Below are 56,478 nucleotides of genomic sequence, written 5' to 3' on the forward strand. Positions count from 1 at the left end.
AATGTCCATCCAGCGGCCGACAAAGCTTTCTTTTGCATCCAGTTGCGGCGCCTGACCCTTGCACATGTCGATACAGCCCTGAACGCCACCGCATTGCGAATGGCCAAGAACCATCAGATGCGCAACCTTGAGAGAAGTGACGGCATACTCGATTGCTGCGCTGGTACCGTGATGATCGCCGTCCGGCGCATAGGGAGGCACCAGATTGGCGATATTGCGGTGGATAAAGAAATCGCCCTGATCCGCACCAAACATCGAAGTCACATGGACCCGGCTGTCGCAGCAGGAGATCACCATCGCCCGGGGCCGCTGCCCTTCATCTGCCAGCCGCTTGAACCAGACCTGGTTTTCCGAATACGTGGTCGCTTTCCAGCCGTGATACCGCGTGACCAGATAGCTCGGCAAAGGTTTGGCAAATTCCATTACGGTGTCCCCGTTCTTGTCGCTGATCGATCCTCTAAACCGAATTCTAGGAAAATTCGAGCAATTATCCGATTTCTCTGCAAGGTTTTGCAAAGGAATTTGCCACCAGTATCAAACCTGCGCCGTGGGGGCGTCAGAATTAGGGTGAATGTGGTGGAAAAAATAATCACGCTTGAACACAAGGAATCCGTCCGTCTGGATTCGGATCAATTAAGTGGCCTTTACCGTCAACTGGGCGACAAGAACGCGCTGGATGTGCTGTGCCGCACCATCGAAGAACTGGCAGTGCGCCTGTCGAACTGCGAACGCTTTTGGCGTCAGCGCGAGTGGGCCGACCTGCGCAAATGCGCAAGGTCGCTGGTCGCGATTTCCGAACAGGTCGGGATGACGGTTCTGGCCAGGGTTGCAGGTGACGTAGCGCAGGCCGTCGATGCCGGTGACGCGGTAGCAGCGGGCGCGACGCTGGGACGTCTGATCCGCGTTGGTGAGCGGTCGTTGACAGCCGTCTGGGACCAACAGGACCTTTCCGTCTGACAGGGGTTGCGGGCAGATTATGCGCGGCTAGTCTGTGCACAGAAACAATCTGCCGAGGCGCCCATGACTCTGTCCTTCGCCCCATCCTCTGACCCTTCCGTACCGCTTCATGTGATCGCGCAGCCGGATTTGGACGGCTGGCTTCTGGATCAGCCTGAGCGCGTGCAGTCCTGGGTCGCAGCAAACGGGTTTTCCGGCGCACTGGGGCAGGCCCTGCTTGTGCCGGCAACGAACGGCTCAATTGAATTCGCGCTGGCTGGTTACGGAACCGAAGAAAAACGTGCGCGCAAACGGTTCCCCCTTGCCGCAGCGGCCATGGCGCTGCCGGAAGGCACCTACGGCATTGCTTCGGGCATTCCTGCGGATCTTTTGGAGATGGAGTGTCTTGGCTGGCTGATGACTGGCTATGTCTTCGATCGATACGCGTCCCAGACCGGAGGGTCAGCGGCATTGATTGCACCTGATGGCATCAACGCCGCCCGTATCGAGGCCATGGCAAATGCCGAAGCTCTGACGCGCGATCTGGTCAACACGCCCACTTCGGACATGGGACCGGATCAGTTGCAGCAAGCGGTCGAGGTTCTGGCGAATGAGTTCGGCGCGTCTTGCAAGGTGATCACTGGCCATGCGCTGCTGGATCAGAATTTTCCCATGATTCACACGGTGGGACGGGCCGCGGCGCAGGCCCCCCGGCTGATCGAGCTGACCTGGGGCACCAGTGGCCCCAGACTGACACTAGTGGGCAAAGGTGTTTGTTTCGATACCGGCGGGCTGAATTTGAAACCGGGCGCTTCCATGGGCCTGATGAAAAAAGACATGGGCGGCGCGGCCAATGTGCTGGGACTGGCCCGGATGATCATGGCGCTGGACCTTCCCCTGCAATTGCGGGTTCTGATCCCGGCCGTTGAAAACGCAGTATCAGGCAATGCCTTCCGCCCCGGTGATATCCTGACCTCACGCAAGGGCCTGACCGTTGAAATCAACAACACCGACGCGGAAGGGCGTCTGGTTCTGGCTGATGTGCTGACTTTGGCGGATGAGGGGAATCCCGATCTGGTGATCTCGATGGCGACGCTGACCGGTGCGGCGCGCGTGGCCGTGGGCCCTGATCTGGCACCGTTTTACACCGACGACGAAAGCTGCGCGATGGCCTTGGCACAAGCGGCCAAAACGTCTGCCGATCCGGTCTGGAGAATGCCGTTTCACACACCCTACGAGGCGATGATCGAACCCGGCATTGCCGATCTGGACAATGCCCCTTCGGGCGGGTTTGCCGGGTCTATCACCGCCGCGCTGTTTTTGCGCCGGTTCGTAGGGTCCAGCCGCTATATCCATTTTGACATTTACGCATGGCAACCCAGCAATGAACCCGGCCGCACAAAAGGCGGTCTGGGTCAGGGATCACGCGCTGTGCTGGCGGCATTACCGGAGGTATTGGGATTATGACCAAGCGCCGCGTATCCAAACCGGTCGTCGACCTGTTGCGTGCTCCTGACGGGCCGCGTGATCGTCAATTGCTGCTGGGAGACACAGTTCACGTCAAAGAAAACCACGGCGGGTGGAGCAGGATCGTCGCAGAAAAAGACGGATATGCTGGTTGGCTGGAAACAGACCACCTGTCCGAGGATATACCTGCAACGCATTGGATCAATGCGCCCGCAACACATGCATACTTGACCCCTGATATCAAAAGCCGCGATCTCGTGTCTCTGAGTTTCGGAAGTAAAATCCACGCGACTGCCGAAACGGATCGGTTTGTGCAGACCGAATTGGGTTTTGTCCCAAAGGTTCACATGGCCCCTATTGCAGAAAAACCGCACGATCCGGTTGCCGTGGCCGAGTTGTTCCTGGGTACGCCCTATCTGTGGGGCGGCAACAGCCGGTTCGGCATCGATTGTTCAGGGCTTGTTCAGGCCGCGTTGCTGGCCTGCGGTATTCCCTGCCCCGGCGATAGCGGCGATCAGGAACAAGCCTTGGGCGCTGCCCTGTCAGCTGGAACACCTGCGCAGCGCGGGGATTTGCTGTTCTGGAAAGGTCACGTGGCCTGGGTTTCGGGCGACAACATGATTTTGCATGCGAACGCCAGCCATATGGCGGTTGTGTACGAGCCGATGGACCGGGCGATCCAGCGCATTCAGGATCAGGGCGACGGGCCTGTTACAGCGCGAAAAAGGCTCTAATCCGGGTTTACGGCCCGGATGAGCTTGCGTTCCAGCACCCGCAGGACGGCTCGCAGATCGTGGCCGCGTTTCAGGATGCGGCCATCCATACCGATGACAGAGTACATCCCCTGCCGGGATTTCAGGCGCGGGTGCTTTTCGACGCGGTAGATCGGGTGCTCAGCAGTGCGCCGGAAGATCGAGAACACCGCCATGTCGCGCAGGTTTGAGATACCATAGTCCCGCCACTCTCCGGCGGCGACCATCCGTCCATAAACGGACAGGATTTGCGACATCTCGTGCCGGTCAAAGGCCACGGGCATCTGCGCTGCGCTTGCCGAAAACCGGTTGGGAGGCTGCATGTTCATACCGCCAGCCTTGCCGGAAATTATGTTTGAATCAAGCCTGATGCGCGGTTGTCCGGCATTTACAACACAAGTGTTACCGCCGACCAACCTGACGGCAGATCAGGATTACCGGCAGCAGGCCGACCGCCAGAATGACCAGTGAGGGCACGGCGGCACCCTCAAGCCTCTCATCCGAGGCAAGCCTGTATGCCTGTACGGCCAGTGTGTCGAAGTTGAACGGGCGCATGATCAGGGTGGCAGGCAATTCCTTCATTACGTCCACAAAGACGATCAACAGCGCAGTCAGCAGCGACGGTGTCAGAATGGGCAGGTGAACGCGCCGCAATGTTCCCAGCGGTGTTTGCCCCAACGACCGGGCCGCGGCATCCATATTGGCATGAACCGTGCTTTGCCCCCCCTCATATGCGCTGAGCGCGGCAGCAAGGAATCGCACCATGTAAGCGGCGACCAGCAGCCAGATTGAACCTGTAACCAACAACCCAGTTGACACATCGAATGTCTGCCGCATCCAGGCATCCAGCGCGTTGTCAAAGCTGGCGAAAGGTACAATCAAGCCGACTGCGATGACGCCACCGGGCACGGCATATCCCAGCCGCGCCATGTAGGCCGTCGCAGACGACGCGCGCCCGGGTCTCAGACGCTGAAAGAACCCGACACAGATCGCCGCAAAGACAGTGACGACCGCGGCCGTGCCGGCAAGGGTCAGCGAGTTTTGGATGAAACTGATATAGCGCCGCGACAGCAGGTTCTGTTCCGATTCCAAACCCATCTCGACCAGTATGATAACGGGCAGCAGGAACCCGAAGATAACAGGTATGGTACATAACAAGAATGCCGCGACGGCGCGAAGACCGGTCAGATCTTCCGCCGGTTGGGCAGCATGTTTCTTTCCGGCCTGATAGTATTTTGCCTTACCGCGTTGGGTGCGCTCGGCCACAGCCATGATCAGTGCAAAGACAAGCAGGCACCACGCCAGCTGCGCCGCCGCCGCTCGGTCGGCCATGGAAAACCAGCTGGTGTAGATCCCGGTCGCAAAGGTCTGCACACCAAAATACGACACGGTTCCGAAATCGGCGATGGTTTCCATGATGGCCAGAAGCACACCACCGGCGATTGCCGGGCGCGCCATCGGCAGCGACACGCGCCGAAACGCCAGCCATGGGTTGTTGCCCAGCGCCCGCGCCGCCAGAAACGCCGTAGCACTTTGTTGCAGGAACGCAGCCCGTGCCAGAAGGTAGACATAGGGGTACAGCACCAGAATCAGCATTACTGCAGCGCCCCCGGTCGAGCGGATTTCAGGGAACCAGTAGTCGCGCGGCCCCCAACCCGTTACATCCCGCAAGGTGCTTTGAACGATACCCGGGTGATCCAGAATAAAGGTGTACGCATAGGCGAGCACATACGCCGGAAAGGCCAACGGCAAGACCAGCGCGATCTCAAGGATCCTGACACCGGGAAAGCGGGTCATCGTCACCAACCAGGCAGCGCCCGTGCCGATACTGAACGTACCCGCCGCAACCAGCACCACAAGGATCAGGGTCGTCACGGTATAGCCGGGCAACACCGTGTCCATCAGGTGCGAGATCGTATCTGTTCCGCCGGTCACCGCTGCCAAGACCACGGCCACCATGGGCAGCAGGCACGCGGCAGCCACAAGATAGGCGACAGCGGCCAACAGCCGTGTGCCGCGTACACCGCGATTGCGTGATCCGTTTTCTGAATAGTCGATCTGGGCCATCATCCCGGCTTTTGATTGGCAAAGGCTTAGGGTCTGCCTTTAATCGACCAAAATGCTCGGAAACACCAGTGCGTCGGTCAACAAATCTGCGACACAAACTGCCGCAGACCTGATTTTCACTGCTATTCGTAGACGCGTTGATCCTCAATCACCAGCCCGTCTTTGGGCAGCGAGCCGGGGGCGACGACTTCGATTGCGCCTTTCAGTTTCAGCACTTCGGCCACCGATCTGGCATATGCCGTATCATCCCCGCCTGTGCTTTCGATCTGGACAGTCATCGAATCCATCTCGCCCTGACGGGTGGCGATGACGCGGGCCTTGACGATTTCTTCATGCTTGTCGACCAACGCGGCAACCTGTTCCGGTCGCACGAACATACCTTTGATCTTGGTTGTCTGATCTGCACGCCCCATCCAACCCTTGATCCGGGTGTTCGTGCGACCGCAAGGAGAAATTCCCGGCATCACGGCGGACAGGTCGCCCGTCGCAAAGCGGATCAGCGGGTAATCGGGGTTGAGTGAGGTTACCACGACCTCACCCACCTCACCCGGCGCCACCGGAGTTCCGGTTCCCGGTGTAACAATCTCGACAATCACGTGCTCGTCGATGATCATCCCGTCGATCGCGGCGCTTTCATAAGCAATATTGCCCAGATCCGCTGTCGCGTAACATTGCAGGCACGAGATACCCCGATCGGCATATTCCTGTCGCAAAGACGGGAACAAAGCGCCTCCGCCAACGGCGGCTTTCGAGAAATGCAGTGAAACGCCCATCTCGTCCGCTTTGTCCAGAATGACTTTCAGGTAATCCGGCGTGCCTGCATAGGCCGTACAGCCAAGGTCGCGGGCGGCAGTCACCTGCAACTCGGTTTGTCCGGTTCCTGCGGGCAGAACAGCCGCGCCAACAGCGCGTGCGCCGTTTTCAAAAATCATACCGGCCGGGGTCAGGTGATACCCAAAACAGTTCTGGACGATGTCCCCTGCGCCAACACCCGCAGCATTCAGGAAACGGCCCATGCGCCACCAGTCGTGATCAGTGCTGCCCGGCTCATAGATCGGTCCGGGTGACTGGAACACATGATGGAAATGCCGCGCCGGTTTTACCGTAAATCCGCCAAACGGGGGGCGTTTGGCTTGTGCTCGGGTCAGATCCGATTTCCGCAGAACGGGCAATGTTGGCAAATCATCTGCTGACATTACATTATTAGTGTCTGATTCTGACAAATGCGACGCAAATCCAGGGGCTGACATCGCGCGTTTAATCTGCTCCACTAGTGCCCTGGCCTGATCCGAGGCGCGTTCGTCTGTCGAGCGTGTTTCGAGTGCGTCGAAATAGGTCATCGCCATATCCTCCATCCGCTCACAGCCACCTTTTGCGACGACGATAGGACCGCACATCGCGAAAGCTTTTGCGGCCCTCATCGGACATACCCAGGTAGAACTCTTTCACATCCGGGTTTTCGCGCAGGTCGGCTGCCGGGCCATCCATCACGACACGCCCGGATTCAAGAATGTAACCATAATGTGCAAAGCGCAGGGCGACGTTGGTGTTCTGCTCTGCCAGCAGAAAGGACACGCCCTCTTTTTCGTTGAGGTCCTTCACGATACTGAAAATCTCTTCGACCAGCTGCGGAGCAAGCCCCATTGAGGGTTCGTCCAGCAAAATCGTCTCGGGCCGCGACATCAACGCCCGCCCCATGGCAACCATCTGCTGTTCCCCACCCGATGTATAGCCTGCCTGCGACCGGCGGCGTTCCTTGAGCCGGGGAAAATATGCGTAAACCATCTCAAGATCCCGCTGGACCGCAGCAGCCCCGTCTTTTCGAGTATATGCGCCGGTCAGCAAGTTTTCCTCGACGGTCAAGTGCTCGAAACAGTGGCGGCCCTCCATCACCTGAATGACACCCTTTTCAACCAGATCGGCCGGATCGCTTTCATGCACGTTCTGGCCGCGATACTTGATCGAACCTTTGGTGACTTCTCCGCGTTCGGAATGCAGCAGGTTCGAAACGGCCTTGAGCGTGGTTGTCTTGCCCGCGCCATTGCCGCCCAGCAGTGCTGTGATGCCGCCCTTTGGAACGTTCAGGCTGACGCCTTTCAACACGAGGATCACGTGGTTGTAGATCACCTCGATATTATTGACCTCAAGCAGGGTTTCCGCCTGCACGTCAGTGGTTTGTGCCGCATCCAGCATCAGCGCGTTTCCTCATGCCTGCCCGTTCCGGGGCTGTTCGTGAGGAGCGGCAGGCGACCCGCCGCTCCGGTTGTCTGAACGCCCCGGATCACATCCGTGGCGCAACATGCCTTACTCGCAACGTGGCGAGATGCTGTTTTCGGTTGCGTAGGCACCGGAATCTTCATCGATCAACGCGCCGATAACTTCGGCATCTGTCGGTTTGAAGTCCTGTACCGGGTTCCAGGCGCCAGTCGCCGCATCCCACTGAACAACACCGACAAGGCCTGGGCCGCCGTGGTTCTCGCAGGAGACCGAGAATTCAGGGCCGAACCCGGACATGCCAAGAGCTTCCATCTTGGCGTTGGTCATTTCCAATGCTTCCATGCCATCGCGCATCATCGATGCGTCGATATCAGCGGTTCCGTGCATCGCCTGCGCCGTTTTCACAGCCTCGGCTGCCAGCATGGCGGCATAAAGACCACGGTTGTACTGAACTGTACCCAGCTGATCGCCGGCACCTGCAGCCTTGCCCGAGTCAACGACGTACTTTTTCAGGTCGTCATAGACAGGATAGTCCATGCCAAGGCCAGTAAAGGTCAGCGCCTTGTAACCGGTCGCTTTTTCCCCAGCAGGCTGAACGTCGAATTCCGCGCCCGACCACCAGACACCGATGAAGTTTTCCATCGGGAAACGGATGTTGGCCGCTTCCTGAACCGCAACCTGGTTCATGACGCCCCAGCCCCACATGATGACATAGTCAGGCTTTTCGCGGCGAATTTGCAGCCATTGCGACTTCTGCTCCTGGCCCGGGTGATCAACCGGCAGCAAGGACAGCTCATACCCATGCTTTTCAGCCAGAGTTTCCAGCGTCCGGATCGGTTCCTTGCCATAGGCCGAGTTGTGATAGACCAGCGCAATCTTCTTGCCGCTCAGGTCACCGCCATTTTCATCCAACAGATAGTTGATCGCACCGGACGCACCGTTCCAGTAGTTGGCCGGATAGTTGAACACATGGCTGAACACTTTGCCATTCGCAGCCGAGGTCCGGCCATACCCCATTGTGTGCAACGGAATGCCGTCGGCGGTTACTTTGGGGATCAGCTGATAGGTGATTCCGGTCGACAGCGGCTGATACACCAGTGCGCCTTCACCTTTGGTGGACTCATAACATTCCACGCCTTTTTCGGTGTTATACCCGGTTTCGCATTCGATCACGTTTGCTGGTACACCGCCAATGCCACCGTCCCGCTCGTTCAGAAGCGTGAAATAGTCGGCGTAACCGTCCGCGAATGGAATACCACCAGCCGCATAGGGCCCGGTTCGATAGCTGAGCGACGGGAACACAAGATCCGCCATCGCAGGTCCTGCCGCCATCAGGGCGCTCAGCGCCACAGTTGCCAGTTTCTTGTTCATCGGGTGTCTCCTCCCTTGATTGATCCGATATTGAGTTCGGGCTTGATCACCCGTCTTTATGATTGGGCCAGCCCTCAGTGCGGGAACGGCCAGAGTCTGAGTTTCTCTTTCGCCACGCGCCACAACTGTGCAAGACCGTGGGGTTCCAGGATAAGGAACATGATGATCAGCGCGCCCACGATCACCAGCTGAAGATGGGCAACGATATCGGTCGGCCAACCCAGAAGATCGACGCCAACCAGTTTGAGCAGAACCGGCAGCAGCACCAGGAAGGCCGCCCCGGCAAAAGACCCGAAAATCGAGCCTAATCCGCCGATAATCACCATAAACAGCACCAGAAACGACTTCTGGATGCCGAATGCTTCGCCCACCTCGACCGCTCCAAGATAGACGGCAAAGAACAACGCCCCGGCGATGCCCACAAAGAACGAGCTGACAGCGAAAGCGCTGATCTTGGCTTTCAGCGGGTTCACCCCGATGATTTCGGCGGCGATATCCATGTCGCGGATCGCCATCCATGTCCGCCCGGTCGTGCCACGGGTCAGGTTGCGCGCAATGATGGCGCTGAAGGTCAGGAAGATCAGGCAGAACAGGTATGTCGCCCAGGCCGGGGCGTTCGGGCCCGAGATGATAATGCCGAACACGTCACGTTCCGGTGCGTTGATCTGGCCCGAGGCCGAGTAGTTGTAGAACCACGGCACCCGGTTGAAGAGCCAGACCAGAAAGAACTGTGCCGCAAGCGTGGCCACCGCCAGATAGAACCCCTTGATCCGCAGGGAAGGCAGGCCAAACAAAACGCCTACAATCGCGGTAATGCCACCAGCCAGCAGGACATGAATGAACATGCTGACGTCTGGAAATGCGGTCATCAACTTGTAGCAGGCATAAGCACCCACCGCCATGAAACCGCCTGTACCAAGGCTGACCTGCCCGCAATAGCCCACAAGTATGTTCAATCCGATCGCCGCGATGGCATAGATCAGAAAGGGCAGCAGCAGGGCGTTTGCCCAATAGTCGTTGATGATGAACGGAATGATCCCAAACGCCACCGCCAGAACGACATAGTACCGGTACCGGTCGAACTTGATCGGGAAAGTCTGGCTGTCATCCACGTAGGAGGTTTTGAAATCTCCGGCCTCACGATAGAACATCTGTTACTTTCCCCATTCTTCCTGCGCCCGGTTACGGGTCGCGGCGTCCAGCTGGCTGGACCCTTTGGCATATCCGCTCGCCTCAGAGGCGCGCACGAGTTTCAGGTAGGCCAGAACGCCCATGATCAGCCCGGCAAAGGCCAGGATCGCGGCAATCGTCAACTGGCTGTCTGTCAGGTCATTCGAGGTCAGCGCGATGTAGCCAAAGGCCCAGAACCCCGCCCATGCGATTACGTTGATGATGGCGATCACCTTGGTCATGCCGGGGCACCTCTGGTTCTAACGTTCAGCCAATGAACCACTCCGGCCAAGGCTGCGTAGAAGAACAATGAATCCATCGCCCGCAAATATCCTGCGTAAACAAGCATCCTCATCTGCCATTCCGTATCGCCTGTCATTGCAATACTTGAACCCGCCAGGTTGATCTCAAAGCACTCAACCAGCGAACGGGTCAGCCCATAAATCAGCAAGGCAATCGGCAGGGCTTTGAAAAGGGGGTTCAGGTTATCCATCTATACTCTCTCGATAATTTTTTCACCGAAGAGACCCTGTGGTCGGAACACCAGGAAGATCAACGCCAGCACATAGGCGAACCAGTTCTCGGTCGCGCCGCCGACCAGCGGGCCAATCGAGAATTCGAACAGCTTCTCGCCCACACCGATGATCAGACCGCCGACGATGGCACCGGGGATCGAGGTGAACCCGCCCAGCATCAACACCGGCAGCGCCTTGAGCGCGATCAGCGACAGCGAGAACTGCACGCCCGATTTGGTGCCCCACATGATCCCCGCGACCAGCGCCACGAACCCGGCCACCGACCAAACCATGACCCAGATAAAGTTGAGCGAGATCCCGACCGAAAGTGCCGCCTGATGGTCATCCGCCACAGCGCGCATGGCCCGCCCCTGCTTTGTGTACTGGCTGAAGGCCACCAGCGCCGCCACCAGAAGCGCCGCGATCGCGGTTGCCACGATGTCGAGGTTGTCGATGAAGAAACCATAGCCGAAGATGTTAAAGGTGACCTCGTCAATCCACAGGTTGATGCCCTGCGGCAGACCCACATCCAGCGTCTTGATCTCAGAGCCCCACATCAGGTCGGCCACGCCTTCTAGGAAATAGGCCAGACCGATCGTGGCCATGAACAGGATGATCGGCTCCTGCCCAACCAAATGCCGCATGACAAAGCGCTGCACACACCAGGCCAACAGAACCATCACGCCCATTGTCAGGATGATCGCCAACAGGGCGGGGATGGTCCAACCGAAGTTGTAGACATGAGTGCCGAAGGTCGCGCTGATCAAATGCGCGAAAGGCACTTGCCCGTTCATGATCCCGACCAGTGTCATCGCCGCAAACAGGGCCATAACCCCTTGCGCGTAATTGAAAATTCCGGATGCCTTGTAGATCAGCACAAAGCCCAGCGCGACCAGCGCATAAAGCACCCCGGCCATCAGACCGTTAAGGATGACCTCCGTGGCAAAGATTAACTGCTCAGGCATATGTGCCTCCCCGGATATCTGCTTTGGTCTCAGTCATGGCTGACTCCCAGATAGGCGTCGATGACTTCCTGATTGTTGCGCACCTCGTCGGGCGTGCCGTCACCAATCTTCTTGCCGTAATCCATCACGACCACGCGGTCGCTCAGGTCCATCACCACGCCCATATCGTGTTCGATCAGGGCGATGGTGGTGCCGAATTCGTCATTCACGTCGAGGATAAAGCGGCTCATGTCCTCTTTCTCTTCAACGTTCATGCCCGCCATCGGTTCATCCAGTAGCAAGAGCTTTGGTTCTGCCGCCAGAGCACGCGCAAGTTCCACCCGCTTTTTCAACCCGTATGGAAGGCGCGACACGGGCGTTTTTCGGATGTGCTGGATTTCAAGGAAATCGATGATCTTCTCGACCGCCTCACGGTTTTCAACCTCTTCCGCCTCGGCCTTTCCCTTCCACCAGGCCTGCTGGAGGATGTTGGTCTGCATGAAATTCAAACGCCCTGTCATGACGTTGTCCAAAACGCTCATCCCCTCGAACAGGGCGATGTTCTGGAACGTCCGCGCGATCCCCTGCTGCGCCACCTCAAAGGGCCGCATCGCTGGGCGTTTTGATCCGTGGAACCAGACCTCTCCCTCCTGCGGGACATAGAACCCCGAGATGACGTTCAGCATCGATGATTTTCCGGCCCCGTTCGGCCCGATGATGGCGCGAATCTCACCCTCGCGAATATCGAACGAGATATCCTTGATCGCCACGACGCCGCCAAAGCGCAGAGTGATGTTCTTCATCTCCATCACCACGCCGCCGATCTTGCGACCGTCTTCAGTGACATATCCTTCGGCGTTATCCAGCATCAGTCACTCCCTGACTTGCGCAAAAACGGGATGGCGGACAGGGCGATGGCCGCAGGTCGCGCGGTGCTGTGGCGGCCCTCATTCCGCTGCCACCTTGTGCTGCGCAACCGGTACAACCGGCGCGTCCACGATTTTCAGCGTTGCGCTAATCGATCCCTTGCGCCCATCCTCATAGGTCACTTCGGTCGTGGTCGAGACGCTTTCGGACCCGTCGTAAAGCGCCGCAATGATGTCGTGGAACTTCTCTTCGACAAACCCGCGCCGAACTTTCCGGGTGCGGGTCATCTCACCATCATCAGCATCCAGTTCCTTGTGCAGCACCACAAAGCGATGCACCTGGCAACCGGACAGCATTTCATCAGCCGCTACCGATTTGTTGACCTCTTCCACATGCGCCTTGATCGTCTCTAACACACGCGGATGGCCCGCCAGTTCCTGATAGGACGCATAGGCCACGTTGTTGCGTTCCGCCCAGTTGCCGACCGCTGTCAGGTCAATATTGATGAAGGCCACACAGCGATCCTTGCCGTTTCCGAACAGAACGACCTCGAGAATATCGGGGTAGAACTTCAGCTTGTTCTCGACATATTTCGGCGCGAACATGGACCCGTCGGCCATTTTGCCCACGTCCTTGGCCCGGTCGATGATCCGCAGATGGCCCGAGCTTTCCTCGATGAACCCGGCATCACCCGTTGCCACCCAGCCTTCGGCATCTTTGGTTGATGCCGTGGAATCCGGGTTGTTGTAATATTCGACAAACACGCCGGGCGAGCGGTAGTGGATCTCGCCCTTGTCGTCGATCTTGATCTCAACATCCGGCGCGGGCACGCCAACCGTATCGGCCCGAACCTCACCATCCGGCTGTACGGTGATGAACACGGTTGCTTCGGTCTGACCGTAAAGCTGTTTCAGGTTAATGCCCAAAGATCGATAGAAATCAAAGATTTCCGGTCCGATCGCTTCACCCGCTGTATAGCCAACCCGGAACCGGCCATAGCCCAGCGTATCCTTGAGCGGCCCATAGACCAACAGGTTACCCAGCGCGTATTTCATCCGGTCGCCAAAGCCGACGGGTTTGCCATCCAGCAACTTGCCGCCCACCTTTTTGGCATGCGCCATGAAGTGATGGAACATGCGCTGTTTCAGCTTGCTCGCATCCTCCATCCGGATCATTACATTGGTCAGCTGGCTTTCAAACACGCGCGGCGGGGCGAAGAAATAGGTCGGCCCGATTTCGCGCAGATCGGTCATCATCGTGTCGGCGCTTTCCGGGCAGTTCACGCAGAACCCGCACCAATAGGCCTGACCGATGGAAAAGATGAAATCCCCAACCCATGCCATTGGTAGGTAGGAGAGGATATCTTCATCGCGGGTCAGATGGTCGAAGATCGCTGAATTCTTGGCGCTTTCGATCACGTTGCGGTTCGACAGAACCACCCCCTTGGGCTTGCCCGTTGTGCCCGAGGTATAAAGCATGACGCAGGTGTCGTTATAGGTGATCTCAGAGATGCGCTTGTCCAGCTCTGCATCAAACCGCTGATGTCCTGCCTGACCTTCGGCCATGAGGTCTTCCAGCGCGTTCATCTGGCTGTGGTCGTATTTCCGCATCCCTCGCTTGTCGGTATAGAGGATGTGCTTGATCTGGTGCACTTTTTCCTGAATTTCGATGACCTTGTCGACCTGTTCCTGATCACCGCAGACGACGTATTTCGCGCCGCAATGCTCCATCACATAGGTCATCTCTTCGGCGACTGCGTCCTGATACAGAGGCACCGGAATTGCACCGACCATCTGTGCCGCGACCATGGTCCAGTAATGCGCTGGCCGGTTGCGTCCGACCACGGCAATGTGGTCACCGCGCTCAACGCCAATTTCAAGAAATCCAAGAGCGAGCGCGCGAATTTCCTTGGCCGCTTCAGCCCAGGTCCAGCATTGCCAGATCCCAAATTCTTTTTCCCGATAGGCCGGGGCATCCCCGAACTGGGTCGCGTTGCGGTGTAGAAGCGCCGGAAGGGAGTGCAACCCTTCGGCGCCCGACTGCGTCTGAGCCAATCTTTTTCTCCTCCCCATCCGGCCTCCTCTAAGCCGGAAATGGCGGATCCGGGAAAGCCCCCGGATGCCAGTGCCCCGATTTGGGACACCCGCACGATCAGCGTCAAGTTTTGCCTGATGTTTTCTCAATTCTTACGAATTGTAACAGGTGCAGAAGGGTGATGTTACGTTTTGTACAATATGTACAAATGCAGACTGTTACGAGGAACCCGTTCGTCCCACGCAATTACCGTACCAAACAGGTCCTGTGTGCAGCAGGGACGCCGGACCGGCAAACAGAATTCGACCTTCGGCAGGTTGGCGCGGTTACTGATACTTAGCTTTTAATGCTGCTTTTTTAAAACGACCAACAGATGTTGAGCGCAACGTGTACAGCAACCCCAAAAGTTTCGTGTTCAAGGGCATTGTCTTATCGCGGTAAACGAGACTTGCCTCATAGGGCTTGTTGGCGTCGCAAAGTTCAATGATTTCACCTGCGGCCAAAACCATCTCTTCCATCAGGGTTTCTGCGGCTACTGCCTTGCTTGCCTCATCCTCGGAAATTGTTTTGTCTCTTTGGGACTTTCGCCGGAAATCCACAATTGCAGCGGGCACGTATTCAGTGACCCGATTTCTGAATCGCGTCATGTCAGAGCCATTGGCCTGAGTGCCGTCCGATTTGGTGTAGGAGTTGTAATCACCGTATAGGGCCAGGATCGTGCTCGTCTGGTGAAACAAAAGATCTTGCCGTGCAAAATCGAGTTCGACATAGCGATCAATTCGGGCCTGCTCTTCGATCATGACCGATACTGCAGTCTTCGCATCATCTGCTTTGGCACTATGAACCGCCAAAACAAATAAGGCCAAAATCAAAACAATCCTGGACACCCAAAGCTTTCCAACTCGACTTGCAATCATAACGAGGTACTCCTTCACCATTGAGAAAGCACTCGAACACTACCACAAATCGGCAAATAAATCCGCCAAGCCGAAATTCGGGCCGTTTGCGCCTGACGCCTTTTGAGCCCCTACAACCAATCCCGCAGGATCGGGATCAGGGGCACATCCGCGGCCGGCATGGGGTAATTGCGCAGGTCATTTGCGCGGACCCATTTCAGCGCCTGCCCCTCTTTCGACTGTGGGATGCCCTGCCATTTGCGGCAGGCGAACAGAGGCATCAGCAGGTGGAAATCATCATAGCTGTGGCTGGCGAAGGTCAGGGGGGCAAGGCACGAGGCCCAGGTGTCGATGCCCAGTTCCTCGTGCAATTCGCGGATCAGGGCGGCCTCGGGGGTTTCGCCGGGCTCGATCTTGCCGCCGGGAAACTCCCAAAGACCGGCCATGGATTTGCCCTCGGGGCGTTGGGCCAACAGCACCCGGCCCTCGATGTCGATCAGGGCGACAGCAGAGACCAACACGGTTTTCACGAGCGGTAATCCGCGTTGATCTCGATATATCCGTGCGTCAGATCGCAGGTCCAGACGGTGGAATTGCCTTCGCCCAGGCCCAGATCAACGGCGATGACCAGATCCTGACCTTTCATATAAGCGGCAGCTGCGTCTTCGCTGTAATCGGGGCTGACCCAGCCTTTTTCGGCCACAAGGATGTCGCCGAAGGAAATGCTCAGCAGGTCGCGGTCCGCCGCGGCACCGGATTTACCGATGGCCATGACGATACGACCCCAGTTCGGGTCTTCGCCCGCGATGGCGGTTTTGACCAGCGGAGAGTTGGCGATGGCAAGGCCGTGGATCTTGGCGTCAGCGTCTGTTGCGGCCCCTTTTACGCGGATTTCGACGAATTTCGTGGCACCTTCGCCATCGCGCACCACTTGCTGGGCCAGATCCAGCATCACGGCTTCCAACGCCTCGGCGAAAGCCGCGTTGCCGGTGGCGTCCACACCCGAAGCGCCGGTGGCGCACAGCAGCAGGCTGTCCGAGGTGGATGTATCGCTGTCCACGGTGATGCAGTTGAACGTCCGGTCTGTCTGCGCGCTCAGCATCGCCTGCAACGCTGATTGTTCGACCTGCGCGTCGGTGAAGATATAGACCAGCATCGTCGCCATATCTGGCGCAATCATGCCCGAACCCTTTGCAATCCCCGCAATAGAGACTGTTTTGCCATCAATTTCGACCTGCGCCACGGCCCCTTTCGGGAAGGTGTCCGTGGTCATGATCGCGCGTGCGGCGTCTTCGATCGCGTGACGGCTGAGACCCGCCTTCAGCGTTTCAAGCTTGGCAATGATGCGGTCATGAGCCAGCGGCTCACCAATCACGCCGGTTGAGGAGGTAAAGACCCGCTCGACCGGAACACCAGTCGCCTTCGAGACGGCCTGCGTTACTTCGGCCACCGAGGTCTGACCATAATGCCCGGTAAAGGCATTGGCATTGCCCGAGTTCACCAGGATCGCCGCCGGGCCGTCACTGGGCCCGCCGATCTTGTCCTGACAATCCAGAACCGGTGCCGCCCGTGTGGCCGAACGGGTAAAGACCCCGGCCACAGATGTGCCCGGGTCCAGCACGGCCAGCATGACATCGGTGCGGCCCTGATATCGCACGCCCGCCGCGACGGTGGCAAACCGCACACCGTCAATTGCAGGCAAATCAGGGAAGGACGCTGGCGCCAGCGGCGAAACCTTGGTGATCTTGGCCACGGGGGTTACTCCTGAATCAGGTCCAGCTGGCGCAGGACTTCGGGTCCGGCACCTTCCAGAGCGGGGCGGTCGATCTGGGCCTGCTGTGTCAGTTCATCGATGCGCGCCTGAATGGCGTCCTGCTGAACAGTTTGCGCAAGCTCTTCGCGCACGGCGTCCAGCGCGGGCGCTTCGGTTTTGCGCTTGTCGTTCAGCTTGACCACATGCCAGCCGAACTGCGTCTGAACCGGATCGGACACCTGCCCTTTTTCGAGCGCGACCACGGCTGTTTCGAATTCCGGTACCATCTGGCCCTTGCCGAACCAGCCCAGAGCACCGCCATTGGGGCCGGACGGGCCGGTGGAATGCGCGCGCGCGAGCTCGGCGAAATCGGCGCCGTCATCAAGCTGCGCCTTGAGGTCGTTGGCCTGTTCTTCGGTCTCGACCAGAATGTGGCTGGCATCGAATTCGTCTTCACCCGCGAAATCGTTGTACTGCGCGTCGTAGGCTGCCTGAATGGCCTCGTCCGTGACAACGGTATCGGTCAGGGCTGTGACGGTCTGAACCGCCAGAAGAGAGCGTTCTTCATTTTTCAGCCGCAGCGTGTTCAGTTTGTTCAGCCCGTCCTGCTGTTGCCCCAGCAATTGCTGCTGGATCAGCTGTTCCAGCACGAAGTCGTACAATACATCATCTTCGGCTTGCTGGTATTGCGGCGGCAGGGCGGCAACGGTTGCGATCACGTGACCCAAAGTGATCTCATCCCCGTTCACACGCGCCACCACGGTGGAAGCATCCGGCTGTGTTTCGGCGGCCAGCGGCAGGGCCATCATGGCGGTCAGAGCCAGCGATGGCAGAAAAGTGAGGCCTTTGGGCATTGAATCATCCTATTTCCTTGCCGCGGCAGGGCGCAGCGTTGACACTCTGGAACCTGCCGCTTACATCGCTTTGAAGCCTTGGACAGGGCCGCCTTTCACCCCCCGTATCTATGGGTTGCGCGCAAGGTGGGCAAGCCTGTCAAAAACCAAGACAAGAACAGATCCGCTGGAGTGAACATGCTGGGACTCGGAACGCTCGCCAAAAAGGTGTTCGGAACACCGAACGACCGCAAGATCAAGGCGACCCGCCCCCTGATCGAAAAGATCAACGCGCTGGAACCCGAGTTCGAGAAGCTGTCCGATCAGGACCTGATCGACAAGACAGAAGACCTGCGCAAACGCGCGCTGGATGGCGAAAGCCTTGACGATCTGCTGCCCGAAGCCTTTGCCAACGTGCGCGAAGGTGCCCGCCGCGCGCTGGGACTGCGCGCCTTTGACGTACAGCTGATGGGCGGTGTGTTCCTGCATCAGGGCAACATCTCGGAAATGAAGACGGGTGAGGGCAAGACACTGGTCGCGACCTTCCCGGCGTATCTGAACGCGCTGACCGGCAAGGGCGTGCATGTGGTCACGGTGAACGAATACCTGGCCAAGCGCGACGCGGAATGGATGGGCAAGGTGTTTGCTGCCGTGGGCATGACCACCGGCGTGATCTGGTCGGGCCAGCCCGATGCAGAGAAACTGGCCGCCTATTCCTGCGACATCACCTATGCCACCAACAACGAGCTGGGTTTTGACTATCTGCGCGACAACATGAAGGCCGATCTGGAGCAGGTTTACCAGAAGCACCACAATTTCGCGATTGTGGACGAGGTCGATTCGATCCTGATCGACGAGGCGCGGACGCCGCTGATCATCTCGGGCCCGGCACAGGACCGCTCGAACCTGTATACCGCCATCGATGCGCTGATCCCGAGCCTGACCGACGAACACTACACGTTGGACGAAAAGGCCCGCAACGTGACCTTCACGGATGAGGGCAACGAGTTTCTGGAGCAGCAGCTGTTGGCTGCCGGTTTGATTCCCGAAGGCCATTCGCTGTATGACCCGGAAAGCACGACCGTTGTGCATCACGTGAATCAGGGTCTGCGCGCGCACAAGCTGTTCCAGCGCGACAAGGATTACATCGTGCGCGACGGCAATGTCGTTCTGATCGACGAATTCACGGGCCGCATGATGCCGGGCCGCCGCCTGTCCGAGGGTCTGCACCAGGCCATCGAAGCCAAGGAAAACGTGCAGATTCAGCCCGAGAACGTGACGCTGGCCAGCGTGACCTTCCAGAACTATTTCCGCCTATACGAAAAGCTGGGCGGCATGACCGGGACCGCCCTGACCGAGGCCGAGGAATTTGCCGAGATTTACGGCCTGGGCGTGGTCGAGGTTCCGACCAACAAGCCGATTGCCCGTGTGGACGAGGACGATCAGGTCTATCGCACCGCCATGGAAAAATACGGCGCGATGATCGAAGAAACCAAGAAGGCGCAGGAAACGGGCCAGCCGGTCCTGCTGGGCACGACTTCGATCGAGAAATCGGAACTGCTGAGCCAGATGCTAACCAAGGAAGGCATCGCGCATAATGTTCTGAACGCCCGCCAGCACGAGCAGGAGGCGCAGATCGTTGCCGATGCCGGCCGTCTGGGCGCGGTGACCATCGCCACCAACATGGCCGGTCGCGGCACCGACATTCAGCTGGGTGGCAATGTCGAGATGAAGGTGCTGCAAGCGATTGCGGACAACCCCGAGGCTGATCCGTCAGACCTGCGTGCCGCAGAAGAAGCACGCCACGCGGAAGAAAAAGAAAAGGTTCTAGCCGCAGGAGGCCTTTATGTGATGGCGTCCGAACGCCACGAAAGTCGCCGCATCGACAACCAGCTGCGCGGCCGTTCGGGCCGTCAGGGCGATCCGGGCCGTACCGTGTTCTACCTGAGCCTTGAAGACGACCTGATGCGCATCTTTGGCTCGGAACGGCTGGACAAGGTGCTGACCACGCTGGGCATGAAAGAAGGCGAGGCAATCATTCACCCCTGGGTGAACAAGTCGCTGGAACGCGCGCAGTCCAAGGTCGAGGGCCGCAACTTCGACATGCGCAAGAACGTTCTGAAATTCGACGACGTGATGAACGATCAGCGCAAGGTGATCTTTAGCCAGCGCCGCGAAATCATGTCGGCCAATGACCTGTCCGAGATCGTCTCGGATATGCGCGAGCAGGTGATTGACGATCTCATTGACGAATACATGCCGCCGAAATCCTATGCGGATCAGTGGGATACCGACGGTCTGCATGCGGCGATCAAGGACAAGCTGACCATCGACGCCCCGGTTCAGGACTGGGCTGCCGAAGAAGGCGTGGATGACGAGCAAGTGCGGGAGCGCTTGGTTAAGGCCGCAGATGAGATGATGGCCCAGAAGGCGGTTGCCTTTGGTCCCGAAAACATGCGCAACATCGAAAAGCAGGTGCTGTTGCAGACCATCGATGCCAAATGGCGCGAGCATCTGCTGACGCTGGAACACTTGCGCTCGGTCGTGGGTTTCCGCGGCTATGCCCAGCGCGATCCGCTGAACGAATACAAAAACGAAAGCTTCCAGCTGTTCGAAACCATGCTGGACGGTTTGCGGGAAACCGTGACACAGCATTTGTCGCGCGTGCGGCCACTGACCGAAGAAGAGCAGAAGGAAATGCTGGCGCAGATGGCGGCGCAACAGGCGCAGGCACAACAGGCCGTGGACAAAGCCGCAAGCCAAGCCGAGGCCAAGGCCGAAGCGGCGGCGTCAGGCGATGCCCTGCCGGGGTTTGATGAGGGCGATCCGTCAACCTGGGGTAACCCGTCGCGAAACGACCTGTGCCCCTGCGGATCCGGAAAGAAGTTCAAACACTGCCACGGCAGATTGACCTGACGTTAACACCCTTTCATCACAATGAGTCCGTCTCGCGGCCACAAATTGGCCGCGATTGGTGGCGAGAGTGCAAGCTGCTCCTTCAACTGGGGAGGGTGTCTTGTTTGTAGTTCGCAACTACGTAACCATGTGCGGAACGGTCGCTTGTGCCTTGGGCATAGGCTATCTGATGCAGAACGGACCGGCTGCGCAGCAGAACCGCGCGCAGGGCGGTGTTGATGTGGCCTCCGTTGCCGATCAGTCTTCGATTCTGTCGGGGCTGGACAGTATCGTGCTGACGTCGGCTACCGTATCAGATGCCGATCCGGTCAATGTCACACCGGCACCCCGCGTTGTACCCGCTGTCCCCAGAACATCGAGTTGCAGGATCAGCGCGCACGCGACCGCAGCGCCCGGTGCCTTGGCGCACCTGTCGCTGAAAGCGCCGTGCCACAAGAATGAGCAGATTGAAATTCACCATAGCGGCCTCACTGTTAGCCAGATGACTGACGCCAGCGGCGCGCTGGATATGGCGATCCCGGCCCTTTCGGAATATGCGATTTTCCTGTTTTCCTTCGAAGATGAAACAGGCACCGTCGCCACCACTCACGTCCCCGAAATCGCCGGTTTTGATCGTGTTGTCCTGCAATGGCAGGGTGATACCGAGTTGCAGATTCACGCGCTGGAATTTGGCGCCAGCTATGGCGCGGATGGCCATGTCTGGGATGACGCATCTGCCGAAGGCGCCGGTAAGGTTATGCGCTTGGGTCAATCCGATTCCGGGATTACTCAGAATATCGAAGTGTATTCTTTCCCGGCCAGCACTTCGGATCAGTCGGGCACGATTGACCTGACCGTCGAGGCCGAAGTGACCGATGCAAACTGCGGCCACACGCTGAACGTGCAGTCGCTGGAGCTGTTGTCGGACCGCCGCCTGCGGTCGCGCGACATGTCCGTGACCTTGCCGGATTGTTCGCGCTCGGGCGAGTTTCTGGTGTTGAATAATCTGCTCTCAGACCTGACAATCGCGGCAAAGTAATCCGCAGGCAGGCTTGAACCTCTTATGACATTTTTCCGTGTGGCGGTGGCTGCGCTGTTTTCCGTGACGGTGGCGACCGGTGCTTTTGGGCAGGACATCACGTTGACCTCGCATGATGGCAAGGTCGAAGTGACAGGCAATCTGCTGAGCTTTGACGGTGAGTTTTATCGCGTCGATACGCAATTCGGGACGTTGACCGTGGATGGTTCCGGCGTCACATGCGAGGGACCCGCCTGCCCCAACCTGATCGATTTCGTCGCCGAAGTGCAGTTTTCCGGATCATCGGTGATGGCCGAAACGGTGCTGCCCGCCCTGATCATCGGCTTTGCCCGTCAGGAAGACCTGACCGCGACCCCCGCCCGCGTGGATGAGGACACCTTTATTTACGAGTTGCATCAGGCAGGCCGGTCGGCGCCGCTTGCGCGGTTTTTCTTTGACGTGGGCACCACGGATCGCGGGTTCAGCGACCTGATCGCAGACCGGGCGGATATCGTGATGGCCCTGCGCGAGATGCGCGAGGCCGAGCGGGAGGCTGCCGAAGCTGCGGGGTTGGGTGATCTGAAACGCTCGCGGCGATCACGGGTCATTGCACTGGATGCCATGGTCCCGGTCGTGGCCCCCGACAGCGTGATGCGACAGGTTTCGCTGGCGGATCTGGCCCGCATTCTGTCCGGCGAGGTCAGCAACTGGGCGCAGCTGGGTGGGCCGGATGCCCCTATTGCACTGCATGTGCCAGAGGCCGGGTCGGGTCTGGCGCAGGCGGTCGAGGATCAGGTTCTTAAAACCGCCGGTGTGGTGCTGACCGATACGGCGATCCGCCACAATCGCATACATGACCTGACCGCGGCTGTGGCAAAGGATCCGTTTTCCATCGGTATCGCCAGCAAGGCATCGGCCCATGGCACCCGCGCTGTGCCTTTGACTGGCGGGTGCGGGCATCCTCTGGCCGCGACCCGCCAGTCAATCAAGACCGAAGATTACCCGCTGAATATGCCCATGTTCCTGTATCTGCCGGAACGCCGCCTGCCCCGGATTGCGCGACAGTTTCTGGCCTATAGCCAAAGCCCCGAGGCACAGGTGGCGATACGTGACGCAGGATATGTGGATCAATCTGCTGAAACCCTGCCGGTTGGCGTGCAGGGGGACCGGCTTGCCAATGCGGTCGTCACCGGCGGAACTGAGGTCGGACTGGAGGAGTTGCAGCGCATGATCGAAACCTTGCGCCCGCTGTCGCGCCTGTCCCTGTCGGTCCGGTTCGAACCCGGATCGTCCCGCCCGGACGCGCAGTCGCGCGCCAATATTCAGCAACTGGCGCAAATGCTGGACGCGGGTACGTTGCAGGCGCGCAAGGTGGTGTTTGCAGGCTTCAGCGATGGGGACGGGGGTGCCGTTTCAAATGCCCGCATCGCCCTACGGCGCGCGCAAACCGTGCGAAACGCGGTTATCGCCGCGCTTGAAGCCCCGATCCCTGATAGTATCACGGTCACCGCCGAAGGATTTGGTGAAGCGATGCCCATGGCCTGCGATGACACCGAATGGGGCCGCAAGGTCAACCGGCGGGTCGAGATTTGGGTGCAGTAGCCGCTAGAGATACCCTTCGGAACGAAAGCTGAGCTCGGTCGATTTGCCGATGATCAGGTGGTCATGCAGGGTCAGCCCCAGGGCGGAGCAGGCATCCTGAATGCGGTTGGTCATGTCGATATCTGACTGTGACGGCGTTGGGTCGCCCGAAGGATGGTTGTGCACCAATATCAGGGCCGAGGCATTCAGTTCCAACGCCCGTTTCGCCACTTCGCGCGGATAGACCGGCACGTGATCCACGGTGCCTTTGGCCTGTTCCTCATCCGCGATCAGGACGTTCTTGCGATCCAGATAGAAAACGCTAAATTGCTCGGTCTCGCGATGCGCCATTGTCGTGTGGCAATAATCCAGCAGCGCGTCCCAGCTGGATATTACGTGTCGTTGCATCACCCGCGCCCGTGCCATCCGATGCGCGCAGGCTTCGAGGATTTTCAGATCGGTGATGACCGTATCACCAACGCCCTTGATCTGCCGCAGCCGTTCTTCGGGTGCTGTCAACACACGGTTGAAATCGCCAAAGGCATTCATCAATGCCCGCGCCAATGGTTTCACATCCTGCCGAGGGATGGACCGGAACAAAACCAGCTCCAGCAACTCATAATCCGGGATCGCTGCGGATCCGCCCGCCATGAACCGTTCGCGCAGCCGCTTGCGATGGTCTTTGATGTAGGAGGGTAACCGACCATTCGGCAGCGGCTGCGCTGGCGCTTCGTCCGTATCAAACAGCATGGGGGCTTCGGCAAAGGCGTCCTGTGTCATGCGTTTACCCTGACGCAGAATCACTTTCCGAAAGGTTAATGAGCCTCTCCTGCCATACGCGCGGTGGCGCGGCGGACAATCATGTGCAGAAGGATCGAAAATACGCCCAGAGTCAGCATCGCCGCAAACATCAGGTCCGTCTTGGCACGGCCATTGGCCAGCAGCATCAGATATCCCAGACCTTGCGATGAACCGACCCATTCACCGATCACGGCACCGATCGGCGCATACACCGCCGCCAGCCGCATCCCCGAGGCCAGAGACGGCAACGCCGCAGGGATACGGATGTGCCACAACACAGTGCGCTTGCTGGCCTGCATCGTGCGTGCAAGGTCCAGATACCCCTGCGGTGTCCGCATCAAACCGTCAAAAAAGGACGACGTGATCGGGAAATAGATGATCAGGACCGCCATCGCGACCTTGGACAACAGGCCATAACCCAGCCACAGGGTCAGCAACGGGGCCAGTGCAAAGACCGGCAGGGCCTGCGTGAACACCAGCATTGGCTGCACCAAAACTCGTGCGACGCGGGAATTGGCCAGCTGCAATGCAGTGACAACGCCAAGCAGCGTGCCGCAGGCAAGGCCGATAATGACCTCAATGGCTGTGATCCAGGTGTGTTCGGCAATCAGCCAGCGGTTCTGCCACCAGGTCTCGGCAACCACCACGGGGCCGGGCAGGATGAACTTTGGCAATCCGGTCAGGGTCACGATCCCCTGCCAGATGGCAATGGCAAACAGGGTTGCTGCCAGAACAGAGAGGGACTTCATACCCCGCCCTCCCGCAGCAGCCGCAAAAGCGCGCCTTGTGTTTCCAGCGTCTGCAGATCGTCCACGCTGCGCGGGGCTGGAGCAACCGGCGGATCGCACGGCGTCAGCCCGTGCTGTGTCATGACGACGATGGATTGCCCCAGACGCGCGGCCTCGCCCGGATCGTGGGTTACCAGAAGGACAGTGCGGCCCCGCAGCGCCTCGGCGGCCAGATCCTGCATATCGGCACGGGTTCGGGCATCAAGGGCTGAAAAGGGTTCATCCAGCAACACAATCGGCCGGTCTTCCATCAAGGTGCGGGCCAGTGCCACGCGCTGACGCTGCCCGCCCGAAAGCTCGGGCGGTTTCTTGGTCATATGGTCCTGCAAGCGCATCCGTTCGATCAGGCGGTCGCGCCGGTCAAGGTCAACTTTCTCGCCCCGCAGCCGCGCGCCCAGTGAGACGTTTTGCGCAACACTCGCCCAAGGCAGCAACAGGTCGTCCTGCGCCATATAAGCAACCCGGTCTGAAACCGACTGGCCATCGCTGGCGGTGATCCGGCCCGTGAATTCAGCCCCGGTTTCCAGCCCGGCAATCAGCCGCAAAACCGTGGTTTTGCCAACACCCGATCCACCCAGCAGACAGGTCCACGCCCCTGCGTCAAGCGTCAGGGTCAGCGGCGCGAACAGAGTCGCGCCATCGATCATGGCTGTGCCGCTGATGGTCAGATCGGGCGCCGGGGTCATGGGGTCAGACCCATCTGCCAGAAATTGACTTCCAACTCCGTGGCCGTGCGGAACGTCCTGCACAGACGATCCCAGCGAGGCGACGTTTGGAAATCCGCCCCAATCCGCCTTGTTAGAGCCGAATCCAGCAATTCGCCCACGGCGGTGCAGGCGCTCTGGTAGCCCTCGTCCGCGTAGGTATCGATCCAGCCACGGTAGGTCGTTGATGTTGCCTCCTCAGCCAGGCGGGTACCTATCTCACCATATCCCATGACGCAGGGTGCAAGTGCTGCCAGAAGATCCAGCAGATCACCGCTATAGCCCGCCTCGAGAACAAAGCGGGTATAGGCCAGATTCTCGGGCCGTTCCGGCGTTGCAAACAGATCGGACTGCGAAATGCCTTCTGCTTCGCAAATACCGATATGCAGCTTCATCTCTTCGCTGATCAGGCCGTTCACGGTACGCGACGCTGCCAGCATTTCAGCATGTGTTTCCGATTTCACCACGGCCAGCGCCCAGGCGCGCGCAAAATGGATCAGGAACACGTAATCCTGACGCAGATAGTGCAGGAACGCCGGGCGTGGCAGGGTGCCGTCTTTCAGGGCTTCGACAAAAGCGTGGCGGGTGTAATCCCGCCACGGCCCCTGCGCCGCATCGCGCATCAGCGCAAAGGCTTTGCCATAATCGCTCATTGCGCGGTTACGTCGATGGCAATGTCACTGACGGGCAGGACGGTGTCGATCATGCCGCTGTCGTTCAGGAATGCCTCGAACCGGGCATAACGGCCAGCGTCAAACCCGGCGGGACGCAGGGCAAAGCGCGGCAGCGTGTCGACCCATGCGCGCGCATTCAGCTCGTCCTGCAGTTCGGGTGAAGTGGCTGAGAAGACCTCCCAGCTTTTTTCGGGGTTGTTGACGATGTACTGAGTCGCTTTTTCGGTCGCGGCCAGGAAACGGGCGATCTTGTCTTTGTCCATCGTATCGGGGTTGGCGACATAGATCAGTTCGTCATAAGACGGCACGCCTTCTTCCTCGATATAGAAACAGGTGCCGGGGCGACCTTCGATATCCATCTGGTTCAGCTCGAAGTTGCGATAGGCGCCGATCACCGCATCCACCTGACCGGTCATCAGCGAGGGTGAGAGCGAGAAATTCACGTTGATCATCTCAACATCATCCAGCGCGACGTCGTATTTGCCAAGCACGGTGCTGAGAATGGCCTCTTCCACACCGGCGACGGAAAAGCCGATTTTCTTGCCTTTGAGGTCACCGGGCGATTTGATCGGGCCGTCTTTCAGAACCAGCAGGCAGTTCAGGGGCGTCGCGACCAGCGTGCCGACCCGTTTCAGCGGCAGCCCTTCGTGGATCTGCAAATGCAGTTGCGGCTGATAGGATACCGCCAGATCCGCCTGACCGGCAGCCACCAGACGCGGCGGTGCGGATGGGTCGGCGGGGGCAACGACTTCGACCTGCAACCCCTGTTCGGCGAAATAGCCGTTTTCCTGTGCCACGATGATGGGCCCGTGGTCGGGGTTGATGAACCAGTCCAGCAGGACGGTCATCTTGTCTTCGGCCCAGGCCGGCGCGGCGGCCAGAAGGGCAAGGGCTGTCATCAGCTTTTTCATATCTCACGTTTCCTTTTCTCAGGAGGCTGAGGCCGCGACGAGGACAATCTCGCCCGGCCAAATCGGTTGGATTTTCTCGGCAGCGCGCCATGCGCGCAGCCCGGTGGCACAGCAAAGGGCGAGGCGTTGCCCCTTGTTTGGGTCTATTTTTTGTATTTCTTCGGGTGAAATGCGTGTTGCATTCGGGTGAGCCGGAACCGGAGCTTCGTTCGGGTCACGCAGTTCGATAATCTGGTCTGTCTCCCTCAACTGACTGGCGGAGAGAAAGCGGAAACAGCTTGACGGTTCCGGCGCGTCATCAAAACGAAACCCGGTGCTGCGTAGGGTTCGCGCATCATATTGCACCATCTGCCCTAGGGGTGATGGGTCAAGCGGCAAGATCAGGCTCAGCGCCATCTGCGCCTGAATGGACCCGATCACACCGACAACGGGACCCAGAACACCCGCCGTGGCGCAGCTTGCGCCACTTTCCGGTGCGTCGGGGAAAACGGCACGCAGAGAAGGCGCACCGCCGCAGAAGCCGCCCACATATCCTGAAAGCCCCAGCACCGAGGCGCTGATCAGTGGCTTGCCTTGTGCCAGACAGGTATCCGACAGCATATAGCTGACCGCATAGCTGTCAGCACAATCCAGGATAATATCCGCCTGCGACACCAGATTGGGTGCATATTCCCCTGTTAGAGCCTGTTTCTTGGCAATCACATCGATTTCGGCGTTCAACGCACGGCATCGGTCAGCGGCGCGTTCAGCCTTTGACTGCCCGCAATCTGTTTCGGAAAACATTGTCTGGCGATGCAGGTTCGACAAATCGACGATGTCACCATCTACAATCGTGATATGCCCCACCCCGGCCCCGGCCAATAGTGGCAGTAGCGGCGCGGCCAGACCACCTGCGCCGACCACCAGAACACGGGCCGCAGTCAGGCGGGCCTGTCCTTCGATCCCAACCTCGGGCAGCAGCGTTTGGCGGACATACCGGCTCATCTCGTGACCTCGATCCAGGCACGCACCCGCGCTTCGGGGTCGGTGTTCAGCGTGATGTCCGTGACGGCCGAGACAATGTCGGCCCCCGCTGCCAGCACCCCTGCTGCGCGCTCGACGCTCATGCCGCCAATACCGACCAGAGGAATGTTGCCAACCCGCGCCTTCCATTCGGCCACGCGGGGAAGGCCCTGCTGATGCCATTTCATCTTTTTCAGGATGGTCGGATAGACCGGGCCCAGCGCCACGTAATCAGGATCCATGGCCAGAACCCGCTCAAGCTCATCATCGTCATGAGTGGAAACACCCAGCTTTAGACCCGCTTTTCGGATCGCTTTCAGATCAGCATCATCCAGATCTTCTTGCCCCAGATGAACCCAGTCGCAGCCCAGATCGATGGCGAGTTGCCAGTAATCGTTGATCACCAGAACCGCCCCGTAGTCGCGGCACAGATCGAGCGAGGCGGCAATCTGATCGCGCACCACCTCAACCGGTTGATCCTTGATACGCAGCTGCATCAGCTTGACACCCAGGGGCAGCATCCGCCGCAGCCAGTCCGAGTGATCGAAGATCGGATAGAAACGGTCCAGCGTCATGACAGGAAGGCCTTTCCAACAACAGGGGTCGAAGGCTCGGCCATATCACGCGCCTCGACCGGGTCTGCCTGATGGGCCAGTTGTCCGGCATGGATTGCCTGCGCCATCGCCTTTGCCATCAGAACGGGATCACCGGCACGGGCCACAGCTGTGTTCAGCAGAACGGCATCATAGCCCAGTTCCATTGCGTGGGCCGCGTGGCTGGGCAGGCCGATCCCGGCATCCACCACCAGCGGCGTGTCAGGGAACTCGGCCCGCATCGACCGCAGGGCGTATTCGTTGTTCAGCCCACGCCCAGACCCGATAGGCGCGCCCCACGGCATCAGCACTTCGCACCCCGCGTCCAGCAGGCGTTCGCCCACGATCAGATCATCGGTGGTGTAGGGAAACACCTCAAACCCGTCTTCGGTCAGGATTCGCGCAGCCTCGACCAGCTGGAACACATCCGGCTGCAAACTGTCGGTGTGGCCAATCAGTTCCAGCTTGATCCATTTGGTGTCAAACACTTCGCGCGCCATATGGGCTGTGGTCACCGCCTCTTTCACCGTGTGACAGCCAGCCGTATTTGGCATGATCAGGACACCAAGCTCGCGGATCATCTGCCAGAATGTCTGCCCTGCGCCGGATTCCCGCCGCAGCGATACCGTGGCAACCGCCGCACCGCTTTCACGAAAGGCCTGTTCCAGAATGGCGGGGCTGGGATATTGGGCGGTGCCCAGCATCAGCGGGTTCGGCAACTCGATGCCGTAGAACGTTCTCATCCTCAGCCCCCCTGCATCGGCGCGACAACTTCGATCCGGTCGCCATCGGTCAGTTTGTGCGCAATGCGCAGGCTTGACGGCACGAAATCTTCGTTCACTGCGGTGGCCACACGGCCCGAGAAGCCGCATTCCAGCAACAGATCCGACAGGGTTTCAGCGCGCACGTCCCGCGTCTCGCCGTTAAGCACGATCTTCATCGACCATCTCCGAATGTGTGTTGTCCAATGCCAGATCAGCGACACCCCGCGCCAATGCAGGGGCCAGCAGATAGCCATGGCGATACAGCCCATTGGCATAGATTGTCCGACCCAAGCGCCGGATACGCGGCAGGTTGTCCGGAAAAGCGGGGCGCAGGTCGACACCGATCTCCAGCACCTCGGCCTCGCCAAAGGCCGGGTTCACGGCATAGGCCGCGCTGAGCAGTTCCAGCATCGAGCGGGCGGTGATGCGGCTGCTGTCCTCGGATTCGATCATGGTTGCACCCAGCATGTAGACGCCGTCCCCGCGCGGAACGATGTAGAGCGGCATCCGCGGATGCAACAGCCGCACCGGGCGCGAAAGGTTCACATCGGGGCAGCGGAGAACCAGCATTTCACCCTTCACGCCGCGTAGGTCATGCAGATATTCGCGCGCGTGCAGGCCCCGGCAGTCAATGGCGTTGTCCAGTTGCGCCGGAGCCAGCTTTCGGTGGAATTCCACGCCTGCGCCTTGCAGGTGACGATGCAGATCGCGCAATGCCTGGCGAGGATCAAGGTGCGCTTCGTTTTCAAAATACAGAGCTTTGCTAAACTTGCTCAGATCAGGCTCTAATTCGATTATTTTCGCGCGATCAAACTCGCTGAACCCTTCGGTCCTGCGTGCAAACCGACGCAGGTCGGGCAGGTCACGTGCGTTGGCAACAACAAGGGTTCCACTTCTGTTTACCTGCGTTCGCTGCACCCACCATTCGATGGCTTCCTGCCCCAGCCGCAGAACCGGTTCTTCCGCATTTTCATATTCACACCACGGCGCCAGCATCCCACCGGCCCACCAGGAACACCCATGCGGGCCGGGCGGGCCGCCCGGATCAAAAACCTGCACCCTTGCGCCGCGTGACACAAGCTCACTGGCCACGGCCAGACCCGCAACGCCTGCACCTATGACCGACCAGAGCGTCACGCGGGCCAGATCCGATGGAAGTGGTGCACAGGGCCGTGCCCGGCACCAATCTTCAGCTCATCCGCCCGCGCGATGGCCCCTTGGAGATAATCATGCGCCTGCGCGACCGCATCCCTCAGCGGCAGGCCCCTGGCCAGTCCGGCGGCGATCGATGACGACAGGGTGCATCCGGTTCCGTGGGTGTTCTTCGTGTTCTGACGCGGGGCCTGAAACGCGGCCACGATACCTGAGGGGTCGACCAGCAGATCGTGGCAGACATCGCCGGACCCATGCCCGCCCTTCATCAAAACCGCACCTGCGCCCAGATCACACAGGGCCTGGCCTTGTGCGGCCATCTCGTCCGGTGATTGCGCCGGTGTCGCATCCAGCAAACACGCCGCTTCGGGCAGATTGGGTGTCAGCACAGTCGCTGCTGGCACCATCACTTCGCGCAGCGTCCGGACCGCTTCCTGCGCCAGCAAGGCATCTCCGGATTTTGCGATCATGACGGGATCAAGAATTATGGGGCCCTTGAACGTTTCCAGACCTCGAGCCACTGCGTGAATGATCTCTGGCGTGGCAAGCATACCGATCTTAATGGCCTTCACGTCCAGATCACTCAGCACCGCGTCGATTTGAGCAGCAATGACATCCAGAGGAACCCCATGCACCGCAGTGACGGCTTGCGTGTTCTGCGCTGTAATGGCGGTAATGACGCTTGCGCCGAATACACCCAACGCGGACATCGCTTTCAGATCGGCCTGAATCCCGGCGCCTCCGCCACTGTCAGACCCAGCAATGGTCAGGGCAATTGCCGCCATTTCGTCGCTCCATCTTTTTTGGGCAACGAGGTAAGGAAAACGTCTGTGTTCATAAGACCGTTCCCTACGCCGGAATTGCCCGGATCAGGTTCGATGGGTTAGCGCGGCTGCGCCTCTCAGCCCTGATACGGGCACCCCAACGGTTGTCGTGGACAATTTCAGGGTCGACGGTCGGAATCAAGACCCAATTTGGCAAATGCATTGCCACTTTTGGTCATCTGATAAGGCCAATTGAGTGTCTTTAGGGAGTGTTTTGCGAGGCTCTGCCTCGCGCTCCGGGATATTTAGAGCCAGATGAATAACGGATCCCTGCTTCATCTGGCTGGAAATATCCCGGGGGAGGCGCCCGGAACGGGCGGCGGGGGCAGAGCCCCCGGGTAACCCTGGTTGTCAGCTTTTCATACCGTCCCAGAAGGATTTGACGGATGAGAAAAAGCTTTTTGATTCCGGGTGGTTGTCTTCGCCCAGGTCATCAAACTCGCGCAGAAGTTCTTTCTGGCGGGTGGTCAAGTTGACCGGGGTTTCAACCGCCAGTTCGATGAACATGTCGCCAACACCGCCGCCGCGCAATGCGGGCATGCCTTTGCCGCGAAGACGCATTTGCCGACCCGACTGGCTGCCAGCCGGGATCTGCACCCGCCCACGACCGCCATCGATTGTCGGAACCTCGATCGATCCGCCCAGCGCGGCCTTGGCCATGCTGACCGGTACACGGCAATAAAGGTTTACGCTGTCGCGTTCGAACAACTTGTGATCAGACACTTCCACAAAGATGTAGAGGTCGCCCGGAGGGCCACCACGCATTCCGGCCTCGCCTTCACCCGCCAGTCGAATACGGGTGCCGGTTTCGACACCGGCAGGGATGTTGACCGACAAAGCGCGATCTTTTTCGACGCGGCCTGCACCCTTACAGGATTTGCATGGGTTCTTGATGATCTGACCCAGACCCGAACAGGTGGGGCAAGTTCGTTCGACCGTAAAGAAGCCCTGTTGCGCCCGCACCTTACCCATACCGGAACAGGTGGGGCAGGTTGTCGGCTCGACCCCGCCTTCTGCACCGGTTCCTTCGCAGGAGGAACAAGCCACGGCTGTAGGTACATTGATGGTTTTCTGCTGGCCCGAGAACGCCTCTTCCAGCGATACACGCAGGTTATAGCGCAGGTCCGAGCCGCGCGCGGCGCGTCGGCCGCCACCACCACGTTGCCCGCCCATGAAATCGCCGAACAGGTCGTCGAATACATCCGAGAACGCGCTGGAGAAATCGCCCTGCCCAAAGCCGCCGCCAGGCCGACCACCACCGCCCATGCCGTTTTCAAACGCGGCATGGCCAAAGCGGTCATAGGCCGCCTTTTTGTCGGCGTCACGCAGCACGTCATAAGCCTCGTTGGCTTCCTTGAACTGCGCCTCGGCATCCGGGTTGTCCTTGTTGCGGTCCGGATGCAACTCTTTGGCTTTCGTGCGAAAACCTTTCTTGATCTCATCCGCCGAAGCGCCCTTGGACACACCGAGCACTTCGTAATAGTCGCGTTTTGACATCAGTATTTCCTTCTGCCTCAACGTAAATAGGCCGGCCCGGCATCCGGACCGGCCCACATTGGCCCGGTTACCCGTTAGTTACGCTTTTCGTCGTCCAGATCTTCAAACTCGGCATCGACGATATCGTCATCACCATGTGCGGCATCCGCTGCGACAGGCTCGTCCTCGGCCTCTTCGGACTGCGCCTTGTAGATGGCCTCACCCAGCTTCATCGCTGCTTCGGTGACATTCTGGATGCCAGACTTGATCTTGTCGGCATTGTTGGTTTCCAGCTCGTCCTTGAGTGCGGCGATGGCCAGTTCGATGGCTTCGATCGTGGTCGGGTCGACTTTGTCGGCATGCTCTTCCATCGACTTTTCGGTCGAGTGGATGAGGCTTTCCGCCTGGTTCTTGGCGTCGACCAGCTCGCGGCGTTCCTTGTCGGCTTCCGCGTTCTCTTCGGCGTCCTTGACCATCTTTTCGATGTCTTCGTCGGACAGACCGCCCGATGCCTGGATGGTGATCTTCTGTTCTTTGCCGGTGCCTTTGTCCTTGGCCGAAACCGAGACAATGCCGTTGGCGTCGATGTCGAAGGTCACCTCGATCTGGGGCATGCCGCGCGGTGCGGGCGGGATGTCTTCGAGGTTGAACTGACCCAGGATCTTGTTGTCCGCAGCCATTTCACGTTCGCCCTGGAACACGCGGATGGTCACGGCGTTCTGGTTGTCCTCGGCAGTCGAGAAGACCTGAGACTTTTTCGTCGGGATCGTGGTGTTGCGGTCGATCAGGCGAGTGAACACGCCACCCAGCGTCTCGATGCCCAGCGACAGCGGGGTCACGTCCAGCAGAACCACGTCCTTGACGTCGCCCTGAAGAACACCGGCCTGAATGGCGGCGCCCATGGCAACCACTTCGTCCGGGTTCACACCCTTGTGCGGCTCTTTGCCGAAGAACTTGGTGACTTCTTCGATCACTTTCGGCATCCGGGTCATACCACCGACCAGAACAACTTCGTCCACGTCAGCAGCCGACAGACCGGCGTCTTTCAGAGCAGCCTGGCACGGTTTCATCGACTTCTTGATCAGGTCGCCGACCAGAGATTCCAGCTTGGCACGGGTCAGTTTCATGACCATGTGCAGCGGCTGACCGTTCGAACCCATCGAGATGAACGGCTGGTTGATTTCGGTCTGCGAGGTCGAGCTGAGTTCGATCTTGGCTTTTTCCGCGGCTTCTTTCAGACGCTGAAGGGCCATCTTGTCAGCAGACAGATCGACACCGTGTTCCTTTTTGAACTCATCCGCCAGGTAGTTGACGATGCGCATGTCAAAGTCTTCACCACCCAGGAAGGTGTCACCGTTGGTCGATTTGACCTCGAACAGGCCGTCGTCGATTTCCAGAATGGTCACGTCGAAGGTACCGCCACCAAGGTCATAAACCGCGATGGTTTGGGTTTCCTGCTTGTCCAGACCGTAGGCCAGTGCGGCAGCTGTCGGTTCGTTGATGATCCGCAGCACTTCCAGACCGGCGATTTTACCGGCGTCTTTGGTGGCCTGACGCTGTGCGTCGTTGAAGTATGCCGGAACGGTGATGACCGCCTGCGTGACTTCCTCACCCAGATAGCTTTCCGCGGTTTCCTTCATCTTACCCAGAGTGAAGGCCGAGATCTGGCTTGGGGAGTATTTTTCACCGCGGGCCTGAACCCACGCGTCGCCGTTGCCACCATCGACGATGGTATAAGGCACCATTTTCTTGTCTTTTTCGACTTCGGCATCATCCACACGACGACCGATCAGACGCTTGACGCCAAAGATCGTGTTGTCGGGGTTGGTGACCGCCTGACGCTTTGCAGGCTGACCGACCAGCCGCTCTTCTTCGGTGAAGGCGACGATCGAGGGCGTGGTCCGCGCCCCTTCGGCGTTTTCGATAACCTTCGGTTGCGAACCGTCCATGATGGCCACGCACGAGTTTGTGGTCCCGAGGTCAATCCCGATTACTTTTCCCATTTTTGCAATCCCTTTCTCTTCAAGGCGATGTCTCGACGGCAGGACCCGTTACGGCATCCCGTCCCCGATCTGATGTGCGCGACAGCACTACCATCGCGCGTCCCGGCGTATATAAGGGCGAGACCAGAGGCCTGCAAGCACCGTAGAACGCAGGTTTTAGGGATTCCGATGCCTTTTTTGGCAAGGAATTGGAAAGGATTGGGGTTTCCGGAATGGCGCGATTGGTTTTGCGGGGGTTCGATATCAGGAAAGGCTATCTTGATCCTGCGGCCCAGTCGCGGGTGATCGCGGATTTGCGCCCGATTCTGAAAGCTTCGCCCCTGTTCCGGCCTGTTACCCCCTCAGGCAAGGAGATGTCGGTTCGGATGACCTCGGCCGGCGATCTGGGTTGGGTGACCGACAAGGCCGGGTACCGGTATCAGGATCAGCACCCCAAAGGTGGTGCCTGGCCGGAAATCCCCGCCGCCATTCTGGATATCTGGCGCGATCTGGTCAGCACCGAGCAGGCCCCAGATTGCTGTTTGGTCAACTATTACGGGGAAGGTGCAAAAATGGGCTTGCATCAGGATAAGGACGAGGCCGATTTTTCATGGCCCGTCCTGTCGGTTTCGCTGGGCGATGATGCCTTGTTTCGGATCGGCAACACGACGCGCGGCGGCAAGACCGAGGCGATCTGGCTGAGTTCGGGGGATGTTGTTGTTATGGGCGGTCCGGCGCGGCTGGCATATCACGGTGTGGATCGGATCAGGTTCGGATCCTCGCGCCTGCTGCCCAAAGGCGGGCGCATCAACCTTACGCTGCGGGTGGCGCGTTAGCGGCGCGCATTCCAGCTTTTTGAGACGTGCTGACGGGTGAAGAATTCGCCCATAAGACCGATCATCAACAGGGCGATTCCGACCCAAGCCGCGTATTCCCAGCTTGTGTTTCTTGGATAATAGTTGCGGAACACGAACCCGCGGGTCTGGTCGATGATGTGAAACAGCGGGTTCCAGGCAAACATCATCAACAGCCCGCCACCCAGTGCGTTCGCAATGAACATCTTGCCGGAAAACACCATGTTCAGCCGCCGGTAAATATTGGTCAGCATCGAAACGGTCGTCGGGGCCCACGGTTTCAGTGCCATGAACACAAGCCCCACTGCGCAGCCGGTAAACCAGGCCAGCACCAACATTGCAAAGGCGCCGCCAGGGTTCTGCACCTCAAGCGGAGCAACAGCGACACTGTAGACGAACAGGATGATGAACATGGCCAGCAGAAACTTGTAGAAAGTGCTGAAGGCCGCAGCGAGAATCGTGACCATTACGTTCATCGGCGAATGAAGCATCATCGGGTTATTGGATGACCCAACCCCGGAAATCGCGCCGATCGACTGTATGTGCAGCATGAACGGGAACACGCCTGACAGGACATACAGCAGAAATTCGCCCCTGATCCTGGCGACCCCACCCCGGCCCATCAGCGACATGAGCAGATAGAACGTGACCATCATCACCAGCAATTGCACGACGTTAAGCATAATCGCGATCACCGCATTCGGATGCTGCGCGCGCACGTTCCGCACCACCGCGTGGAACACCAGTTCCGCAGTCGTCAGTGCACCGCCCAGCAGCGTTTGATTGCGCTTGTAATAGAACACTAAAAGGGTCTTTCCTGCCTCGTCGTCCCTAACCTGGCATGAATATCTTGCCGTTCGGTAACCGTCGCATCATAAGTCGGTCACGAGTTTGGATCAACAAACCACAGGAACGGAGCATTTTTGTGACCTACGACGCGCTTATTCCCGTCATCCGGCGTCTGGCCCTTGAGGCTGGCGACAGGATCATGGAAATCTATGAGGCAGACGATTTCGACGTCAAAGTCAAATCAGACTCCAGCCCCGTGACCGAAGCGGATGAGGCAGCCGATGCGCTGATTTCAGCCGGGTTGCGTCAGGCGTTCCCCGATATCCTGCTGATCACCGAGGAACAGGCCGCCTCGCATTCCGAAAAAGGGGATACCTTTCTGATTGTCGATCCGCTGGATGGCACCAAGGAATTCATCAACCGCCGTGGCGATTTCACCGTCAACATCGCGCTGGTCGAGGACGGAACGCCGACACGGGGTGTGGTTTACGCCCCGGCGCGGGGCCGCATGTTCTATACGCAGGCAGATGGTCAGGCGGTCGAGGAAACAGGCGCGTTTGACAAGGATGCACCCGGCACCCTGACGCCAATATCAGTCTCTAACCCGGACAATTCCGCGCTTTTGGTCGTGGCTTCAAAGTCGCACCGGGATCAGGCCACCGAGGATTACATCAACAAGTATCAGGTCAAGGACAGCAAAAGCGCGGGATCGTCGCTCAAGTTCTGTCTGGTTGCGACAGGCGAGGCGGATCTTTATCCGCGGGTCGGGCGCACGATGGAATGGGACACTGCGGCAGGGCACGCGGTACTGGCCGGGGCCGGAGGCCGGGTTGTGCGGTTTGACGATCACTCGCCGCTTCTCTATGGCAAAGAGGGCTATGCGAACCCGTTTTTTATCGCGTACGCTCCGGGTGTTAAGCTGAAGGAGGCCTGATGTCCGTTCTGATCGCCATCCCCGCCCGCTATGCCTCGACCCGCTATCCGGGCAAGCCATTGGTGCCGCTGACCGGCGCGACCGGCGTTTCGATGACACTGATCGAACGGTCCTGGCGAGCAGCCACTTCTGTCGCGGGCGTGGACCGGGTTGTGGTCGCAACCGATGACGACCGCATCCGCGAGCTGTCCGAAGGCTTTGGCGCCGAGGTGGTGATGACCTCGGAAAATTGCCAGAACGGCACCGAACGCTGCGCCGAGGCGCACAAGGTTCTGGGCAGCGGCTATGACATCGTGGTCAACCTTCAGGGCGATGCACCCCTGACACCGCATTGGTTTGTCGAGGATCTGATCGCAGGGCTGCGCGCGGCACCCGACGCTGGCGTGGCCACACCGGTCTTGCGCTGCGACGGGGACGCCTTGAACAGCCTTCTGAACGACCGCAAACATGGCCGCGTTGGCGGAACAACCGCCGTGTTCGGGCGCGATAACAGCGCGATGTATTTCTCGAAAGAGGTCGTGCCTTTCACCTCGGAGACCTATGGCGGGGATGAACCCACACCGGTGTTTCACCATGTTGGCGTCTATGCCTATCGACCTGATGCGTTGGCGGCCTATCCGGGCTGGCCAACGGGCCCTCTGGAAAAACTGGAAGGTCTTGAACAGCTTAGGTTCATGGAAAATGGCCGCAAGGTTCTGTGCGTCGAGGTTGACGCCAAGGGCCGTCAGTTCTGGGAGCTGAACAACCCGCAGGACGTGCCCAAGATCGAAGAGATGATGGCTGCGATGGGGCTGGAGTAGCCGGTTTTGCCCATGACGCCCCGCGGTTCCCATATCTCGATGACAGGCAATCTGGATCCAAAGGACGTTTCATGAAACCAATCCTCGTGACCGGTGGTGCCGGATATATCGGGTCGCATGCCTGCAAGGCGCTTGCGCAGGCGGGCTATGTTCCCGTGGCCTATGACAATCTGGTCACCGGCTGGCAGGATGCAGTGAAATACGGTCCGTTTGAACAGGGCGACCTGTTGGACCGGGCACGCCTGGACGAGGTATTTGCCAAGCATAAGCCGGTTGCGGTGATGCATTTTGCGGCGCTCAGCCAGGTGGGCGACGCGATGCGGCAGCCCGGGTTGTACTGGTCGAACAATGTCACCGGATCGTTGACGCTGATCGAGGCTGCGGTTGCGGCGGGCTGTCTGGATTTCGTGTTCTCATCCACATGCGCCACTTACGGCGAGCATGACAATGTGGTGCTGGACGAGGCAACCGCCCAACACCCGCTAAATGCCTATGGTGCATCGAAGCGCGCAATCGAGGATATCCTGAGGGACTTCGAAGCGGCCCATGGGCTGCGCCATGTCATTTTCCGGTATTTCAACGTTGCCGGCGCCGATCCCGAAGGCGAAGTGGGCGAGTTTCACCGGCCTGAAACCCATCTAATCCCCCTGATGCTGGATGCGATTGACGGCAAGCGCGAGGGTTTGACCGTTTTTGGCACCGATTACGATACGCCCGACGGCACATGTATCCGCGACTACGTCCATGTCTGTGATCTGGTCGACGCGCATGTTTTGGGGCTGGGCTGGCTGGAGCAGGGTAAAGAAAGCCGTGTTTTCAATCTGGGTACCGGCTCGGGGTTTTCCGTGCTTGAGGTGATCGAGCATTCCAAGTCCGTCACCAACCGCCCGGTGCCGTATTCGGTCGGTGCCCGTCGGGCGGGGGATTGCACAAAGCTGGTTTCCGGCTCTGTCCGCGCCCAAACCGAACTGGGATGGAAGCCGAAAAGGTCAACGTTAGAGACGATGATTGCGGATGCCTGGCGCTGGCATCAGAACGGCCACTACGAGAAATGAGGCCCCGGTGACGTCCAATACGGTTCAGACACTTCCTGATATCGGTTGGCGACAGGAATACCGGTTGCGCTGGAAACGGCGACGCCTTCTTTGGCGCTCGATGCGCAGCCGACATCAACTGACCTGCCTGAAAGATCAGACAAGCAGGATACGGGGCAACGACATTCTGGCCTTTACCACCTTGCGGAGTGAAATCACCCGCCTGCCCTGGTTCTTCCGTCACTATCGCCAGCTGGGTGTGAACCATTTTCTGATCGTCGACAACGGCAGCGATGACGGCTCGGCTGAATACCTGCAAGGGCAACCGGATGTTTCCCTTTGGCAGACCCGGTCCAGCTATCGCGGATCACGCTTTGGGCTGGACTGGCTGAGCTGGCTACAGATGCGATATGGCCATGGCCACTGGTGCCTGATGGTCGACGCGGATGAGCTGCTGGTTTATGCCCGGCAAGACCGCCAATCTCTGCAAGAGCTCACGGAATGGCTGGACCGGCAGGGGCGGGCCGGGTTTGGCGCTTTGATGCTGGATCTGTATCCAAAGGGGCCGTTGGGCGACCAAACCTATGACCCGGAAACGGACCCGATCAAGGTGCTGAACTGGTTTGACGCAGGCCCGTATCGTGCGCAGCGGCAAAGCCCGATGGGAAACCTGTGGGTTCAGGGCGGCGCACGCGAGCGGGTGTTTTTTGCCCAGATACAGCAGCGATCCCCGACGCTGAACAAGATCCCGCTCGTGCGCTGGTCGCGGCGCTATGCCTATGTAAACTCGTGCCATTCCGCCCTGCCCCGTCGTCTGAACGCAGAGTATGACGGGCCGGGCGGCGACACCCCGTCCGGCGTGCTGCTGCACACGAAATTTCTACCGGACATTATTGAAAAATCCAAAACTGAAATGCTGCGCCGCCAGCATTTTCATGACCCGAACCAGTTCGGCGCGTATTACGATCAGATACTCAATCAACCAGACATGTGGACCCCGCAATCGGTGCGCTATACCGGCTGGTCGCAGTTGCTGGAAATGGGGCTGATGCGCGACGGCGGCTGGCGTTGAAAACAAATCGAGGGGGATCAACGGCACCTTTACCATTTCCGGGGTTTAAAAAAGTTGCCTCAGAAGAGGTAGAAGTGGCATAAACCCACAATGTCCTGTCGCACCAGCGGTCACGGCAGGTTCGGGGAAAGCTCGCGTCATAATAAAGGTTGGGCAGTCGCGTGAGCCTGTTTGATTCATACAAGATGAGATTGCGGCGCAAGCGCCGTATTCTGCGCTGCCTCAGACGTCGGCGCGAACTTAAGCCCGCCAGCACCAACACGTCTGCCATCCGCCGTGACGATATCCTGTTGATGAGCGTTGTGCGAAACGAGAAAATTCGCCTGCCCTACTTTCTGGAATATTACCGCAAACTGGGCATCGACCATTTTCTGTTCATCGACAATGACAGCGATGACGGCAGTTTCGAATTCCTGAAAGAGCAGGCCGATGTATCGGTCTGGCGGACAACAAGCAGCTACAAACGTGCAAGCTATGGTCTTGACTGGTCGAATTACCTATTGCGCAAATACGCGCATGGACATTGGGTTCTGAGCGTCGACCCGGATGAGTTTTTTATCTACCCCTTCTGCGACACCCGCCCGATCCGCGCCTTGACAGACTGGCTGGACGGAAGCGCCGTGCGCAGCTTTGGCACCATGCTGATCGACATGTATCCCGAAGGGCCTGTCGATGCCGAAACCTATCGCGAGGGGCAGGATCCCTTTGAAATCGCACGGTGGTTCGATCCGGGGAATTACACGATCACCAAGAACCCCGATTACAAGAACCTGTGGATTCAGGGGGGCGCGCGGGCGCGGGTGTTCTTTCGCGACAAGCCATCCAAAGCCCCGGCACTGAACAAGATCCCGCTGGTCAAATGGGATCGGCGGTATGTCTATGTCAGCTCGACCCACTCGCTTTTGCCGCGCGGGCTGAATCAGGTTTACGACGAATGGGGTGGGGAAAAGGCCAGCGGTTCGTTGCTTCATGCCAAGCTGATCGACACCCTTGGCGACAAGGCATGCGAAGAATTGCAGCGCAGCCAGCACTATAGCGGTTCGGGCGAATACAAGGCCTATGCCGCACAGCTTGAAGACAAGCCCGTATTCTGGTGCGAATGGTCTGAGGCCTATATCAACTGGCGGCAGCTTGAGATTCTGGGCCTGATGTCAAAAGGAAACTGGGCATGAGCGGTCTGGGCATCGTCATGCTGGTTCATACCTCGCTGGACCGGGCCGAACAGGTCGCGCGCCATTGGACCGCTGCCGGATGCCCGGTTGTGATCCATGTGGATCGCAAGGTGCCCGGTGAAGAATTTGCGCGATGCGTCGCGTCCTGTTCCGACAACCCCCGGATCGCATTTTCTGACCGGCATCAATGCGACTGGGGCGGGTGGGGCATCGTTGCTGCCTCACAAAGCGCGTCCGAACTGATGCTGGAGCAATTTCCGGAAACGCGCCACATATTCCTGTCGTCGGGGGCCTGCCTGCCGCTGCGCCCGGTTCAGGAGCTGATCGATTACCTGGCCGACCGGCCTCGTGTCGACTTCATCGAAAGCGCGACAACGTCTGATGTCAGCTGGACAATCGGCGGGTTGGATCATGAGAGGTTTACGCTACGGTTCCCGTTTTCCTGGCGAAAACAGCGCGGATTGTTCGACGCATATGTAAAGCTTCAGCGCGCGGTCGGGTTTCGCAGAAAAATCCCCGACGGTCTGGTCCCGCATATGGGCAGCCAGTGGTGGTGCCTGACCCGTCAAACACTGTCTGCCATTCTGCAGGACCCCAAGCGCAAACAATATGACAGCTACTTCCGCCATGTGTGGATTCCGGATGAAAGCTATTTCCAGACATTGGCGCGGCTGTATTCCACACATATCGAGAGCCGATCCCTGACCCTGTCCAAGTTTGACTATCAGGGCCGCCCGCACATTTTCTACGACGATCATCTGCAATTGCTGCGGCGATCAGACTGTTTTGTTGCCCGCAAGATCTGGCCCCGTGCGGAACGGCTGTATCAGGCGTTTCTGACCGATCAGGCCAGTGCGATGAAGCCGGCAGAACCCAATCCCGGCAAGATAGACCGCGTGTTTTCCAAGGCGGTCGAGCGGCGGACAAGGGGGCGTGACGGGCTTTACATGCAAAGCCGGTTTCCCCGGCACGGCAGTGAAAACGGCCTTACCTCGTCACCCTATTCCGTATTTCAGGGCTTTTCCGAACTGTTTGAAGATTTCGAAGATTGGCTGGCCGCGGCCACTGGCACACGCGTGCACGGGCATCTGTTTGGACCCGAGCGTGCGGAATTTGCAAAGGGTGAAACCATCACAAACGGTGCGCTTAGCGATTGTGCTTTGCTGCGCGATTACAATCCGACGGCCTTTCTGTCGAATCTGATCTGGAACACACGTGGCGAACGCCAGTGTTTCCAGTTCAGCCCCCGCGACACGCAGGACATCAATTGGTTTCTGGCGCGGGACAAGAATGCGCAAATCTCGGTCATCACCGGGGCCTGGGCGATTCCGCTATTCCGGTCGAACCTGAATTTTTCGGATATCCGGTGCGAGGCCGCGCGTCTGCAACAGATCGAAACCAAACAGCTTGAGGTACTGACCTCGGTCTGGACCAAAGCGCGGATGCGCAGCTGGTCTCTGGCCGATTTCATTGAAGCACCTATGGAGCCCTTGCAGACAATCCTGGACGAAATTGGCGCGCATCAGGCCAGCCACCTGACAGAAGTGCCCACCATGGTCGATCTGTCCGGCTTTGGGAAGTTCCTGCAAAACCTCAAGAATCAGGGAATGCACCCTTACCTGATGGGCGATTTTCCTTCGGACGATGTGTTCGGCCGTCAGACGAAACCCTTTCGCAAACCCTATCTGGTGCAGTAAACCTCCATGCCGGCCAATTTTGACTACTTCGTTGTTCTGGCTGCCATGCGCACAGGGTCGAACCTGCTTGAGGCCGATCTGAACGCGCTGGACGGGGTTTCCTGCCATGGCGAAGCCTTCAACCCGCATTTTGCCGGCAACCTGAAATCCGATACCCTTCTGGGTCTGTCGCTGGAAGACCGCGATGCAGATCCGATGCGGCTGTTGAAGGCAATCCGTTCGGCACCGGGCGACTTGAACGGTTTTCGGTATTTCCAAGACCACGATCCACGCATTCTGAAACCAGTGCTGAACGATCCGCGCTGCGCCAAGATCATTCTCACGCGCAATCCGCTGGACAGTTTTCTGTCCCTGAAGATCGCGCGCGCCACGCAGCAATGGCTGCTGAAGAACGTGAAGCGCCGCGTCGATGCACAGGTTGCGTTCGACGGGGCCGAGTTTTCTGAGTATCTGGATCAGGTCCACAGCCACCAGCACATGTTGCGGCGGCATTTACAGAAGACCGGTCAGACTGCCTTTTTCATTACCTATGACGACCTGGCCGAGTTGGACGTTCTGAACGGTCTGGCCGCATGGCTGGGGGTTGAGGCGCGGCTGAGCAAACTTGACGATACTCTGAAACCGCAAAACCCGGCTCCTGCCGTATCGAAAGTCACCAACCCCGATGAGATGCAAGACGCCCTGTCCAAGCTGGACAGGTTCGGATTGCACCAGCCCGCCCGTTTCGAACCAAACCGGGGCGCGGCGGTGCCGCAATACGTCGCCGCAGCCAGATCAGCATTGATGTATTTGCCCATTCGCGGCGGAATAGAGCCTATTATTGTTCAATGGATGGCCGAGCTGGATGGCTGTTCTACTGACGATCTGGTCACAAACCGGAACCGCAAGGAAATCCGCGCTTGGATGCAAGACCACCCCGGACACCGGAAGTTCACCGTGTTGCGCCACCCGCTGGCACGGGCGCATTCGGCGTTCTGCCAGTACATTCTGGATACCGGGCCGGGCAGTTACAAGATGGTCCGCAATTATCTGCGCAACCGCCTTGACCTGCCGATCCCAGGGCAGGTGCGCGACAACAATTACTCGGTCGAACAGCATCGGAATGCATTTCTGGCGTTCCTCGGATTCCTGCGCATGAACCTCAACGGTCAGACGCCGATCCGCGTTGACGGGACGTGGTGCAGCCAGTCCCGCACGCTGGATGGCATTGCCAGCTTTCTGATGCCCGACGTGATTCTGCGGGAAGAGGAGCTGATCACGGCTCTGCCGGATCTGGCCCGCTCAACAGGCCACCCCAATCCGCCGGTTCCGGGCCCGTGCGCGCAAGATGTTCCGTATACGCTGGATCAGATCTATGACGAACAGCTTGAAGCGCTGGCATCCGAGGTCTACCAGCACGACTATGAAACATTCGGGATTGCAGCGTGGGCGCCTGTGCCCCCTAAGGGCGCAGAGTGATCAGCGTCCCTCGGTTGACCATCGCATAGATTTCTTCGATCTCGTCATTCTTGACCGCGATGCATCCCGCGGTCCAATCCGGAGTTTTCTTGGCGCGTTTGAACTCGGATCGCAGATTTGGCTGCCCGTGAATGAAGATGTCCCCACCCGGATCAACTCCCTCAGCCTTGGCCTTGGCGATGTCCTGAGAGTTGGGATACGAAATCCCGATAGACAGGTGATACCGGCTGTTGGGGTTGTGCCGATCGATCAGGTAACTTCCTTCGGGCGTGCGGCCGTCTCCGCGTTTGGTTTTTGTGCCCTGCGGCGCAAATCCCAGATCCACATCATATTCCTTGAGGACTTTTTCGTGGTGCAACAAATAAAGTTTGCGCGCGCCCTTGTTGACCACCAGCGAGGTGACCTCGGGCCCATCATAAGTCAGAAAATTTGGTCGGGCTGATGCACAAGCCGAAAGGCCCAGCGTTGCCATCGCCCCCAATCCGAATGCTCGACGATCCATGTTTCACTGCCTGCTTTGTTTTTTGGGGCTTATTATGCCAAAAAACGCGAAAACTGAAATCACTTTTTGATGTTCAAGTTTTCGGTCAGATGCCGCTCGATGCTCTCCAAGCGTTCCAGAACCTCATCACGATACGCATCAGTTTTGACCTCATCCTCTGCATGGTGCGCGTCCTGCATGGAATTTACGATCAGACCCACCAATAGGTTCACCACCGCAAAGGTGGTGACCATGATGAAGGGGACGAAGAACAGCCAGGCATAGGGATAAACCTCCATCACTGGGCGGACGATCCCCATCGACCAGCTTTCCAGCGTCATGATCTGAAACAGTGTATAGGCTGACCGGCCAAGATCGCCGAACCAATCCGGGAAGGTTGCCGAGAACAGCTTGGTCGAGATCACGGCACCGATATAGAACAGAATTGCCATCAGCAGGAACACACTGGCCATTCCCGGCAGGGCCGAGATGAACCCTTCAACCACCCGGCGCAGTCTTGGCGCAACGGAAATCACGCGCAATACCCGCAGGATTCGCAGGGCTCGCAAAACGGACAGGCCTCCGGCGCTGGGAACAAGCGCAATGCCGACGATCAGGAAATCGAAATTGTTCCAGCCGTTTGTGAAAAACCTGCGCCCGGTCGCGATCAGTTTCATGGTAATTTCCGCCACAAAGATCGCAAGGCACAGCTTGTCCAGCATCACGATCAGCGGCCCGGCGGCTTCCATCAGGGTCGGCGACGTCTCCATCCCTAAAAGCACTGCGTTAAAGATGATGACAGCCGTTATGAATTGCCCGAATGCAGGCGCTTCGATGATGTTCAGCAGACGCTGTCTGAAACCCATGGGTCGCTTTCTCCTGTCTGATCAAGATGCGGCGTTCAGGGTAAACCGCGCAGCAAGTTCCGTATGTGACGACCATCGAAACTGGTCAACGACCTGCACCCATTCAAGGGTATAGCCAGCGTTAACCAATATTTTTGCATCGCGCGCGAAGGTGACGGGGTTGCACGAGACATAGGCAATCACCGGGCGTCTGGCCTGTGCCAGCTCGGCCACCTGCGCCTCGGCACCGGCGCGGGGCGGGTCCAGTACGATTGCGTCAAACGATTTCAGTTCATCCGGCATCAACGGACGACGGAACAGGTCGCGGGCCTCGGTCGTCACGCGTTTCAGACTTTGCGCCCTGCGCCAGCCCTGATCCAGTGCCTGCACCATGTCTGCCGCACCTTCTACCGCGTGAACCTCGGCTTTTTCCGCCAGCGGCAATGAGAATGTGCCGCTGCCCGCAAACAGGTCAACAATTCGTTTCGCACCCTGCGCCGCCTCGGAAACGGCCTGTAATAGAGCCTGTTCTCCGTCTTTGGTCGCCTGAAGGAAGGCACCGGGCGGCGGCGTGACGACGGCGGCCCCAAAGCGCTGAACCGGAGCGTGGCGCATGGCGATCACTTCACCATCCCAGCTGAGCCGCGCCAGACCGTGTTTTTCGGTTTCTTGCGCCAGTGCCAGCTCCAGCGGCCCATCCAAGGGCTTGCCGCCCTTGACGGCCACATCCAGCCCGCCTTCGGACAGGGTGAGCGTGACGGCCAAGACGCCCTTGCGGCTGCCGCCCAGAACCGCCAGCGCCTCGGCCACGGAAATTGCGGCGATCAGGGCCGGGTCAAGCAAACGGCAGTCCGGGATTTCGGTGATCGTATCCGATGCACGTCCATGGAACCCGGCCAATGTGCCTTTCTTGGTCCGCCTGACGGCAATCGTGGCGCGTCGGCGTGAGTGTTCGGGAGATGTGTGTATCGGACGCATCGGCGCCTCAACCCCCTGCGCGGACAGGGCGTTGCGGACAATGCTCAGCTTCCAGTCGGCGACAAACGCATCAGAGGCGTGTTGCAACTGACAGCCACCGCAGGCTTTGTAATGGCGACACGGGGCCTTTACCCGGTCATCAGACGGCACCTCGACGCGGATATCGGTCAGCACCTGATCAACAAGGGTGCCGCTGACAACCTCACCCGGAAGGGTGCGCGGGGCATAAACGGGCCCATCAGCGATGCCGTCGCCCTGATGGCCAAGCCGGGTGATTGTGTATTTCTGCGTCATGAGGGGCCTGATATCCGGGCTTTGGGTGCAACAAAACCCTTATTCGGCAGCTTCTGCCTGAATGAAGCCACCAGATTGCCGATGCCAGAACCGGGCGTAAAGCCCGCCCTGATCCAAAAGGTCTTCGTGGGTTCCGGTTTCCACGATTTGCCCCTGATCCAGAACGATGATCCGGTCCATCTCGCTGAGCGTTGACAATCTGTGGGCGATGGCCAGAACGGTTTTGCCCTGCATCACCCGGTGAAGCGCCGATTGAATCGACGCCTCGACCTCGGAATCAAGGGCTGAGGTTGCCTCGTCCAGAACCAGAATGGGTGCGTCCTTAAGAATAGCGCGTGCAAGGGCGATCCGTTGCCTTTGACCACCGCTGAGCTTTACACCTCTCTCGCCCAGATGAGCGTCATAGCCGGTACGGCCCTGGGCGTCCTTGAGGCTCAGGATGAAGTCATGCGCTTCGGCCTTGATTGCGGCCTTGATCAACTCGGCCTCGGACGCGTCCGGGCGGCCATAGAGGATGTTTTCGCGGGCGGACCTGTTGAACATCGCCGTTTCCTGCGTGACCATGCCGATCTGGCGGCGCAAACTGTCCTGCGTGACTTGCGACACGTCCTGCCCATCGATGCAAATAGCGCCGTTTTCCCTGTCATAGAGCCGAAGAAGAAGCGAAACGAGTGTTGATTTGCCCGCCCCTGAGGCACCGACAATTCCCAGCTTTTCGCCCGGTTGCACGGTGAGCGTCAGGTCCGTAACACCGCCGACGTCCCGGCCGTAAGCAAAACTGACATCTTCGAACGAGATGGATCCTTCGGTTACATCAAGATCTTTCGCGCTGCGCGCATCCTCGACCCTGTCCCGTCTGGCCAGCGTCTTCATCCCGTTTTCGATCTCACCCACATTGGCATAGAGGCCCATCAACGTGAAGCTGACCCATCCGGTCATCTGCGAAATCCGAACCGACACCGCGCCAGCGGCAACGATGTCACCGGCGGTTGCCATTCCGAACTGCCATAACCACAGCGTCGCCCCCAGCAGGAGAACAGGCAGAATGCCGGCAAGCGCCATCAGGACGAACCGGAAACTGGCCGACAGCTTGCCGAACGCCAGTGATTTTTTCCGCAGCTCGACCATCGAGTGCCGCGCGGCCTGATCTTCGAAATCCGAGTGCGCAAAAAGCTTGACGGTTTTGATGTTGGTGATCGTGTCGACCACCTGCCCCGAAACCATCGCCCGCGCCCCTGCACGTGCAGCCGAGCGTATGCGAATACGCGGCAGGTACCAGCGCACCAGAAGGAAATAGACCACCAGCCAGGCTGCAAAGGGCAGCATCACCAAAGGATGAATAGACCCTAACAAAAGCAAAGAGCCCGCTAGCGACGCCAACGCAAACACAATCGCACTGATCGTTTCGGACACGACCGAGGCCATGGCGTTCGACGTCTGCATCTGTTTCTGGGCAATGCGCCCGGCGAAATCATCGTCGAAATAGGTGACAGACTGGCCCAGCGTCCAGCGGTTCAGCTTGGCCAGCACCAAAGGCGTGATGTTGGGCATCACGATATAGTTGTTCGAAATCGAAGACAGCCCAAACAGGATCGGGCGCAGCAGCATGAAGAACACCACCGCCCCAAAGATCATCCACATATTCCCGGCGGTCATGAAATGCTCGGGCCCGCTGGATGTTGCCACATCGATCACACGCCCCAGAATCCACGCTGTTCCAGCCTCCATCGCGCCAGCCAGGGCCGAAAAGAACGCGGCGACAAACAGCATGGGCCACGCGCCCGAAAGGCTCCAGCGAATGAACGCCCCCAATGTCTGCGGCGGGGGCGTTTCTGTGGTCCTGAACGGATAGATGAGATCGGCAATCTTCATTCAGCGGCCTCCGGGTTCATGAAGCCGCCAGATTGCCGCGCCCAGAACTGCGCGTAAAGGCCACCCTGCGCCAATAGATCAGAATGCGCGCCCTCTTCGACGATGCGGCCCCCGTCCATCACCAGAATGCGATCCATCTGCGCAATGGTGCTGAGACGGTGGGCGATGGCAATCACGGTCTTGCCCTGCATCATTCCGTAGAGGGTTTCCTGAATTGATGCTTCGACCTCGGAATCCAGCGCCGATGTCGCCTCGTCCAGCAAAAGTATTGGCGCGTCCTTCAGGATCACCCGGGCCAGCGTTACCCGCTGCCTCTGACCACCGGACAGCTTTACGCCCCGCTCACCCACATGCGCATCATACCCGGTGCGCCCCTGCGGGTCTTGCAGGTCAAGGACGAACGCGTGCGCTTCGGCCTGTTTGGCTGCGGCAATCATCTGCGCCTCGGTCGCGTCCGGACGACCGTAAAGGATGTTGTCACGCACAGAGCGATGCAGCAACGCACTATCTTGCTGGACCATGCCGATATGGCTGCGCAGACTGTCCTGTGTGACATCCGCTATGTTCTGATCATCAATCAGAATGGCACCGCGTTCGACGTCATAAAACCGCAAAAGCAGCTTTACCAGAGTCGATTTCCCGGCACCCGACCGCCCAATGAGGCCGATCTTTTCGCCGGGCTGAATGGTCAGGTTGATGTGGTCAAGCCCACCGGCCTCGCGCCCGTAATGGTGCGAGAGATTGCGGATCTGGATCTCACCCCTGGTCAACCGCAGGGGGTTGGCGTCGCGCACGTCAAGCAGATCGATGGGTTGGGCAATGGTCTCCATCCCCTCGGCCACGATACCAAGCTGGCGGAAGAAGCTGGTCAGCGCCCACATGATCCATCCGGTCATGGCGTTCAGGCGCAGGGTCAGTGCGGTTGCTGCCGCGACGACGCCGACCGAAGCGGAACCCTGCATCCACAAGGCAATTGCCCAGCCCACGACACCCACGATCAGCACCCCGTTCAGGGTGACCAGAACCGCATCCATGATGGTGAAAATCCGCATCTCGATCTGGAATGTCCGGCGGGTTTCCTCGATCGCTTCGCGAGCATAGTCCAGCTCTTGCGTGCCATGGGCGAACATCTTGACGGAATGAATGTTGGTATAGCTGTCCACGACGCGGCCGGTAACAGTTGACCGCGCATCGGAGGCCGCCTTGGAGGCCGGCCCGACACGGTGAACCGTCCAGCGCACCAGCATCGCGTAGAACACAAACCAGATCAGCAGCGGGATCAACAGGCGCGCATCCGCTACATAAAGCAGGATCGCCGCACCGACCAGGTAGGCTAGTGAAAAGGAAATCGCGTCAAAGACCTGAAAGATCACCTCACCCGCTGCGGGCGGTGTCTGCATGATCCGGTTGGCAATCCGCCCTGCAAAATCGTTTTCGAACCAGCCAACCGACTGACGCAGAACGTGTTTATGGGCGCGCCATCGGATCAGAGTGCCAAAGTTCGGCAGGATCGTGTTGTTCAGGATCAGTACATCGACAAGATGCAACAAAGGGCGCAGAAACAGGACAAAGGCCGCGATCAACAACAGCTCGGTCCCGTGGTTCTGCCAAACCTCGGTTGGGGTACCGCCCAACAGGTCGACGACACGACCCATATAATAGATCAACCCGATCTCGACACCGGCGACGATAATGGAAATCAGCGCAGCCCAGACAAACACCCGATAGAACGGGCGCGAATAGCCCAGCAGGAACGGCCACAGCCGGGTCGGCGGCGTGTCAGCCTCATGATAGGCGACAAAAGGGTCAACAAGGTTTTCGAAATAGCGAAACATGGAGTGTGCTCCGATTGAGCAGAGAAAAAGACATGCGAAGACAGATGGCGCCTGAACACCACCCTTTACGGGGCAAGTGTCCCGGCTTTAGCCGAACCAGATCCCGTAATACATTCGCATTCCTCCATCCATATGACGGGCGCACCTAACCACAATGGGCAAAAGTTGTCATCCCCTTTTGAGACTAAACATCAGCTTGCAAGCAAGTCTTCGCGTGACAGCTCAAAACCCGACGCGATCCAGAGGCTTTCAAGCTCAGCCAGTTTCTGGCCCAGCGCCGGGCCGGTGAACCCGGGGATCAGGTCCCTGGCCTGTATCGGGAAACGCGCGGCTGCACCTGCGTGCAGGTCCTGTCTGAAGTTTTCGGACCAGGGTTGTTCAAAGAAGGCGCACCGCAAAAGGGTTTTGTTCAAACCGCCTTCGTCACCATACCGATAGCCCAGTTCAGCCACGCTGGTGGTTGACTGCGCTTCGGTCCGCATTCCGGTCAGGCGTTGCAGTTGCGAACGGCTCAGGCGCAGGGTTGCGGCATCATCGGGCGTCGCGATAGCCGCCAGACGACGCAGGGGGTTCGGCTCGGCACCTGCCGCATTTTCCAAAGCGACCAGCGGTGCCAGCGACCGGTCATCCGCGCCCGGCAGCAATTGCGCCAATACGCCGGTGCTGCGCATCGTCGCAATGGCCGGGGCCGGATCAGGCGCGCCCAGCAGTTTCAGCAGCTCGGCCCCGACGCGTTCCCGCGACAACGAGGTCAGCCCATCAAGATTGGCACCAATGGCAGCCAGCGCGTCCGGGTCGAAACCGGCATCCGGGTCACCATACCAGGCGTGAAACCGGAAATAGCGCAGTGACCGCAGATAGTCTTCGCGAATGCGATCTTGAGCCTCGCCGATGAACCGCACGCGCCGGGCCTGAAGGTCGGGAAGCCCGCCAAGCGGGTCTAACACGGTGCCATCTGGCAGTGCATAAAGCGCATTCATGGTAAAGTCGCGCCGCGCGGCATCTTCTTCGACGTGATCGGAAAAGGCGATGACGGCGCGGCGGCCATCAGTTTCGACGTCACGCCGGAAAGTGGTGATCTCGTGCGGGATACCGGCACTGACCACTGTAATCGTGCCATGGTCGATACCGGTGGGGATGGCCTTGAGGCCCGCAGCCTGCGCCATCTCGACAACCTGTTCAGGCCGGGCGTCAGTGGCAATGTCGATATCCGAAACCGGCGCGCCCAGCAGCGCATTGCGCACGCACCCGCCCACAAAAAGCGCTTGCGCCCCGGATGAGGTCAGGGCGGCGCATACCTTTTGGGTCGCCGGTTCGCTGACCCAAAGTTCTTCAATCTGCATCATTCATTCACCCGTGCAGCAAGCCCGCGCAATATGCGGGCCGTCGCGCCCCATATGTAATAAGGGCCGTACGGAACTGTGTAATATCTGCGTTTCTGGCCACGCCAGCGGCGCGATTCAACCAGATAGTTCTTGGGATTCAAGAGATGCGCAAGGGGGGTCGAAAAGACTTCGTCGACTTCGCCGGGTTCCGGAACAGGTTGGAATCCCTTTCGAAGAACGGCCACCACGGGTGTAACCGTGAAAGAGGTGACTGTTTCATGCGTCGGCAGGTAACCCAGAATTTCTGGAAGATCCGCGGGAAGACCAATCTCTTCCTGTGCTTCGCGCAGGGCCGTAGCCGTGACATCTGCATCCCCTTCATCCTGTTTGCCGCCGGGGAACGCGATCTGACCCGGATGGTGTTTGAGGGCCGAGGACCGTTTCGTCAGAATCACCCGAGGGGTGTCATCTGCAAGCGAGATTGCAACCAGAACCCCCGCCGGGCGCAGGCGGCGCCCGGGCGGCAGGACAGTGTCCGGGTTCAGGTCAAAGTCGCTTGACCCGTGACCGGGACGGCGCAGTGCCGTCCGGATCTGTTCAATCGGGTCAAGCACCCTTGCGGTCTTCGGCTTCAAAGCCAACCGTTGACGGATCAAGCACGTAATGTGCGCCGCAGAACTGGCAATCGGCAGTGACCTGACCTTCGGGCGTCGTCATCTTTTCGAGGTCCTTTGCCGAATAGATCGACAGGCTCTGCCGTACCCGGTCTTCGGAGCAGGTGCAGCCAAACTGCACGGACTGCGCATCATAGACCCGTGGCTGTTCTTCGTGGAATAGCCGGACCAACAATTCAGTCGGCGCAATTGAAGGACCGATCAACTCAAGATCCTCGACTGTGTCCAGCAGGATATTGACCCGGCCCCAGTTTTCGCCCTCTTCGCCGTCGACCAGATCGCTGGCGGTCAGAATCTCGCCATTGCCTTCCCCCGAGGCGGCGAATGGCGAGGCTTTGGGCATATGCTGCAACATGATACCACCGGCACGCCAGTGTTCATTCACGCCGGGCTCGGTCGATTTGCCAAAGCTCAGCGAGAACCGGGTTGGCAGCTGTTCGGACTGCGCAAAATAGGCCTCGGCGCAGGCGCTGAGAGAGGCCCCGGTCAGCGGAGTGATGCCCTGATAGGGCTGCGTGCCTTTGCCCTGATCTATCATGATGGCAAAGTACCCCTCGCCCACTTGGTCGAAGGGTGCTGAATTGGTTAGACGTTCACGGTCAAAGCTGGCATAGGCCCGGATCTGCGCAGGGTGGCCTTCGGTCTTGGGTGCGTAATAGTCGGTCGCAATCATGCGCACCGGCCCCTTGGACTGCACCTGCAACGACAGCTTCCAGCGCAGCGCAACCGTCTGCCCGATCAATGCGGTCAGCAGGGCCATCTCGGCCACCAGCGCCTCGACCTGTTCGGGGTAGTCATGCTGCTTCAGGATGCCATCCAGCACACCATCCAGACGAGCCACACGGCCACGCATATCCGATACATCGAGTTGAAAGGGCAGGACGGTATCGTCCCACGCGATTTTCGTTCCAAGAGACATGGGGTTTCCTTACGCGCCACAGGTTGGCATACCGGCACCATATAGGTCGAACAGATTAGGTTTTAAGGGGCCATACATGATCAGGCGGTTCGGTGAAACCCCAGAGCCGGGGCGGAAATACACGCGACGGGTCGGTGTTTACGCACTTTTGCCCCGCAGAAGTCACCTTTTGCTGACCTGCCAGACAGAACCCGGACCCGACCTGCAATTGCCCGGCGGTGGTATTGATCCGGGCGAATCACCTGTTACCGCCCTGCATCGTGAAGTCTTTGAAGAAACCGGGTGGCTTATTGCTGCACCTCGACGGATTGGCGCCTTTCGACGCTTCACTTATATGCCGGAATACGACCTGTGGGCCGAGAAGGTCTGCCTGATCTATCGCGCCCACCCCGTACGCCGCATAGGCCCGCCGACCGAGGCGTTTCACGAAGCGTTGTGGATGGAAACCGCCGACGCCGTCGGTTTACTGGGAAATGACGGTGACCGGCATTTTGCCGAAATACACCTCGGCTCGCTTTAAGGTCCGTTATATTCAAAGAAGACGGCCGAGACGTCGTCTCCGATACCGTCTTTCGGTGACATCACTTGCGTCAAACGCCAGAACAAGTCGTCCAGAAACTCTGACCCGCCCCTTTCCGAGATGCTCTGTTGGGCCATCTGACGCAAACCGTCTTCGTCCAACAAACCTCCACCAGCCAGTTGGCATTCTGTAAACCCGTCCGAGTACAACAGCAGCTTGTCGCCGGGCTGCATCTGCGTTTCGATTTGTTGAAAGCGCGCATCTTCGATCAATCCTATGGGCAAGCCTCCGTCACCAAGAAACTCGGCGCGACCACCCTGCCGCAGCAGCAGGGGATGCGGATGCCCGGCTTGCACCATCTTCAGATGCCCGTTGCGCAGGTCGACGATGGCGTAGATCATCGTAAAATACTCTTCGATACCTTCATCGGCCATCAGCCGGGAATTGAGCGTTTCAGCCACATGTTTCGGTGGTAGAAGTGCGTAAAACTTGTCGAACCTCCGCTCCATCGCGACGTTCTGGTCAAAATGTTTGCTGGACAGATACCCCCCCAATCGCGCCGTCATCATGGCCGAGGTGATACCATGCCCGGATACGTCGATGCTGTAGAACCCAAGCCGGTTCACCCCGGGCGAGAACATCCCCACCAGATCACCGCCGATATGACCACAAGGTTTCAGCAACAAACTGACCCGCGATTTGCCGAATGTCCGGGTCAGTTCGGGAACCAGCGATTCCTGAATTTTCCGCGCCTGCATCAGGTCCTTGTCGATCGCGTCATGCGCAAGCCTGAGTTCCTTGAGCGCGGATTCAATCAGGCGGTTTTTCTGGGAGAGCTCGCGCTGCATGTCCAGAATGCGCGCACCAGCTGAAATCCGGGCGCGCAGTTCGTCCGCCTCAAGCGGCTTGATCAGAAAATCGTCGGCCCCGGCATCCAGACCGCGCGCGACTTCCTGCTTTTCGCTTTTGGATGTCAGAAGGATGAAATAGCTGTATTGATCCGTTTCCAAGGCCCGAAAGGCACAGCAGAATTCAAGGCCGCTCATCCCCGGCATGACCCAGTCGCTCAGCACAAGATCGGGCGGATTATCGACACAAAGCGCCAAAGCGGCATGGCCTGTATCGGCCTCGATCACCTCGAACCCCCATTTCCTGAGCGAGGCCACCAGAATGCGCCGTTGCAGGCGGCTGTCATCCACCACCAGCACCGTGCGGATCGCGCCGAAATCCAGATCAGTTCTGGTTTCCTCAAGACTCGCCCCCGGCACCATTTACCCTCTGCTCTGATGAGTTTCGTCACTTATGGCGAACCTATCGCCGACTGATTTAACATCCGGTGAAGAGTGACGATTGCCGAAGCGTGGCCCCGTTAACCTGCTTTTTACCGGACGCGTCTATTCAGAACCATGACCATTCATTAGCTGGTGTATAGGATGATCCACTGGGCCAGAGTCAGGCAGTTGCGGGATGAAGTCGGCCCCGAGGAATTCGATGAGGTGGTGGAGATATTTCTGGAAGAGGTGCAGGACGTGATCACCCGCCTGCGCCGCGATACCAACCGGGCCGAGCTGGAACAGAACCTGCATTTCCTGAAAGGCAGCGCGTTGAGCCTGGGGTTCGATCAATTCTCGAAACTCTGCCAGGATGGGGAACGGCAGGCGGCGGCAGGGAAAGGGGCCGAGGTTGATCTGCCGGCGCTTTTGGCCGCTTTCGACAGCTCAAAAACCGTGTTTGAAGCCGAGCTGAACAAGAACCTGAACTAGATCACGAACTGTGCCAGCGTCTCGTCCTCGGTGATGTCGGTATAGGTGAACCCGGCATCGTCCAGATGGGCAAACAGGCGCATGAAGTTTTCGGGCTTGCGGGTTTCGATCCCGATCAGAACCGAACCGAAATTGCGCGCCGATTTCTTCATGTATTCAAACCGCGCGATATCAT

General features: G+C 58.8%; 56 protein-coding genes and 1 riboswitch (2 of these 57 only partly in view). Of the genes, 16 read left to right on the top strand and 40 right to left on the bottom strand.

Annotated elements, in window-relative coordinates; genetic code table 11:
• Positions 1–423, bottom strand: the 5' portion of a protein-coding gene (locus ACR0NZ_RS08175) for a carbonic anhydrase (RefSeq protein WP_480474329.1). It extends 228 nt beyond the left edge of the window; 423 of the gene's 651 nt are visible here — the first part of the coding sequence; its start codon is at positions 421–423; its stop codon lies off the left edge, out of view.
• Between the two features lie 144 nt (positions 424–567).
• Between ACR0NZ_RS08175 and ACR0NZ_RS08180 the strand changes: the two genes are divergently transcribed.
• From ACR0NZ_RS08180 to ACR0NZ_RS08190, 3 genes are all read left to right on the top strand, one after another.
• Positions 568–957 carry a hypothetical protein gene (locus tag ACR0NZ_RS08180; RefSeq protein WP_480476854.1) on the top strand — a complete coding sequence of 130 codons (390 nt, stop codon included), beginning with the start codon at positions 568–570 and terminating at the stop codon, positions 955–957.
• A 63-nt stretch (positions 958–1,020) separates the two neighbouring features.
• Entirely contained in the window at positions 1,021–2,403 is a 1,383-nt protein-coding gene (locus tag ACR0NZ_RS08185) for a leucyl aminopeptidase family protein (RefSeq protein ID WP_480518152.1), read from the top strand.
• A complete protein-coding gene (locus ACR0NZ_RS08190) occupies positions 2,400–3,137 on the top strand; it encodes a C40 family peptidase (protein WP_480518154.1) in 738 nt (245 codons plus the stop codon). The genes ACR0NZ_RS08185 and ACR0NZ_RS08190 overlap by 4 nt, the downstream gene beginning before the upstream one ends.
• On the opposite strand, the gene ACR0NZ_RS08195 is transcribed toward ACR0NZ_RS08190, so the two are convergent.
• The 15 genes from ACR0NZ_RS08195 to ACR0NZ_RS08265 all read right to left on the bottom strand — a co-directional run bounded on the left by ACR0NZ_RS08195 (position 3,134) and on the right by ACR0NZ_RS08265 (position 17,843).
• A complete protein-coding gene (locus ACR0NZ_RS08195) occupies positions 3,134–3,484 on the bottom strand; it encodes a DUF2794 domain-containing protein (RefSeq protein WP_480474332.1) in 351 nt (116 codons plus the stop codon). The genes ACR0NZ_RS08190 and ACR0NZ_RS08195 overlap by 4 nt on opposite strands.
• A 73-nt stretch (positions 3,485–3,557) precedes the next feature.
• Positions 3,558–5,222: an ABC transporter permease gene (locus ACR0NZ_RS08200; protein WP_480474333.1), complete on the bottom strand. Its 1,665-nt coding sequence runs from the start codon at positions 5,220–5,222 to the stop codon at positions 3,558–3,560.
• 122 nt (positions 5,223–5,344) lie between these two features.
• On the bottom strand, positions 5,345–6,562 hold the full coding sequence (locus tag ACR0NZ_RS08205) for a phenylacetate--CoA ligase family protein (RefSeq protein WP_480494049.1): 1,218 nt from the start codon (positions 6,560–6,562) through the stop codon (positions 5,345–5,347).
• Positions 6,563–6,581: 19 nt separating this feature from the next.
• On the bottom strand, positions 6,582–7,415 hold the full coding sequence (locus ACR0NZ_RS08210) for an ABC transporter ATP-binding protein (protein ID WP_480474334.1): 834 nt from the start codon (positions 7,413–7,415) through the stop codon (positions 6,582–6,584).
• A gap of 111 nt (positions 7,416–7,526) precedes the next feature.
• Positions 7,527–8,810, bottom strand: a complete 1,284-nt coding sequence (locus tag ACR0NZ_RS08215; protein ID WP_480474335.1) for an ABC transporter substrate-binding protein — start codon at positions 8,808–8,810, stop codon at positions 7,527–7,529.
• A 74-nt stretch (positions 8,811–8,884) separates the two neighbouring features.
• Positions 8,885–9,961, bottom strand: coding sequence for a branched-chain amino acid ABC transporter permease (locus tag ACR0NZ_RS08220; protein ID WP_480482437.1), 1,077 nt, complete (start codon positions 9,959–9,961; stop codon positions 8,885–8,887).
• Positions 9,962–9,964: 3 nt separating this feature from the next.
• The gene (locus tag ACR0NZ_RS08225; protein ID WP_480474337.1) at positions 9,965–10,222 is read right to left on the bottom strand and encodes a hypothetical protein; all 258 of its coding nucleotides are present in this window, start codon (positions 10,220–10,222) and stop codon (positions 9,965–9,967) included.
• Positions 10,219–10,473 (bottom strand): hypothetical protein, encoded by a 255-nt coding sequence (locus ACR0NZ_RS08230; RefSeq protein WP_480474338.1) that lies wholly within the window; start codon positions 10,471–10,473, stop codon positions 10,219–10,221. Before ACR0NZ_RS08230 ends, ACR0NZ_RS08225 begins: the two co-directional genes overlap by 4 nt.
• The gene (locus ACR0NZ_RS08235; RefSeq protein ID WP_480518156.1) at positions 10,474–11,460 is read right to left on the bottom strand and encodes a branched-chain amino acid ABC transporter permease; all 987 of its coding nucleotides are present in this window, start codon (positions 11,458–11,460) and stop codon (positions 10,474–10,476) included.
• A gap of 29 nt (positions 11,461–11,489) precedes the next feature.
• Positions 11,490–12,308, bottom strand: coding sequence for an ABC transporter ATP-binding protein (locus tag ACR0NZ_RS08240; RefSeq protein ID WP_480474340.1), 819 nt, complete (start codon positions 12,306–12,308; stop codon positions 11,490–11,492).
• A 78-nt stretch (positions 12,309–12,386) separates the two neighbouring features.
• Positions 12,387–14,360, bottom strand: coding sequence for an AMP-binding protein (locus ACR0NZ_RS08245; RefSeq protein ID WP_480518158.1), 1,974 nt, complete (start codon positions 14,358–14,360; stop codon positions 12,387–12,389).
• A 306-nt stretch (positions 14,361–14,666) separates the two neighbouring features.
• The gene (locus tag ACR0NZ_RS08250; RefSeq protein ID WP_480493996.1) at positions 14,667–15,257 is read right to left on the bottom strand and encodes a hypothetical protein; all 591 of its coding nucleotides are present in this window, start codon (positions 15,255–15,257) and stop codon (positions 14,667–14,669) included.
• Positions 15,258–15,367: 110 nt separating this feature from the next.
• Positions 15,368–15,766: an 8-oxo-dGTP diphosphatase MutT gene (gene mutT / locus ACR0NZ_RS08255; protein ID WP_267363933.1), complete on the bottom strand. Its 399-nt coding sequence runs from the start codon at positions 15,764–15,766 to the stop codon at positions 15,368–15,370.
• Positions 15,763–16,989, bottom strand: coding sequence for a bifunctional glutamate N-acetyltransferase/amino-acid acetyltransferase ArgJ (gene argJ / locus ACR0NZ_RS08260; RefSeq protein WP_480493997.1), 1,227 nt, complete (start codon positions 16,987–16,989; stop codon positions 15,763–15,765). Before argJ ends, mutT begins: the two co-directional genes overlap by 4 nt.
• Positions 16,990–16,994: 5 nt before the next feature.
• The gene (locus tag ACR0NZ_RS08265) at positions 16,995–17,843 is read right to left on the bottom strand and encodes a peptidylprolyl isomerase (RefSeq protein WP_480482443.1); all 849 of its coding nucleotides are present in this window, start codon (positions 17,841–17,843) and stop codon (positions 16,995–16,997) included.
• Positions 17,844–18,020: 177 nt separating this feature from the next.
• Between ACR0NZ_RS08265 and secA the strand changes: the two genes are divergently transcribed.
• The 3 genes from secA to ACR0NZ_RS08280 all read left to right on the top strand — a co-directional run bounded on the left by secA (position 18,021) and on the right by ACR0NZ_RS08280 (position 23,337).
• Entirely contained in the window at positions 18,021–20,738 is a 2,718-nt protein-coding gene (gene secA / locus ACR0NZ_RS08270) for a preprotein translocase subunit SecA (protein WP_480518160.1), read from the top strand.
• A 100-nt stretch (positions 20,739–20,838) separates the two neighbouring features.
• The gene (locus tag ACR0NZ_RS08275; RefSeq protein WP_480518162.1) at positions 20,839–21,756 is read left to right on the top strand and encodes a hypothetical protein; all 918 of its coding nucleotides are present in this window, start codon (positions 20,839–20,841) and stop codon (positions 21,754–21,756) included.
• 24 nt (positions 21,757–21,780) lie between these two features.
• Positions 21,781–23,337 carry a phosphate ABC transporter substrate-binding/OmpA family protein gene (locus ACR0NZ_RS08280; protein WP_480518164.1) on the top strand — a complete coding sequence of 519 codons (1,557 nt, stop codon included), beginning with the start codon at positions 21,781–21,783 and terminating at the stop codon, positions 23,335–23,337.
• 3 nt (positions 23,338–23,340) lie between these two features.
• Here the strand turns inward: ACR0NZ_RS08280 and radC are convergent, their stop codons facing one another.
• From radC to dnaK, 13 genes are all read right to left on the bottom strand, one after another.
• Positions 23,341–24,096, bottom strand: a complete 756-nt coding sequence (gene radC, locus ACR0NZ_RS08285) for a RadC family protein (protein WP_480518166.1) — start codon at positions 24,094–24,096, stop codon at positions 23,341–23,343.
• A gap of 35 nt (positions 24,097–24,131) precedes the next feature.
• Positions 24,132–24,866: an ABC transporter permease gene (locus ACR0NZ_RS08290; RefSeq protein ID WP_480518168.1), complete on the bottom strand. Its 735-nt coding sequence runs from the start codon at positions 24,864–24,866 to the stop codon at positions 24,132–24,134.
• Positions 24,863–25,591, bottom strand: coding sequence for an ABC transporter ATP-binding protein (locus ACR0NZ_RS08295; RefSeq protein ID WP_480474350.1), 729 nt, complete (start codon positions 25,589–25,591; stop codon positions 24,863–24,865). The genes ACR0NZ_RS08290 and ACR0NZ_RS08295 overlap by 4 nt, the downstream gene beginning before the upstream one ends.
• Positions 25,588–26,262, bottom strand: a complete 675-nt coding sequence (gene tenA / locus ACR0NZ_RS08300) for a thiaminase II (RefSeq protein WP_480518170.1) — start codon at positions 26,260–26,262, stop codon at positions 25,588–25,590. Before tenA ends, ACR0NZ_RS08295 begins: the two co-directional genes overlap by 4 nt.
• Positions 26,259–27,194, bottom strand: a complete 936-nt coding sequence (locus ACR0NZ_RS08305) for an ABC transporter substrate-binding protein (RefSeq protein WP_480518172.1) — start codon at positions 27,192–27,194, stop codon at positions 26,259–26,261. The genes tenA and ACR0NZ_RS08305 overlap by 4 nt, the downstream gene beginning before the upstream one ends.
• An 18-nt stretch (positions 27,195–27,212) precedes the next feature.
• Positions 27,213–28,178 carry a ThiF family adenylyltransferase gene (locus ACR0NZ_RS08310; RefSeq protein ID WP_480518174.1) on the bottom strand — a complete coding sequence of 322 codons (966 nt, stop codon included), beginning with the start codon at positions 28,176–28,178 and terminating at the stop codon, positions 27,213–27,215.
• Positions 28,175–28,771 (bottom strand): thiamine phosphate synthase, encoded by a 597-nt coding sequence (locus ACR0NZ_RS08315; protein ID WP_480518176.1) that lies wholly within the window; start codon positions 28,769–28,771, stop codon positions 28,175–28,177. The genes ACR0NZ_RS08310 and ACR0NZ_RS08315 overlap by 4 nt, the downstream gene beginning before the upstream one ends.
• Complete coding sequence (locus ACR0NZ_RS08320; RefSeq protein WP_480518178.1) at positions 28,768–29,532, bottom strand: thiazole synthase; 765 nt, start codon at positions 29,530–29,532, stop codon at positions 28,768–28,770. The genes ACR0NZ_RS08315 and ACR0NZ_RS08320 overlap by 4 nt, the downstream gene beginning before the upstream one ends.
• A gap of 2 nt (positions 29,533–29,534) precedes the next feature.
• Entirely contained in the window at positions 29,535–29,729 is a 195-nt protein-coding gene (thiS, locus tag ACR0NZ_RS08325) for a sulfur carrier protein ThiS (RefSeq protein ID WP_480474356.1), read from the bottom strand.
• Entirely contained in the window at positions 29,713–30,690 is a 978-nt protein-coding gene (gene thiO, locus ACR0NZ_RS08330; protein WP_480518180.1) for a glycine oxidase ThiO, read from the bottom strand. The genes thiS and thiO overlap by 17 nt, the downstream gene beginning before the upstream one ends.
• Positions 30,687–31,490 carry a bifunctional hydroxymethylpyrimidine kinase/phosphomethylpyrimidine kinase gene (thiD, locus tag ACR0NZ_RS08335; RefSeq protein ID WP_480518182.1) on the bottom strand — a complete coding sequence of 268 codons (804 nt, stop codon included), beginning with the start codon at positions 31,488–31,490 and terminating at the stop codon, positions 30,687–30,689. Before thiD ends, thiO begins: the two co-directional genes overlap by 4 nt.
• A gap of 44 nt (positions 31,491–31,534) precedes the next feature.
• Positions 31,535–31,639, bottom strand: a riboswitch (TPP riboswitch).
• A gap of 241 nt (positions 31,640–31,880) precedes the next feature.
• Positions 31,881–33,026: a molecular chaperone DnaJ gene (gene dnaJ, locus ACR0NZ_RS08340; RefSeq protein ID WP_480474359.1), complete on the bottom strand. Its 1,146-nt coding sequence runs from the start codon at positions 33,024–33,026 to the stop codon at positions 31,881–31,883.
• Between the two features lie 74 nt (positions 33,027–33,100).
• Positions 33,101–35,008, bottom strand: a complete 1,908-nt coding sequence (gene dnaK, locus ACR0NZ_RS08345; protein WP_480518184.1) for a molecular chaperone DnaK — start codon at positions 35,006–35,008, stop codon at positions 33,101–33,103.
• Between the two features lie 212 nt (positions 35,009–35,220).
• Here dnaK and ACR0NZ_RS08350 point away from each other — a divergent pair, with 212 nt between their 5' ends.
• The gene (locus ACR0NZ_RS08350) at positions 35,221–35,823 is read left to right on the top strand and encodes an alpha-ketoglutarate-dependent dioxygenase AlkB family protein (RefSeq protein ID WP_480518186.1); all 603 of its coding nucleotides are present in this window, start codon (positions 35,221–35,223) and stop codon (positions 35,821–35,823) included.
• Here ACR0NZ_RS08350 and ACR0NZ_RS08355 read toward each other — a convergent pair.
• Positions 35,820–36,644 carry an ABC transporter permease gene (locus ACR0NZ_RS08355; protein ID WP_480482477.1) on the bottom strand — a complete coding sequence of 275 codons (825 nt, stop codon included), beginning with the start codon at positions 36,642–36,644 and terminating at the stop codon, positions 35,820–35,822. The genes ACR0NZ_RS08350 and ACR0NZ_RS08355 overlap by 4 nt on opposite strands.
• Before the next feature lie 122 nt (positions 36,645–36,766).
• Here ACR0NZ_RS08355 and cysQ point away from each other — a divergent pair, with 122 nt between their 5' ends.
• From cysQ to ACR0NZ_RS08390, 7 genes are all read left to right on the top strand, one after another.
• Complete coding sequence (gene cysQ / locus ACR0NZ_RS08360) at positions 36,767–37,564, top strand: 3'(2'),5'-bisphosphate nucleotidase CysQ (RefSeq protein WP_480518188.1); 798 nt, start codon at positions 36,767–36,769, stop codon at positions 37,562–37,564.
• A complete protein-coding gene (locus ACR0NZ_RS08365; RefSeq protein WP_480518190.1) occupies positions 37,564–38,364 on the top strand; it encodes a 3-deoxy-manno-octulosonate cytidylyltransferase family protein in 801 nt (266 codons plus the stop codon). Before cysQ ends, ACR0NZ_RS08365 begins: the two co-directional genes overlap by 1 nt.
• A gap of 71 nt (positions 38,365–38,435) precedes the next feature.
• The gene (galE, locus tag ACR0NZ_RS08370) at positions 38,436–39,419 is read left to right on the top strand and encodes a UDP-glucose 4-epimerase GalE (RefSeq protein ID WP_480518192.1); all 984 of its coding nucleotides are present in this window, start codon (positions 38,436–38,438) and stop codon (positions 39,417–39,419) included.
• 7 nt (positions 39,420–39,426) lie between these two features.
• Positions 39,427–40,470, top strand: coding sequence for a glycosyltransferase family 2 protein (locus ACR0NZ_RS08375; protein ID WP_480518194.1), 1,044 nt, complete (start codon positions 39,427–39,429; stop codon positions 40,468–40,470).
• Positions 40,471–40,655: 185 nt separating this feature from the next.
• Complete coding sequence (locus ACR0NZ_RS08380; RefSeq protein WP_480518263.1) at positions 40,656–41,642, top strand: glycosyltransferase family 2 protein; 987 nt, start codon at positions 40,656–40,658, stop codon at positions 41,640–41,642.
• Entirely contained in the window at positions 41,639–43,339 is a 1,701-nt protein-coding gene (locus ACR0NZ_RS08385) for a DUF5927 domain-containing protein (RefSeq protein WP_480518196.1), read from the top strand. Before ACR0NZ_RS08380 ends, ACR0NZ_RS08385 begins: the two co-directional genes overlap by 4 nt.
• A gap of 6 nt (positions 43,340–43,345) precedes the next feature.
• On the top strand, positions 43,346–44,797 hold the full coding sequence (locus ACR0NZ_RS08390) for a nodulation protein NodH (protein WP_480518198.1): 1,452 nt from the start codon (positions 43,346–43,348) through the stop codon (positions 44,795–44,797).
• Here the strand turns inward: ACR0NZ_RS08390 and ACR0NZ_RS08395 are convergent.
• The 8 genes from ACR0NZ_RS08395 to hslO all read right to left on the bottom strand — a co-directional run bounded on the left by ACR0NZ_RS08395 (position 44,781) and on the right by hslO (position 54,020).
• A complete protein-coding gene (locus ACR0NZ_RS08395) occupies positions 44,781–45,299 on the bottom strand; it encodes a L,D-transpeptidase family protein (RefSeq protein WP_480474368.1) in 519 nt (172 codons plus the stop codon). The two genes, ACR0NZ_RS08390 and ACR0NZ_RS08395, sit on opposite strands and share 17 nt — an antisense overlap.
• A 59-nt stretch (positions 45,300–45,358) precedes the next feature.
• The gene (locus tag ACR0NZ_RS08400) at positions 45,359–46,144 is read right to left on the bottom strand and encodes an ion transporter (protein ID WP_480474369.1); all 786 of its coding nucleotides are present in this window, start codon (positions 46,142–46,144) and stop codon (positions 45,359–45,361) included.
• 21 nt (positions 46,145–46,165) lie between these two features.
• Positions 46,166–47,395, bottom strand: coding sequence for a class I SAM-dependent RNA methyltransferase (locus tag ACR0NZ_RS08405; RefSeq protein ID WP_480518200.1), 1,230 nt, complete (start codon positions 47,393–47,395; stop codon positions 46,166–46,168).
• Between the two features lie 39 nt (positions 47,396–47,434).
• Positions 47,435–49,267, bottom strand: a complete 1,833-nt coding sequence (locus ACR0NZ_RS08410; RefSeq protein ID WP_480518202.1) for an ABC transporter ATP-binding protein — start codon at positions 49,265–49,267, stop codon at positions 47,435–47,437.
• A complete protein-coding gene (locus ACR0NZ_RS08415; RefSeq protein ID WP_480518205.1) occupies positions 49,264–51,102 on the bottom strand; it encodes an ABC transporter ATP-binding protein in 1,839 nt (612 codons plus the stop codon). The genes ACR0NZ_RS08410 and ACR0NZ_RS08415 overlap by 4 nt, the downstream gene beginning before the upstream one ends.
• Positions 51,103–51,293: 191 nt before the next feature.
• The gene (locus ACR0NZ_RS08420) at positions 51,294–52,448 is read right to left on the bottom strand and encodes a CCA tRNA nucleotidyltransferase (RefSeq protein ID WP_480518207.1); all 1,155 of its coding nucleotides are present in this window, start codon (positions 52,446–52,448) and stop codon (positions 51,294–51,296) included.
• The gene (locus tag ACR0NZ_RS08425; RefSeq protein WP_480482502.1) at positions 52,445–53,041 is read right to left on the bottom strand and encodes a CoA pyrophosphatase; all 597 of its coding nucleotides are present in this window, start codon (positions 53,039–53,041) and stop codon (positions 52,445–52,447) included. The genes ACR0NZ_RS08420 and ACR0NZ_RS08425 overlap by 4 nt, the downstream gene beginning before the upstream one ends.
• A complete protein-coding gene (gene hslO, locus ACR0NZ_RS08430; RefSeq protein ID WP_480506871.1) occupies positions 53,034–54,020 on the bottom strand; it encodes an Hsp33 family molecular chaperone HslO in 987 nt (328 codons plus the stop codon). Before hslO ends, ACR0NZ_RS08425 begins: the two co-directional genes overlap by 8 nt.
• A gap of 76 nt (positions 54,021–54,096) precedes the next feature.
• Between hslO and ACR0NZ_RS08435 the strand changes: the two genes are divergently transcribed.
• The gene (locus ACR0NZ_RS08435; protein WP_480518209.1) at positions 54,097–54,540 is read left to right on the top strand and encodes an NUDIX hydrolase; all 444 of its coding nucleotides are present in this window, start codon (positions 54,097–54,099) and stop codon (positions 54,538–54,540) included.
• Here the strand turns inward: ACR0NZ_RS08435 and ACR0NZ_RS08440 are convergent.
• On the bottom strand, positions 54,537–55,811 hold the full coding sequence (locus tag ACR0NZ_RS08440; protein WP_480518211.1) for a PP2C family protein-serine/threonine phosphatase: 1,275 nt from the start codon (positions 55,809–55,811) through the stop codon (positions 54,537–54,539). The genes ACR0NZ_RS08435 and ACR0NZ_RS08440 overlap by 4 nt on opposite strands.
• Before the next feature lie 162 nt (positions 55,812–55,973).
• Between ACR0NZ_RS08440 and ACR0NZ_RS08445 the strand changes: the two genes are divergently transcribed.
• The gene (locus ACR0NZ_RS08445; protein WP_480518213.1) at positions 55,974–56,303 is read left to right on the top strand and encodes an Hpt domain-containing protein; all 330 of its coding nucleotides are present in this window, start codon (positions 55,974–55,976) and stop codon (positions 56,301–56,303) included.
• On the opposite strand, the gene ilvA is transcribed toward ACR0NZ_RS08445, so the two are convergent.
• Positions 56,300–56,478, bottom strand: partial view of a threonine ammonia-lyase IlvA gene (gene ilvA, locus ACR0NZ_RS08450; RefSeq protein ID WP_480518215.1) — the end only. The gene runs 1,048 nt beyond the window's last position; 179 of the gene's 1,227 nt are visible here — the last part of the coding sequence; the start codon falls outside the window, past its right edge; its stop codon occupies positions 56,300–56,302. The two genes, ACR0NZ_RS08445 and ilvA, sit on opposite strands and share 4 nt — an antisense overlap.

The organism is Ruegeria sp. AE3, assembly GCF_056542225.1.

Excerpts from the sequence above, each read along its gene's own strand:
- ACR0NZ_RS08185 (WP_480518152.1), top strand. The coding sequence starts at position 1,021 with ATGACTCTGTCCTTCGCCCCATCCTCTGACCCTTCCGTACCGCTTCAT.
- ACR0NZ_RS08190 (WP_480518154.1), top strand. The coding sequence starts at position 2,400 with ATGACCAAGCGCCGCGTATCCAAACCGGTCGTCGACCTGTTGCGTGCT.
- ACR0NZ_RS08195 (WP_480474332.1), bottom strand. The coding sequence starts at position 3,484 with ATGAACATGCAGCCTCCCAACCGGTTTTCGGCAAGCGCAGCGCAGATG.
- ACR0NZ_RS08200 (WP_480474333.1), bottom strand. The coding sequence starts at position 5,222 with ATGGCCCAGATCGACTATTCAGAAAACGGATCACGCAATCGCGGTGTA.
- ACR0NZ_RS08205 (WP_480494049.1), bottom strand. The coding sequence starts at position 6,562 with ATGACCTATTTCGACGCACTCGAAACACGCTCGACAGACGAACGCGCC.
- ACR0NZ_RS08210 (WP_480474334.1), bottom strand. The coding sequence starts at position 7,415 with ATGCTGGATGCGGCACAAACCACTGACGTGCAGGCGGAAACCCTGCTT.
- ACR0NZ_RS08215 (WP_480474335.1), bottom strand. The coding sequence starts at position 8,810 with ATGAACAAGAAACTGGCAACTGTGGCGCTGAGCGCCCTGATGGCGGCA.
- ACR0NZ_RS08220 (WP_480482437.1), bottom strand. The coding sequence starts at position 9,961 with ATGTTCTATCGTGAGGCCGGAGATTTCAAAACCTCCTACGTGGATGAC.
- ACR0NZ_RS08225 (WP_480474337.1), bottom strand. The coding sequence starts at position 10,222 with ATGACCAAGGTGATCGCCATCATCAACGTAATCGCATGGGCGGGGTTC.
- ACR0NZ_RS08230 (WP_480474338.1), bottom strand. The coding sequence starts at position 10,473 with ATGGATAACCTGAACCCCCTTTTCAAAGCCCTGCCGATTGCCTTGCTG.
- ACR0NZ_RS08235 (WP_480518156.1), bottom strand. The coding sequence starts at position 11,460 with ATGCCTGAGCAGTTAATCTTTGCCACGGAGGTCATCCTTAACGGTCTG.
- ACR0NZ_RS08240 (WP_480474340.1), bottom strand. The coding sequence starts at position 12,308 with ATGCTGGATAACGCCGAAGGATATGTCACTGAAGACGGTCGCAAGATC.
- ACR0NZ_RS08250 (WP_480493996.1), bottom strand. The coding sequence starts at position 15,257 with ATGATTGCAAGTCGAGTTGGAAAGCTTTGGGTGTCCAGGATTGTTTTG.
- ACR0NZ_RS08265 (WP_480482443.1), bottom strand. The coding sequence starts at position 17,843 with ATGCCCAAAGGCCTCACTTTTCTGCCATCGCTGGCTCTGACCGCCATG.
- secA (WP_480518160.1), top strand. The coding sequence starts at position 18,021 with ATGCTGGGACTCGGAACGCTCGCCAAAAAGGTGTTCGGAACACCGAAC.
- ACR0NZ_RS08280 (WP_480518164.1), top strand. The coding sequence starts at position 21,781 with ATGACATTTTTCCGTGTGGCGGTGGCTGCGCTGTTTTCCGTGACGGTG.
- radC (WP_480518166.1), bottom strand. The coding sequence starts at position 24,096 with ATGACACAGGACGCCTTTGCCGAAGCCCCCATGCTGTTTGATACGGAC.
- ACR0NZ_RS08290 (WP_480518168.1), bottom strand. The coding sequence starts at position 24,866 with ATGAAGTCCCTCTCTGTTCTGGCAGCAACCCTGTTTGCCATTGCCATC.
- ACR0NZ_RS08295 (WP_480474350.1), bottom strand. The coding sequence starts at position 25,591 with ATGACCCCGGCGCCCGATCTGACCATCAGCGGCACAGCCATGATCGAT.
- tenA (WP_480518170.1), bottom strand. The coding sequence starts at position 26,262 with ATGAGCGATTATGGCAAAGCCTTTGCGCTGATGCGCGATGCGGCGCAG.
- ACR0NZ_RS08305 (WP_480518172.1), bottom strand. The coding sequence starts at position 27,194 with ATGAAAAAGCTGATGACAGCCCTTGCCCTTCTGGCCGCCGCGCCGGCC.
- ACR0NZ_RS08310 (WP_480518174.1), bottom strand. The coding sequence starts at position 28,178 with ATGAGCCGGTATGTCCGCCAAACGCTGCTGCCCGAGGTTGGGATCGAA.
- ACR0NZ_RS08315 (WP_480518176.1), bottom strand. The coding sequence starts at position 28,771 with ATGACGCTGGACCGTTTCTATCCGATCTTCGATCACTCGGACTGGCTG.
- ACR0NZ_RS08320 (WP_480518178.1), bottom strand. The coding sequence starts at position 29,532 with ATGAGAACGTTCTACGGCATCGAGTTGCCGAACCCGCTGATGCTGGGC.
- thiS (WP_480474356.1), bottom strand. The coding sequence starts at position 29,729 with ATGAAGATCGTGCTTAACGGCGAGACGCGGGACGTGCGCGCTGAAACC.
- thiD (WP_480518182.1), bottom strand. The coding sequence starts at position 31,490 with ATGGCGGCAATTGCCCTGACCATTGCTGGGTCTGACAGTGGCGGAGGC.
- dnaJ (WP_480474359.1), bottom strand. The coding sequence starts at position 33,026 with ATGTCAAAACGCGACTATTACGAAGTGCTCGGTGTGTCCAAGGGCGCT.
- dnaK (WP_480518184.1), bottom strand. The coding sequence starts at position 35,008 with ATGGGAAAAGTAATCGGGATTGACCTCGGGACCACAAACTCGTGCGTG.
- ACR0NZ_RS08350 (WP_480518186.1), top strand. The coding sequence starts at position 35,221 with ATGGCGCGATTGGTTTTGCGGGGGTTCGATATCAGGAAAGGCTATCTT.
- ACR0NZ_RS08365 (WP_480518190.1), top strand. The coding sequence starts at position 37,564 with ATGTCCGTTCTGATCGCCATCCCCGCCCGCTATGCCTCGACCCGCTAT.
- galE (WP_480518192.1), top strand. The coding sequence starts at position 38,436 with ATGAAACCAATCCTCGTGACCGGTGGTGCCGGATATATCGGGTCGCAT.
- ACR0NZ_RS08380 (WP_480518263.1), top strand. The coding sequence starts at position 40,656 with ATGAGATTGCGGCGCAAGCGCCGTATTCTGCGCTGCCTCAGACGTCGG.
- ACR0NZ_RS08385 (WP_480518196.1), top strand. The coding sequence starts at position 41,639 with ATGAGCGGTCTGGGCATCGTCATGCTGGTTCATACCTCGCTGGACCGG.
- ACR0NZ_RS08390 (WP_480518198.1), top strand. The coding sequence starts at position 43,346 with ATGCCGGCCAATTTTGACTACTTCGTTGTTCTGGCTGCCATGCGCACA.
- ACR0NZ_RS08395 (WP_480474368.1), bottom strand. The coding sequence starts at position 45,299 with ATGGATCGTCGAGCATTCGGATTGGGGGCGATGGCAACGCTGGGCCTT.
- ACR0NZ_RS08400 (WP_480474369.1), bottom strand. The coding sequence starts at position 46,144 with ATGGGTTTCAGACAGCGTCTGCTGAACATCATCGAAGCGCCTGCATTC.
- ACR0NZ_RS08405 (WP_480518200.1), bottom strand. The coding sequence starts at position 47,395 with ATGACGCAGAAATACACAATCACCCGGCTTGGCCATCAGGGCGACGGC.
- ACR0NZ_RS08410 (WP_480518202.1), bottom strand. The coding sequence starts at position 49,267 with ATGAAGATTGCCGATCTCATCTATCCGTTCAGGACCACAGAAACGCCC.
- ACR0NZ_RS08415 (WP_480518205.1), bottom strand. The coding sequence starts at position 51,102 with ATGTTTCGCTATTTCGAAAACCTTGTTGACCCTTTTGTCGCCTATCAT.
- ACR0NZ_RS08420 (WP_480518207.1), bottom strand. The coding sequence starts at position 52,448 with ATGATGCAGATTGAAGAACTTTGGGTCAGCGAACCGGCGACCCAAAAG.
- hslO (WP_480506871.1), bottom strand. The coding sequence starts at position 54,020 with ATGTCTCTTGGAACGAAAATCGCGTGGGACGATACCGTCCTGCCCTTT.
- ACR0NZ_RS08435 (WP_480518209.1), top strand. The coding sequence starts at position 54,097 with ATGATCAGGCGGTTCGGTGAAACCCCAGAGCCGGGGCGGAAATACACG.
- ACR0NZ_RS08440 (WP_480518211.1), bottom strand. The coding sequence starts at position 55,811 with ATGGTGCCGGGGGCGAGTCTTGAGGAAACCAGAACTGATCTGGATTTC.
- ACR0NZ_RS08445 (WP_480518213.1), top strand. The coding sequence starts at position 55,974 with ATGATCCACTGGGCCAGAGTCAGGCAGTTGCGGGATGAAGTCGGCCCC.